The sequence below is a fragment of the Streptomyces albidochromogenes genome, from assembly GCF_005981925.1.
Taxonomy (GTDB): Bacteria; Actinomycetota; Actinomycetes; order Streptomycetales; family Streptomycetaceae; genus Streptomyces; species Streptomyces albidochromogenes.
Window position 1 is genome coordinate 1 of sequence record NZ_VBVX01000017.1, and the last position, 41,427, is coordinate 41,427.

A 41,427-nucleotide genomic window follows, 5' to 3' on the forward strand; every position below is an offset into this window, starting at 1 on the left:
GTGGACGCATGGGGGCGTGCCTCGGGGGCAAGGTGGGGGCATGACGACGATGCTCGGTGCCTTTGTTCTCGGTACCCCCGATCCGCCCGCCCTGGCCGATTTCTACCGCGCCCTGCTGGGCTGGGAGGAAGTGGAGCGGGAGCCGGAGTGGGTCCGACTGCGGGCTCCCGAACAGGAGCGCCCCAGTCTCAGCTTCCAGATGGAAGCCGACCACACGCCCCCAGTGTGGCCGCAACGCCCGGGCACGCAGCAGATGCAGGCCCATGTGGACCTGCAGGTCGACGACTTGGATGCGGAGACCGAGCGGGCCTGCGCCTTGGGTGCGACGCTGGAGGAGCACCAGCCGCAGACGGATGTCCGGGTCCTCCGTGACCCTCACGGCCACTTGTTCTGCCTCTTCCTCCCGGGCGCTTGAACGGACCCCCCTTGCCGGATACGCCCAGCGCATGCTGATCTCGGACAGCCGCCCCCTCCGCCTGGCGCCGGCCCTGGCCGTCCGCGACGGATGAGCGGTCGGGACGGGTCCCACAGTCCGGATGTTCCCGCGAACAAATGTGCGGGGGCGGGGCAACCCCGCCCCCACGTCATGAGTCACACAGGCGTCTGACGTTTCGCGTGATCCGCTTTGGTCCGGAAGGGGCCTTTTCTCTGTGATGACTCGTACCCGACTGACGGCGCTGGCCGCTACAGCCGCCCTCGCCGCCACCGGCGGCCTGATCACCGCCACCCCGGCCTCCGCGGCCGTCACCTGTACCTCTACCGTCTGGAAGGCGCAGTACTTCGGCAACCCCACCTTCAGCGGCACGCCGAAGCTGACCGCCTGCGACTCCGCCATCAGCGAGAACTACGGGTCCGGTGACCCGGCCGGCGTCACGCTGCCCAAGGACAACTTCTCGGTCCGCTGGTCCCTCACCCGCGACTTCGGCTCCGGCGGACCCTTCCGGCTCTCCGCCGCCACACAGGACGGCATGCGCGTCTACGTCGACGGCGAGCGGAAGGTCGACCTGTGGAAGAACGTCTCCACCACCGCCCGCAAGACCGTCGACCTGACCCTGTCGGCCGGCAAGCACACGATCCGCGTGGACTACGTCGCCTGGACCGGCGTCGCCAACGCCACCTTCACGTACACTCCGCGCACCGAGGCCGCCGTCGACACGGTCAAGCCGCTCGCCCCGGCCGGGCTGACCGCCGCGTACAGCAGGGACACCACGAAGACCACCCTGCGCTGGGCCGCGAACAAGGAGATGGATCTCGCCGGTTACCGCGTGTACCGCCGGCTAAGCACCACCGCGTGGGCGAAGGTCAGCGGCTCGTCGCCGCTCACCTCCCCGTCCTTCGTGGACGCGACGCCCGCCACGGGCCAGACGTTCCTGTACGAGGTCCGCGCCGTCGACAAGGCCGGCCGCGAGTCCGCGGGCAGCGTCGACGTCACCGCCGCGACCGTGGACCGCACCGGTCCTGCGGCGCCGACGGGGATCACGGTCCAGGGTGACTCGTACATCAACACCCTGCGCTGGGACGATGTCGCCGACGCCGACCGTTACGAGGTCCACGCGTCCGACACGGACACCGGCCCGTTCACGCTGCTCGGCAGCACCAGCGGGGCGATGTACGAGGACCGGACCGCGCCGGTGAACAAGAACCGGTACTACCAGGTCCGCGCGTTCGACGAGCTGGGCAACGCGGGCGCGTTCTCCGCCACGGCGACCGGCGACGGCGTCGACCGGACCCCGCCGGAGGCCCCGACCCACATCACCGCGTCCGCCGACGTGGGCACCACGCGGATCTACTGGAACATGCCGGGCGAGTTCTTCCAGGACCACGACAACGGCGGCCACTTCCGCGTCTACCGTTCCCCGGGCACCACGTTCGACCCGGACCGGCTCACCCGCGTGACGTGCACGGAGTACAACGTCCAGGGCTCCGACCCGATGGAGGGCCAGTGCGGGGACACCGGCATGGACCGGGGCGCGCACTACACCTACGCGGTCACCGCGGTCGACGCGGCCGGCAACGAGTCCGAGTACTCCGGTCCGGTCACCGTCCGCACCGGCGACCGGGTGGCACCCGCCCCGGTCACCGGCGTGAAGGCCACCCCGCGCAAGGACGGCGTGCTGGTGAGCTGGGCCGCCTCGACGGAGGACGACATCGAGCAGTACTACGTCTGGACCGGCGTCCGGGAGGACGACGGCACGATCAAGTGGCGCGGCTACGACTGCCGGGAGGGCGTGAGCGACCCGCTCGCCGTCCTCTGCGGCGGCCTGCCGGACGGTGAGACGTACGTCTACGCGGTCGTCGCCAAGGACCGTTGGGGCAACGGGTTGCAGCCGGGCGGCCCAGGCGTCACCCACGTGTCTGCCACCGAGCTCGACGTCCGGCCGTCCGTGCCGGTCCACCGCGACTGGCCGTTCGGCCTCGTGTCCCACGACACGGTGACGAGCGGCGGCTACGGGCCCACGGCCAACTGGAGGTGCGAGAGCGCCACGCTGTGCCCGCCGGTCACGGGCTACCGGGTCAACCGGTGGAACCCGGCGACCGAGGCGTACGAGCCCCTGCACGACGGCCTGCTCGCGCCGGGGACGCGCACCTACACGGATGGCACCGCGGCCCGGGGTGACACCTACTTCTACACGCTGGAGGCCCTGCGGGCCGACGGCAGCGTGGCGGGCGTCTACGACTGGTCCACCGTCGTCCAGGACCGCGTCTGAGCCGACCGGTCCGACGGGAACGCCTGACGGCGCCCAAGCGGCCGCCTCCTCCGGGGAGGCGGCCGCTTCCACGCCGGCGGGACCGACGGGCGGCGGACCGGTGTCGCCCGTGCCGCCGGTGCCCGCGCACCACTGTGTCTGCCGGAACACGCGAACTCGGCTTCGGACACATTTGGCTGGGACGCTCCGTCGGCCCGGTGCGGCGGGTGATGACCCGGGATCCCGTCGGACAGGGACGAACGCGATGCACTGGGTGATCGATCAGACCCTCAAGCCAACTCGCCCCCGTCGACGGGATTCGGGCCGGTCAGGCCGGTCCGGTCACGGCCGGGGGGCCGGGGCCGGCAGTGTGGCGAGTTCGCCCAGAACGCCGGCAGCCGGCGCGGGGTCGGCCAGCCACTTCAGGTGACTGCCCTCCAGTGTGCGGACGTCGTACGGGTTGTCGGGCGTCAGTTCGTTGCCCTCGCGGATCAGGCGGTCCTGGAGGGCGAGAGGCAGGCTCGTGTCGTGGGCCAGGCGGATGTAGGTCTTGGGGATGCGGCCCCAGGTCGCGGCCTGCGCCCGGTCGGCGGAGGTGCCGGCGTCCAGGTTCTCGTCGGGCTGGAAGGTGTTCAGGAAGGTGAGGAACTGCTCGTCGGTGCCGTCCGCGAAGAAGGCCGCCTTGAACGCCGCGAGCGAGTCCGCGTTCGCGGTGCGGAAGTTGACGCGGAGGAGGCCGAGGTCGGCGGGGTTCCCGGCCAGCGCCGAAGCGAAGGCGGCGGGGTCGACCGTGGCCATCTCCGGCTCGCCGTAGTAGCCGTTGATGTCGAGGTGGACCGGGCACCAGGCCGAGACGTAGACGACGCGGTCGATCAGGTCCGGGCGGGCGTTGGCCGCCGCGGTGGCCGTGACGCCGCCGCGGCTGTGGGCGACGAGGATCACGGGGCCGTTCCGCTTGGCCCGCTCGAGTATCCCGATGAGGTGCGCGGCGTTGTCGGCGAGCGTGACGCCCTTGATCGAGCCGGGCGCGGTGGCGAGCCCATCGGGGTCCTGCGGTGCCTGGTAGGCGCGGGTGAAGGTCGCCTGGAACCCGTGACCGGGCAGATCGACGGCGACCGAACGGTGCCCGAGGAGGCCGAGTTCGGCCTGCAGCGGTGCGAAGGAGAAGGAGTTCGCGAAGGCTCCGTGTACGAGTACGAACGTGGGTTGCATGGGTGTGCTCACTTTTCCGTCGTGTCGGGTGTTCGGCGCAGGACCAGGCAGAGGAATCCGAAGCTGTCCCGGTATCCGTGCAGCCACTGTGAACGTGCGGCGGTGGCCGCTTTCAGCGCCTGGGTGCCGGCCGGATCGGCGGGGTGGTCGAGTGCCCAGGAGGCCAGGGAGCCCCAGCAGGCCCACTCGTAGGCGTCCAGCTCGCTGCGGGTGCTGACATGGCCGTGGACGGGGGTCCATCCGTCGGCGACGACGTGGTCCACCGTGGTCGCCAGATCGGCGAGGTCACCGAACGCCTCGACGGCCGCGGCTGACGGGTCGCGGTCCCAGAACGACTCACCGATCAGGACGCGGCCTCCGGGGGCCAGGTGCTCGCGGGCCGCCGCGAGGGTGGGGAGAAGACCGCCGAAGGCATGCGTGGCGCCGACGCTGATCACCAGGTCGAAGGGCTGCGGCGATGTGAAGTCGGCGGCTTCCCGGTGGTGGAGCACCATACGGCCCTCGACCCCGAGTGCGCTCGCCGTCCGTCGGGCCTGCCGCAGGGCGACCTCGGAGACGTCGACGCCCTCAGCGTGCAGGCGGGGGCGCGTCGCGAGGGCACGCAGAAGCCATTCCGCCGTACCGCATCCGAGGTCGAGGACCCGCTCGTCGCCCCGCGGGAGGCCGTGTCCGAGCAGCCGGCCGACCGACTCGTCGTCGAGCGGAGCCTTGATCGGGTGATCGGCATGCGCGATGCCGGAGATCTCTTCACGACTCAGTGGCGCGGAGTTCGCCGTGTCGAGGAGCATCTTCGCGGCCACCGCGGCCCCGTCCGGACGGATCGTCCCGGCGACGGCCTTGGCCCGTGCTTCCGTCTCGGGGGCCAGGGCCGTCCGGAGAGCGGCCGACAGAGAGGCGAGGGTCGGGTTCGGACCGTCGTGAGCCGCGCCGATGCCCAGGTCGGCGACCCGAGCGGCCCAGTGGGGCTGATCCACGAACTGGGGAACCACCACTTGGGGGGCGCCGGCCCGGGCGGCCGTCGTCGTCGTGCCCGCGCCGCCGTGATGGACGACCGCGGCCACCCGGCGGAACAGCGCCTGGTGGTTGACGTCACCGACGGCGAAGCAGTCGTCCGCGTCGTCGACCACACCCAGGTCGGCCCAGCCACGCGAGACGAGTACGCGCCGGCCCTGGGCGCGAACCGCTTCGACGGTGACGCGGGCGACGTCCGTCGCGGTGCGCATGGGCATGCTGCCGAAGCCCACGTACACGGGCGGTGTCCCGGCGTCCAGGAACTGCTCCAGGTCGTCCGGCAGCGGGCGTACGTCGGGCAGGATCCACGCGCCGGTCTGCACGAGGTGCAGGTCCGTCAGGCCCTGCCACGGCCCCAGAACCGGATCCGCCGCCAGCCACGGCCGGTCGCCGAAGACATGGTCGCGAACGTTGTCCACCGGCGGCAGCCCGATCTCCGCCCGGTGGCTGTTCAGCGGCCCGAGGTACAGCGCGTTCACCTTCCGCACGTCCACGTCCCACAGGGCCCGGCTGTCGGACATGTCGATCGCGTCGGTCGACAGCGGTGGGCCCGGTCGCGGCGACGGCGAGAAGTGCGCCGACGGCATCTCGAAGGGGTGGAAGCAGGCGTATACGTAGCGGATTCCCAGCTTCTCGGCCACCGACCGCGCGCCGGCCGGCATCAGGCCGCTCGCCACCAGCACGTCGCACCCCTCGGCGGCTGCGGCGACCGTGTGGAAGTGCTCCGCGACCAGCTCGGCGGCGAACTCGGTGGCGAAGCCGGGTGACGGCGGCGCGCCGGTCACCAAAGGGCGCACCGGCCGGCCGAACGGCACGTGCTCCACACCTGCACCGGCCAGGAGGTGGGCGAACTCCTCGTCCGGAGGCGCGCACACGCGCACGTCCGCGCCGAGGTCCCGCAGCTGTGCCGCGAGGGCGGCCAGCGGCATGATGTCGCCTCGTGACCCGTAGGTCATGATCAGCGCACGCATTTCGTCGTTCTCGTTTCTGTGGTCGCCGGCCTTGGCCGGCGGGTGGTGCGGTACGGCTCCGGATCGGCCGGAGCCGTCGGGGGACGAGCGAATGTACGGCGGTCGTTGTCACCGCGCCCAGGGAAGTTCGCGGGTGCCTTCGGTGTCGGGCACCGAGGCGACTCCGTCGGCTCGCATCGCGACATGCGCCTCGGCCCGCTCCGGAGCGTGGATACGGCGGACGACGGCCGGCGGCAGGATCAGGCTCTGGCCGGCCAGGACCTTCTCGGTGCGGCCGTCACAGGTCACTTCCAAGGCGCCCGCCGTGACCGTCCAGACCTGCTCGCGGCTGATGGAATGCTCGGGTCCGGTCGCGCCGGCGTCCATAGCGACCGTCCAGGTACTGAGCTCGGCACTGCCGCGGCTGGGGGCCGCGAGGCGTGTCATGGTGGCGTTCGGGGAGAGGGTGGCGTCGTCAGCCGAAGGAGTGACGACCCGTACGGCGGTGGCTTCGACCCCGTCCGTGCCGCTGTCCGGGACGGCCCATTCGACGAGCTGGACGACGACACCGTTGGGGTCGGTCAGCTGGAACAGGCGCTCGCCCCAGGGCTCTTCCCGCAGCGGCATGGTGATGGGGGCGCCGGCGGCACGCAGCCGTGCCTCCTCCGCGGCGAGGCCGCTGACCGTGAGCGCGACGATCAGCCCGCCCGCCTCCCGGTCTCGCTGCTCGGCGGGCAGGACCTGGGTCCCCTTGCGGAGCAGGACGATGTCGACGCCGGCGTCCTGGCGGGTCAGCGAACAGAAGCCGTCGTCGGCCATGGCCACTGCGTAGCCGAGGTGGGTGAGGAAGAAGTCGCGGGAGGCGTCGACGTCGGCGACGGTCAGGGAAAGGGTGGACGCGGACACGTGCATGGCAGCTCCTCGGAGAGTGTTCGTGGTGGGTGGAGGCGGAGACGTCGGCGGGTTGCTCAGTGCGTACTGCTTCGGAGGCGTGCGGGCCGGCAGCGCACCGCGGAAGGGGAGGAAGCCGTACGGGTCGAAGCGTCCGGGCCCAGCGGTGCGTGGCGTCACATGGCGGCAGTGGTTCGGCCGGCTCTCCTGAGGTCTGCGCGCCTTCGCCGGTCCGCAAGCGAGTGCGGGCGCGGGGGATCAGGCCGAGGGCAGGTCGAGCCGGAACTCGAGGGTGCGCCGGTAGGAGCGGAACCCCAGACGGTGGTTGACGGCCAGCATGTGGACGTTGTCCTCGGCGTTGTCCGTCTCGATCTCGACGACGTCGGGATGTTCGGCGCGCAGGCGCCGCACCATGGCGGTCTTGACCCACAGCCCCAGGCCGTGACCGCGATGGGCGGGCACGACCGCCGTGTCGTACTGCTGGGCACGCGGCCCGGACCCCTGAGGGAGCAGGACTTCGGTGTAGCCGGCCATGGTGCCGTCGGCGTGGACCGCGGCGAGGGTCAGCAGGGTGTCGCCGCGGTCGGCGACCACCTTGGCCATGGCGCGCACGCGGTCCGCGTCCCAGGCCACGCTGCCGTAGTCCATGTCACCGACGGGCATGTCGTTCATGGCGGTCTTGGCCGAGGCGAAGGCGTCGGCGTACTCGTCGGGAACCGTGCCGGTCCAGCCGGCCCGCCGGTAACCAGGAGGCGCGGCATCAGCGGTGACTGGCAGGTCCGCATCGGGCAGCTCGTCGAGGCGGAGCAGGAGATGATCGAGGGCGAGCGCCCGGCTGAATCCCCGCCGTTCGCTGAAGGCCTCACCCGGGCCGTCGGCCGCGGCTGCGGCGATGAGGCTGCGCCGGTTCTCGGCGTGACAGGCCGCCACGACCTGCGACAGCAGGAGGGAGCCGATTCCCAGGCGCCGGTGCGCGGGGTCGACGTGCAGTTCCAGTTCGGACAGGTGCTCCTGGCCCTGGGACGTGAACACCCGCAGGCCGGCAACTCCTACGGGTTCCCCGTCCGGCCCCGTGGCCAGCCAGCTCAGCCGGTGGCTGCCCAGCGCGGGCTGGGTGAGCCGGGCGTGGACCTGTGCGGGGTCCGGGGCCGGTACGCCGGGAAGGTCATGGGCCATCGAGGCTGCGACGACCTGATGCCATGCGGCGGCCTCGGCGATCGAGGCGTGCGGCAGCGGAGTGAGATGTACGGAGGCAGACGTGTATGAAGGCAAGATGAGACTTTCGTGGTCGAGTTGGTCCTGCTTCGAGAGCAGGACGAGGTCGTGATCGTGCGCCGTCAATGCCGGAGAAGGCTGGCGGCTGCCGTGGTCGCGTCAGCGCGCGGTGCGCGGACCCCAGCGGTCGGGGGCGCTGTCCTCCGCGATCCACCGGACGGTGCGGTCGGCGCAACGGAGCTGCGGGCAGCCGGGCGAGGAGCCTCGCCACCCCCGGTCCGTCGAAGCCCTCCCCGGGCGCGGCGTCATGTGCGGTGCTACGCGAGCATCTGCCGCATGCCAACCCAGTAACTCCAAAGGCAAGCGGCCCGAAACGCACCACACACTCCCGCGCACGCGCACCCACCCCCCGGCCCTGGTCATCCCCTGCAGCACAGCACGCGAAACGAGGCGCGACAATCACTCGGAGCAGGAGGTCGTGCCCTGCTCTTCCCAACGGTGCCGTCACGCCGTTTCGACGCTTGATTAGACATCGTGTGGCTGCGGTCGCGGTGTGCACGGTGTGCGGAGTGCCTTCGCATTCTGTGCAGGCGGCTTGACCGCAACGCATGGATCCGGCCGGTGGGCCGCAGGGCGCCGGCCCGGAGGCACGGCAACTCCAGTGGCCTCGATGGTGCAGCAGCCGCATCAGCGACGCGCGAAGGTTCGTCTCCGAGGCTCGAAGCCCAGATTCGGATCATGAGATGATCTGGCCGGGCTGGCTTGTTCTTGGCGTGACGCGTATCGGGGGTTCTGTGGGCAGTTCGAGGGCGTCGGCCTCCGTCGTGCCGCCGACAGACAGGTTCGAATGGTTCCTGGAAACCGTTTCCAACGAGGTCATGCCCCTGTCGCTGAGCAGTGACCGGCAGGACGACTTCCACGCAGACATCCAAGACGTGCCACTCGGCCTCGCGGCGCTGTCGGCGTTCGAGTTCTCCCCAGTGCGGGCTTGGCGGTCCGCGCGACACATCCGGCAGGGCGATCCCGAGGGTTACCAACTCGTACTGGTGTCCCGGGGCAGCTTCCGTGTCTCCCAGGAGGGCCGGGAAGCGCTGGTGGAGGGTGACTTCGTACTGACCAACACTTCCCGCCCCATGCTGACCGAATGCATCTCCGACGGCGACCCGATCCACGCCATGACGCTGCAGATACCGCGGTCCGCCCTGCCGCTGTCCCCTCGCAGGCTTGAGCCACTCCTGGTGCGTCGGCTCCCTGCCCACAAGGGAGCGGCCGCGGTCCTCGCCGGGTTCCTGCGCACCCTCCATGCCCAAAGCGCGCACTGCGGAGCGGAGGCACTTCTTTCCATGGGATCCGCCACGATCGACCTGGTCACCGCGTGCCTTGCCCAACATCTGCACTCTCTGGACGAGGCGCCGGTCGAGGCGCGGTCCCAGCTGATGCTGCAGCGCATCCTGCGTTTCATCGCGCACAACCTCGGCGACCCCGATCTCTCCCCTCGCACGATCGCCGAACGGCACAACATCTCTCTGCGCACGCTCTACACACTCTTCGACGGCGAGCCCGCCAGCATCGCGGGAGTCATCCGACGCCAACGCCTCGAACGCTGCCACACCGACCTCGCCCGCCCGGAAATGGACCACCGAACCGTCCAGGCGATTGCGGCCCGCTGGGGCTTCACCAACCCCGCCGCCTTCAGCCGTACCTTCCGCGACGCCTACGGAACCACCCCCACCGAACACCGCGCCCACGCACGACAGCACCGCGACACAGACACAACCAAGCAACCGGAGCGCTGACATCCGGACGAGACGGTGTACTTCGTCCGCAACGTGCTGACCGTCACTGCTCGCTCGCATGGTTCTCGTGGAGATGCGCGAGGTGACCGGGGCGGAAGGAGGCGATGCGGCCGACGCCGTCGTGAGACCATCCCCAGCGTGCGGGGGAGCAGCGCCCAGTGGCAGCCGTCTACGCTCTCGGCATGCAGCGCAGTGATGTCACGCGGGACGACGGCACATGGGCGGGCCTGTCCCTGGACGTGCAGGACCGCCACCAGCCGGACCTGTGCGTTTTCACCGCTGGGCCGCGACTGCTGGTCTCCCAGCGGTCGCGGCCCGTGCTGCTCGCCGTTGTCGAAGAGCCCCTCCAGGGCGTGGACTTCTGGCGTACCGAGGGATACCGCTCCTTCGTCCCACCGCTGCGCGCCGACGTGGGGCGTGCCCTGTCGGGCAGCCCGGAACGGTGGGCTCACCGCTTCGCGCAGTACCTCGTCGACTCGCCGGGGAGCCCGTTGCACGAGGGCCGGTGGCTGCTCTCGTGCGAGAGCCCGCTCCAGCGCTGGCGCCACGCTGCCACTTCGCATGCCGAGTACTGGAGCGCGATGCTCGTCGAGGGCCATCCGGACGGATACATCGACTGGTTTCTCCACTCCACATCGTGGGAGGTTCTGCCGCTGCGGCCCATGCCGGGCCCGTGCGACGGCCGGGTCAAGGCGTACCGAAAGCAGGCCCGTGAGGGGACGCTCCCACCGGTTCTGCTGTGGTGGGTCAGTGGTCTGGACTGTCATCTGATCCTGGACGGTCACGCACGACTCGCCGCGGCGATCGCCGAGTCCATCGAGCCTCCGTTGCTGCAGTTGCACCGCACGGTGCCGCGCGATGACCTGGCCGCACGTATCGATGACGCTGTGGCCTCCTATGAGTACGAACTGGCCCGCTTCGCCGGACTCCGCGCCCTCCACGGTCCCACCGTCCCGGACGGCGCGGTCACCGCCGGCCCACAGCTCGTCCGCCTCCTCCACGACCTGCACACCGCGGAACAGCCGACCTGGGCCTGGCCCTTGCCCGGAGGGGAGGGGCAGTGGCGTCGTACCGCACGCGAGGTGACCGTCGGCAAAGGCTGGCTCCACGCGTGAGACCTGCCGGAATCACTTCCGCCAGCCACCGTTTCTCGTCGGAACTCGCTACTGGTGCCGGACGGGAGCCGGATCCGGCGCGGCGCTGAGACGTGCGAGTCGCGCCTGTGCCTCGTTCACGTCGAGACGCCGCCTGGAAGGCCAAGCGCCGGGAACAACCGGTCCGGCCGGCGCGGTTGCATCGAGTGAGGGACCGGCGCCGCAGGGGCGGGGGAGCACGGAGACCGCAAGGTTGTTCGCCCCACCAGGATCCGGTCCCCAGGATCGCGGTGAGCCCGCCGCGCACTCGGACCAAGACGTACTCATGCAGAAGGACTGTTTCATGACTGACCGGCCTTTGACGCTCATGGCAGTACACGCCCACCCCGACGACGAGGCCACCGGAACCGGAGGGGTCCTCGCGCGATACGCGGCGGAAGGCATCCGTACGGTTCTCGTGACGTGTACCGACGGCGGTTGCGGTGACGGCCCGGGGGGTGTCAAACCGGGTGACCCCGGGCATGATCCGGCGGCGGTCGCCTCGATGCGCCGTCAAGAGCTCGAAGCGAGCCGTGACGTCCTGAAGATCAGCGATCTGGAGGTGCTGGACTATGCCGACTCCGGGATGATGGGCTGGCCGAGCAACGACGCTCCCGGATCCTTCTGGCAGACCCCCGTGCAAGAAGGCGCGGCCCGACTTGCGGACCTCATGCGGCACTACCGGCCTGACGTGGTCGTCACCTATGACGAGAACGGCTTCTACGGCCACCCCGACCACATCCAGGCCCACCGCATCACCATGGCGGCTCTGGAGATGACCGCGCTGACACCCAAGGTGTACTGGACCACGATGCCCCGCTCGATGATGCAGCGGTTCGGCGAGATCATGCGCGAGTTTCATGAGGACATGCCGGAGCCGGATCCGGCCGAGGCCGCCGCGATGGCCGAGATCGGTCTCCCCGACGACGAGATCACCACGTGGGTGGACACCACCGCGTTCAGCGGTCAGAAGTTCGACGCACTGGCCGCGCACGCCAGTCAGGGCGAGAACATCTTCTTCCTCAAGATGGGCAAGGAGAGGTTCGGTGAGTTGATGGGCATGGAGACCTTCGTACGTGTCCAGGACGCCACCGGCGCGGCCGTACCCGAGAACGATCTCTTCGCCGGACTGCGCTGATCCGTCCGTCCGAGCCCTGGTGGCCGCCGTCGTCGATGCCGGGTGCGCCGTGGAGCGCGCGGTGGACGCCGGACTCGGTGAAAGCCCGGCAGCCGTCGCGGCTGCCGGGCAGCGGCAGGCCGATCACCACGGCCGGGCGGACCGACAACCACCGGGAGGTTCGTCGCGCAGCGGTACCCGCGTAAGCCCGGTGGCCCTGCGGCAGCAGCCCTTCAGCTGATCAGCGGCCGTTCCCAGGGCGGTGGACGCGGAGGTCGCCGTAGGCCGACAGAACGTCGGCCAGATCGCCTGGTGTGTGCCGCAGAGTGGTGTCCAGAAAGGCGAGAGTGGCTGCGGCGACGACGCGCGGGCTCTCGGTACGGCCCAGGGACCCGACCATCGAGGGCACAGGCGGCAGGTAGAGAGGGGCGTCCATGAAAGTGAGGTGTGCGGCGCCGGGGATCGTGAGCCGGTAGCTCGTCGCGGTGCTGAGGTTGAGGACCTCGGTGAGGCGGGGGATGTAACGCGAGTCGGTTTCCGGGGTGATGGCTTGGGTGAGCGCGAGCGCCGGCTGGTCGAAGGAGCCCAGGTCGGGGTCGCGGGGGTAGCCGTCCAGATCGATGACGGCGTCGACCCGGCGGTCCTGGCGGGCTGCCTGCAGGGCGGCGCCACCCCCCAGCGAGTGGCCGGTCACCGCGACTCGGCCGGTGTCCAGACGTCCGGTCAGCGGGCCCGCGATCTCACCTCGGTCCAGACGGCCCAGCTGAGTGAGGCCGAAGCTGAGGTCCGCCGCCCGAATTCTCGTCGCTTCGGTGGACCGTCTGTCGTCTTCGTCGTCGTCGCCCGTGGAGGCGATCTTGGTGTTGATCGTTCGGCCGTCTGCGAGGACGACGGCGGCGGAGTCGTACGGATGGTCGAGGGCGACGACCACATAGCCGTGGCTGGCCAGTTCCTCCGCCCAGGCGGTGTTCTGTGTGCGCACTCCGCCCAGCCCGGGAGAGAACAGCACGACCGGGAACCGTCCGCCCTTGTCGGCCACCGGGGCGTTGAAAACGGAATGGGTGCGGGCACGCGGGACGCCGTCGACCAGGAGGCCGGGCAGGCCGGCGTAGCGCGCGAGGGCGTCCGAGACGGTGCGCGCCTCCTGCTCCGTACGTCCGAGGTACTGCGCCCGCTGCGCGCCGGCGGGGCTCTGCCGCGCGGGGTACCAGAGCTGGGCCACGACCGTGCGCCGGTCGTGCGGATCGGCGGTGGCGGTCTCGGGGCGGTGCGAGTCGGTCCACTGCACGACACGGGTACCGACCGCGAAGTCGCCTGACGGCGTGGGGAACACGGGTACGGGAAAGGCCCAGGCGGCGACCGGCCCCATGGCGATCAGGCCGACGCAGGCCACCGACCCTGGCAACGCCAGCCACCATCGTGCCCGCCACGTCGGCCGGCCGGTACGGCGTCGCAGAAGGGGAGAGAGGGCGAACGGCACCGCGAAGGCGGCGCCTGTCAGTACCGGCAGCATCTGCCAGCGGATCCCCGCCACGCTCAGAACGATCGCGGACAGCACGAGAACGGCCCCCGCCGCGATCGTGACGAGCGGGCGGGCCGCGGGTGGAAGCCAGCGCGCCACCACGAGCGCGACGGCAGCCGGCAAGCCGAGTATTTCCAGGGGGGACATGTGCAGTCCCGTGATGATTTCGGTCACCCGGCCATCCTCGGCTCGGGGCACGCGATGCCACATCCGTCCCGCGTCGCCATCGCGTGCAACCGGAGTCGCAAGCCGATGCATGTGCCCTGTGTGACCACAGTCGCATCCCGGCCTGTCGCCTCTGCGACCGGAGTCGCAGTCGAGGACACCAGGTCAACGGCGCATGTGCGACCACGGGAGGTAGCAGGACTCATCCTGCGGTCGTATCCCGCCACGGTGCCGTCCGACGGTGGACTCATGTGCTCCGCCGGCCCGCGGCCTACCGTGACAGGGCGGCGGTACGTGCTGGAGGGCGCGGGGGCTTGCGCTCCCCGTACCCGACCCGGCTCCGGCTGTACGCGGTGGCGGCGCCGCGCCACTATGACGCCGAATCGACAGGGACGTGTGATGACCGAGGCCGCCGCGGAACCCGGCGAGGCCCACCCGGTGCGCGACCGGGACCGGGTGCGGCGGGCGAGGACAGCAGTACGGCTGACGAGGTACGCCGACCCGGCCTCCGTACGAGCGGCGCGACTCGTGAGAGCCGCCCGGCGCCGGGGCTCCCGGCTGCCGCCCCTGCTGTGGGACGTGCCGCTGCCTGCGCTTCTCCTCGTCAACGTCATGACCATGCGCGCACAGCGGGAGTTGCCGGTGGCCGTGGCCCTCACCGCCGCCCTCGCGCTGCCTCTGGTGGGTCGGCGCCGGGCCCCGCTCACGGTGTTCGGCGCCGTGGCAGCCGCGGCCTTCGTCCAGTGGCTGATGGACGTCCAACTGCTGGCGGACCTCGCCTTGCTGGTGGCGCTCTACACGGTGGCCGCGAACGCGGGCCGGCGCGGCACGCTTGTCGCCGGGGCCATCGTGGAGGCAGGGGTCGCGCTGGCCTGTCTGCGCTGGGTGCCGGACGGCGCGTTCCTGACCCCCTTTGTCGCGGCGACCGCGATGGTTGTCGCTGCCGCAGTCCTGGGTGTGAATGTGCGGACCAGGGCGCGGCTGGCCGTAGCTGAGGAAAGGACACGGATCACCCGGGAGATGCACGACATCGTCACCCACAACCTGTCCGTCATGGTCGCCCTCACCGACGCCGCCGTCTACGCGCAGCACCGGTCGCCCGACAAGGCCACCACCCTGATGCTCCGGATCTCCGAGACGGGCCGGCAGGCTCTGACCGGCTCCCTGGGGATCCTGGGGACCGGCGAACCGGACGCGGAGCGCCACCCGCTGCCCGGCATCGCACAACTGGAGGCCCTCGCCGACCGGTTGACCGCCGCAGGGCTGCCGACCCGACTCGAGGTCGGGGGCGGCCACACCCACATACCCGCCACCGTACAACTGACCGTCTACCGCCTGGTACAGGAAGCCTTGACCAACACCCTCAAGCACACACCGCCCGGCACACACGCGGAAGTCCGGATACGGTGCTCGACCGAGACCGTCACAGTGGACGTCACCGACAGCGGCCCCTGCCCGCCCTTCCCCGGCGCCACACACCCCGGCCACGGCATCCCCGGCATGCGCGAGCGCGCGGCCGCCCACGGGGGGACGTTGCACGCCGGATGGCTTCCGGGCGGCGGCTGGGGAGTCCATGCCCGCCTCGACATCGGCGGCAGCGGAGAGGCGTCCGCATGACGATCCGCATCCTGATCGCCGACGACGAAGCGCTGCTCCGTATGGCCTTCAGCACGATCCTGGAGGCCCAGCCCGACATGGCGCCGGTCGGTGAGGCGGCGGACGGCATGGAGGCCGTCCGCCTCGCCCGGGAGCTGCGTCCCGATGTCGTCCTCATGGACGTCCGGATGCCCGGAAGCGACGGGATCGAGGCGACCCGACGGGTCGTCCGGGTCTCCCCGCGGAGCAGAGTGCTGATCCTCACCACCTTCGACCTCGACGAATACGCCTTCGCCGGGCTCAAGGCCGGGGCCTCGGGCTTCCTGCTGAAGAACACCCGGCCCGAGGAACTGCTCACCGCGATACGCAGCGTGGCCGCAGGCGACGCGGTGGTCTCCCCGCGGATCACCCGCCGCCTGCTGGAGAACTTCTGCCCGCACATCCCCGACGGCGGCAGTGCCGACCGCGACGCGTGGCTGCGACGGCTCACCGCCCGCGAGCGCGAGGTGCTCGTCCAGGTGGGCCGCGGCCTGTCCAACAGCGAGATCGCGGCCGCCCTGTACCTCGCGGAGGCGACGGTGAAGTCCCATCTGGGGCGGGTCCTGCGGAAGCTCGAACTCCGCGACCGGACACAGGCAGTGGTCTTCGCCTACGAAAGCCGCCTCGTCCACCCGGCATGACGCCGCCGCCCGGAGCCGACGGTGATGTCGCTGTCGAGTGACGGTCGACCGGCGTCGATACGGTGCGTTACCTCTGCGAGCCGGGGACGAGGGCTGCGAATCGGCGCCGTGACCGCGCGGGCACGTGCGGCGATGTCCTCGGGGGAGCGGCTCTGTGTGGTTATGAGGGGTCCGGACTGGCAAGGCCCGCAGGCGGCTCGTCCGGTGACCGGATGCCGTCAGGCAGGGGGCGGTCAGGCGACCTCGTCCAGTAGATGGGGGCCGTTGTTGCGCACGCTGTTCACGGCCGTGGACACAGGGCGGGCGTTGAGCCGGCCGCCTGCGGGCTGAGTGAGCAGGGCACGGAGATCGTCGGTGTCCTGGTGGTGCGGGTCGAGCCAGGTGTCGTAGTGGTCCGGGGTGAGGGCGAGCGGCATGCGGGGGTGTACCCGGCCGGCCGCGTCGGTCGCCTCAGTTGTGATGATCGTGCAGGTGGTGAGCCAGGCGGCCGGGTCGTCACCGTTCTCGATCTCGGGGTCGCGCCAGTACTCGTACAACCCGGCCAGGGCCATCACCTGCTCATCGGTGGGGTGAATGAAGTACGGCTGCTTGCGTGTCCTGCCCGTGCTTTCGTCCTTGAGCGGCTCCCATTCGTAGAACCCGTCGGCCGGCAGCAGGCAGCGCCGCTTGACGAAGGCCCGACGATAGGCGGGCTTCTCGTGCACTGTCTCGAGTCTGGCGTTGATCATCCGGGCCCCGGCCTTCGGGTCCTTGGCCCAGGAAGGGACGAGTCCCCACCGCAGTGGCCGCAGCTCGCGCCGTACCTCGTCGTCTTCCTCGCGTCCGGCGCGATCGAGGATCGCGTAGACAGTGTCGGTGGGAGCCACGTTCCAGCTGGGCGCCAGCGTCTCGTCGGGAAGCCAGTCGGTGACATGGAAGAGCCGGGTCAGGTCCTGGGGACCGCGGGTTGAGGCGTAACGACCGCACATACCACCACTCTGCCACGGCGTTCGACGGTGCCGGCGGGCCCGCGTCGACGACGCGCTACCGCGTGCCGCTGCTCGGGTGCGGGGTGGCACCTCTTGAACAGGAGGCCTCCGGCTCCGGGCCTACCGCGTACGGACCCAGTAGCGCTCCCCTGCCCTCAGCAGGTTCTCCAGCGTTTCGGGGTTGGCCCGGGCCAGGTCGCCGAGTGCGGCGTTCTCCTCGGCGTGCGACGCGAGCCACGTGCGGAAGCCGGTCACAGCCGCGATGGCCTCGGGGGTGGGGCCGCTCGCGGAGGCGAGTTGTTCCGGGGTGAGGAGAGGCAGTCCCGACCGGAGCCGTATCGCGCCCGGTACATCGAGACTGCGATACCGGCTGGCCACCGTGTTCTCCTGGATCTCCAGGGTCCCCGTCACCGTGCACTCCCCGGACCGCAGGGCGGCCAAACGGGCGACACGGACGACGGCGAGAACTCCGTTGAGGTCGAAGTCGACTGTGACCGCCAGGTCGATCGTCCCCGCCTTGACGCCATCGATGATCAAGTCGACGCAAGGACGGTGGGTCGACGTGATGTGATGGCTCGTCAGAGCGACGAGCTCCTCGCTGTCGGGGACGCGGTGGGTACGGCGAGCGGCTGCCGTGAGAGCCGAGTGCTTGCGCCAGCCCGCGCCCAGCAGGTCGAGCAGATCCATGGCGAGGAACCCGTTGACGACGGTCGCGATCTCACGCTCGACAGCGCGGCCTGCCGCACCGGGCACACGTCGCGTACCGTCCGACAGCGTCTCGGCGACCTCGCGCTCGTGCAGATGACCGGCGAGGGCGTCGACGGTACTCCCGCCCTCTTCTCCGAACAGGAGGGCCCGTACGGTCATGGGTTCCGGGGGACTCGTCACGGTCGTCATTGATCGTCCTCCTCCTGGATGATCTGCTCGCCGGGGTCGCGGCGAGGCTCCAGCCGCACCGTGCGGTCCGACCCATCCGGGCCGCGGATCTGGCGCACGCTGTCCAGGCCGGGGCCGCTGCGCAGTACGGCGTGCACATGACGGTGTACCCAGCGGGGACCACGGTGACGGACGCCGACCACGGCGGCCGTGGTGACCATCGCGGTGCCCAGCAGTACGAGCACGATCGGCAAGGCCCCGGACTCCTCGTCACCGTCCGGCGCCCGGTCCTCGGTGCCGGGGACGTCCGTGTCGGGGGCGTCGGTGTCGGATCCATCGGTGCCCGGAGGCTCGACCCCGGGTGGCACGGCCGGAGAGCCGGGTGGTGGGGGAGGCACTTCAGGCGGTACCGGTGGAGGCACTTCCGGACGTTCTCCCGGCGGGACCTCGGGAGGTACTCCTGGAGGAACTTCCGGAGGTTGTTCGGGCGGCGGAGGCTGTTCCGGAGGAGGAGGCTGCTCAGGGGGAGGAGGCTGAGGGGGATCGACGTCTCCCTCCCCTTCGCCCGAACACTCAGGGCACGAGGGGCAAACGTCGCAGTAGTCGCGATCAGGGGTAAGTTGCCCGGCAGTCCATGCGCCCGCGATGTCCACCCTCTGTACGGGTACCGTCCCGCACCTGCCCGTGGCCTGCGCCCCTGCCGCAGCGAGCGAGACGACAGTGACGAGGAGCGCCACGACCAGGAGGCGTACGGCTTGCCGACCTGGCACCGACATGGTCAATCCCTCGTCAACGACACTTGCCTTTCACGGCTGAAGAGCCACGCGACGTGCTCGCTGGGCGCCTTCCGCGCGGCTGAACGAACCTGGTGATGGCGCAACCGCCCCCGTCAGGGCCACACAGTTCCAGTGTGCGCCGACCGGACGCGGGCCGCACGCGGGGCCGAACAGACCGCCGTCACCGCAGGCTGACGCCGTCGTGGTCTGCCAGGAACCGCAGGCCCTCGTACTGCCTGACGGCCAGGCCGATGGGCGGCGGCACCGCAGGCGATCGCCGGTAGGCTACGGCGGTGCGCACGGTCGAGCTCCTGTTGGATGACACGGCACAGCTCGCGGTCCGGGAGGCATGGCGGCGGCTGGCGGACGCGGGGCTGCCCAGTCAGGCGCGCCACCGCTCACCCACCAACAGCCCGCATCTCACCCTGGCCGCCTGCCCGGAGCTGACCGCCCCGATTCGCTGGGAGCTCGCCGAGGTGGCTGCCGCCCTGCCGCTGCCGGTGCGCTTCACCGGCGTCGTCCGTTTCGAGCGGCCCACCTCGGTGCTGGCCTGGGCGCTGGACTGCGACCTCGCGCTGGCCGGCTTGCACCGCCGGGTGTGGGAGGCGGTGGCCTCGGACAGCCCGCCCGAGACCCTCAACCCCTTCCACGAACCTGGGCGCTGGAGCCCGCACATCACTCTCGGCCGGACCCGGAGGGCCGGTGCCTTCGCCGGCCGGCGGATCCCCGAACTGCTGCCGGCGCCGCCGCTGTCGGCCCGGCTCACCACCCTGCGCAGCTACGACACCCAGACCGGTGCCGTGGAGGTGCTGGAGCCCCGCACCTGATCGCCGTCGGGTTGTCGGGGCTGGAGAACTCACGGGATGTCGCGCCGAGGCACACCTCGGGCCTGGCGAGGTGTGCCGTGTCCTGAGCGGCCGTACCACGGTCGCCGAGGTCGCCGACGCGCATGTGGCCGCGCTCGACGCGCAGATCCGCTCCCGCAAGGCGAGCCGGGCGGTCCTGTCCACCGTGGCGAAACGGGGGTTCGACCGTTGAGAAGACAACGCTGATGAACCGGTTGGCGCGGCTTTCCGCCGCGGAGCGACGGTCTGCCCCGGCTCCGGTCCAGGTCCGGTCTGCGGCGACCGCGCACAGCGACTGCCACTCCGTCAGCGGGACCCGCCGGCACCAGGTGCTACCCGGCCCGCACCGCCGGCAGGTGAACCGCGGGCAAGGGCTGCATCCCTTCACCACGGAACGGATCAACGAGCTCGGCCGCACACCCGCATGGGCGCGGTACGCCCTCGGTCGCACAGGTGGTGGACCGCCCGGTCCTCGTCGCGCGGCCCGACGTCTCGGCCACGGTGGTTCGTCTCCGGTGGCCCGGGTCACGGCCCGCGTTCATCCGTCCCGTTGTCGTCGTTCCGTACTGATCGCGCTGCACCGCTCGGGGGGCCGGGCGAGTCGGGGCAGTCGTACAGCAAGAGGAGCGCCGAGCGCGGCTGCACCGGCCAGGACCAGCAGCGCGGGGCCCGTGCCGAGGGGCATCAGCGTCGTCGCGGCTGCCACCCCCAGGGCCGGGCCGATGTTCATCGCGGTCTGCTGGAGCCCGCCCGCCACCCCGGCCGACTCCGGCGGCACCTGCCGTACGACGACTGCGGTCGCGGTGACCATCAGCGCGCCGAAACCGGCTCCCAGCAGCAGGAACCCACCGCCGATCAGCACCGTCGACGACCCGGGGCCGATCCGGGACAGCACCAGGACCCCGGTGGTGAGCAGTACCGTCCCCGCGAGGGCGGTGGGGCGGGCGCCCCATCGGCGCAGCAGTACGGCCGACAGCGGGGCACCGAGCACCATCATCACGCCGCCGGGCAGCGCGACGACACTGGTCCGCAGCGGGTCCATGCCGAGGACGTCCTGCAGGACGAAGCTGCACACGAACAGCGCGCCGAGCATCGCCGCCGACGCGGCCACCAGTATCCCGAGCCCCGCACTCACGGTCGCCGAACCGAGCAAGGCCGGCGGCAACAATGGGTCGGGGGTACGCCGTTCATGGCGGACGAGGGCGGCGGCCGTGACGGCCGCGATCAGCAGGCCGACTGCCCCGGTCACCGTCCAGCCGTCCGACGGCACCCCGACCAGCGTGTGCACGAAAGCCGCCAGGGTGACGGCGAGCAGCGCGGCGCCGGGCAGATCGAGCCGGGGCGCGGGCCCCCGCCTCGTCCGCTCCGTCTCCGGGGGACGCACCGCCAGCGCCAGGAGACCCATCACCAGCGCCGGCGGGACGTTGAGGAAGAACACCGCCCGCCAGCCCAACTGGGCGACGAGCACACCGCCGACCAGCGGACCGGCCGCGGCGGCGACGCCGATGGCGCTGGTCCGCAGCGCTATGGGCATCCCCAGCCGGTCGGGCGGGAACGCGGCCCGCAGCATCCCCATCGTGGCGGGCTGCAACAGCGCGCCGAAGACGCCCTGGACGACCCGCAGCCCGATCACCCAGCCCACTTCGGGTGCGAACCCGATCCCCGCCGAGGCCGCACCGAACCCCAGCAGCCCCCAGGCGAACACTCGTCGATGACCGAACCGGTCGCCGATCCGCCCCGCGAACACCAACAGCCCCGCCACCGCGACGAGATAGCCGGTACTGGTCCACTGGACCTCGGTGAGGGAAGCGTCGAGATCACGCCGCAGGGTGGGCTGGGCGATCATCAGTACCGTCCCGTCTAGGGCGACGATCACGGCACCGAGCACACTGTTGGCGAGCGTGAGACGGCGGTGCCGCGCGGGCATCGGCCTGCCCCGGTCGACACCGGCCTCCGCCGTGGACGCCGTCCTCACCACTCCCTGCCCAGATGTGCCTCCAGTACGGCGTCGAGCAAGGGGACGACACTGTCGGCGCCCGTGGTGAGTTGGAGGCTGCCCCACGTCCACAGCTGCGCGATGCCGTACAGGTTCGCCAGCAAGGCGCCCGCGACGAGCCGGGCGTCGGCGTCGGGACGGGTCCGTCCGACGAGATCCACCAGCAGGGAGAAGACCGGCAGACTGGCATCGCGCAAGCCCAGTCGGTCGCTTCGCAGCAGATCGTGACGGAACATCAACTCGTGCATGCCCCGGTGGGTGAGCGCGAAGTCGAGATACACGCGCCCCAGCGTCGCGATCTGTTCGCGCGGGCTCGCCGTACCGTCCCCGAGCGCCGCTGCCCCCCGACCCGCCAACTCCTCGAACCCCCGGCGCGCGATGGCCGACAACAGCTCCAGGTGCGTCGGGAAGTAGCGGCGCGGCGCCCCGTGCGACACACCCGCCCGCCGAGCGATCTCCCGCAGGGAGAGCGCCTGCACGCCCTCCGTCGCCACCAACTCGACCCCGACATCGACCAGCCGAGACCGCAGCCCCGTGTTCGGCTCGTTCATGGACACTGTCTACCAGGACGGGTAGACAGTGTCTACTCGCCGTGGTCGGCCGCCTTCTCCCGGACGCAGAGCTCCCCGTGGTCCGAGTCAATGACGTAGCGCCCCTGGCCGTCGTAGCGGCAGAGGGCGCGCAGGGCGCCGGAACGGCCCCACGGAAGACGGATCCCTGCTCGAAGTAACGGACCAGGGCGATCCGGCCGACCCGACCGGGGCGCAATATGCCTCCTCGCTGTTGCGGCACAAGCCCCAGCGTGAGTTCCTCTACTCCGGCGGCCCTGCCGGTCGGCCGTCCGTCTGCAGCAGTCGGCGGATCGTGTCCGAGTCCAGCGCCGCGTTCGCAGCCGCGTCGTGGGCCAACTCCTCGTCGTCGAGGAGTACGGCCAGCCTGGACCGCGGAAGATTCGGGTGGCGCGTCGCCGCAGCCCGCACGCCATGGTCCGGGTCGTGGGTGAGCCGCTCCACGGCTGCCGGCTCGGTTTCGGGGCCGCGTGCGGCCAGGGCCCGGACCTGGGGGTCCTCGTGGCCGGCGAAGGCGGCCAGCCCGTTGGCCGGGAAGTTCGGCCGGGTGGTGAGGTGGCCGCGCTCGGGTCCGGTGTACTCGAGGAAGCTGCGCAGCAGAAGTGGCGCGGGGGCGTCTGGATGGTTCTGGGCCAGCAGGACGCGTACGCCGAGGTCGTCGTCGGCGGCCAGGCGTGCGACGAGGTCCGGGGGCAGCAGATGGTCCACGGCTGCCTCCCGGCGCAGCAGTGGATGGCTGGAGAGCGCTTTTCGGCGGACGGCTTCGGGATCCCGGGGTACCTCGTACGCGGGGTGGAACCCGAAGTGGTGGTCCATGGGGACCTGGTAGTCGATCCGGGCCCGTTCCGCCTCGCTCAGTGCGGGGTGGACGGACACGGCCAGCCGGACGTCGGGATGGGGGTCCGTCATGAGCGTGCGGCGCTCGGCCGGTCCCAGGTCCGCGCGGTACGCGACCTGCGTGCGCACGTCCGGGTCCGGATCGGCGACGAGTGCGCGGCGCTCGGCGTGTCCGAGGTCCGGGCGTTGCGCGATCCGGCCCCGTACCTCCGGATCCGGGTCGGCGGCCAGGAGGACCACCGTGTCGGCAGGGAGGGTGGGGTTGGCGGCGATCATCGTCCTGTCCTCTTTGCCGGTGGGGCTGGCGAGGACGCCTTCCACCACAGCTCCGCTGAGGGCGCGGTGGAGCAGCAGGTCGGTGCGGGCGTGGCACGGCCGGTCGGGGAGCGCATTCTCCACCCATGCCGGATCCTGAAGGCGCGCATGCTGCTGAGCCGTCTCCCGGACCTGGTCGTCGGGGTCTGTCAGGAGGGCGGCCCGTACGTCCGCGGACAGGGATGCCCAGTCGTTGACCCCCCAGCGGCGAACCTTCGCGATCGGATGGGTGGGCATGGATCGGCGCAGCCTGGTGGAGATCTGCTGGTAGAAGGGACCGTCCAGGAGTCCGTCGTCGTACGTGCTGATCATGTGGACGACGGCCTCGTCGGGAAGGGGCCTGGGCCGGGCGAGGCCGGCCACCCGCGGTCCCGCGGCCAGGTGGGCGCGGACGAACCACTCGGGGTCATCCACCAGTCGAACGCGCTGGGCCGGATCGACATGGGGGTTGCGGGCGAAGAAGCTGCGGGTGTGGGTGTCGGGGTGCTCGATCACCGCGTCGACGACGGCGTCGGGCAGGATCCGGTCCCGGCACAGCACCATCCGTGCGGCAAGCGGAGCGTCGGAGAGCAGCCGCAGGAGGACGCTCTCCGGCACGGACGGGTTGAGAGCCAGCCCGGCGAGCCGACGGGTGGGGAGATCGGCGTCCGCCCAGATCTGCTCAGGCGTAGGCATGCCTTGTACCCCCAGGGTGTCAATCGGCCTCGTGAAGGCGTGGTCCATGACCTTATCCGGCGCCTGTCTCCTGGACCGATCAAGGTCAGCCGCTCACCGAAAGGCTCGCCTCCTGCGCGTCGATCAGTTCGTCCCAGTGTTCTCGCGTGGGTAGTGCTGTGCCCTGCGGGGGACTTCGACCACCAGGGCGAGTCCTCGGGCGGGTACGTGCTCGCCCCCGCCGCCGCCGACAGCCGGATCACCCCCGCGGACTTCGCTCGCGCTGCTGGACGAGGTCGAGGTCCCGACCCTGCACCGGACTCACGCAGGGGTGTCCGCAGGGAGCGGGGCCGGCGCATGAGTCTGTGCACCCAGAGGGCCCCGGCCTGTCCGCGCGGGCAGCCGGTCGGCGCGGTGTCAGCTCGACTCGTCGTACACCACCGACCACGGGCGGGGCGGCCCGTCGGGCGGGCGCGGGCCGTCGTCGCGGCGCAGAGCGGCTGCCGTACGGTCGCGCGCGAGCACGCCGGCCGCGAGCTCTGCGAAACGAGGGGCGGCCGGGTGGGCGGACCGGCCGGCGGGCCAGGCCCCGGTGGTCCGCCGGGTGAGGGGGCGGCCGGCCAACGGCCGCCAGACGACGCGGGGCTCCTTGCGCGCCACCGCCCCCTGGTCGAAGGCGATGCCGTGGCCCGCGTGGACGAGGGCCAGCACGAACTCGGGGTTGGAGGCGTGCCGGAGGCGGCCGGGCACGAAGCCCTCGGCGCGGCAGGTGTCGAGGATCCGGTCGTACCAGCCGGGGGCCTGGGCACGGGGGAAGAGCACCAGGTCGTGGCCGGACAGTTCGGCGAGCGCGACCTCGGGGAACCGCGCCAGCGGTGAGGTGCGGGGAAGAACGACGCCGAGCTCCACGCACACCTCCGGGCCGAGGCGGAGTTCGGTGGCGTCCACGGGCTGGTGGACGAGGCCGACGTCGAGCCCACCGGAGGCGAGCAACCGCACCTGTTCCTCAGTGGTGATCTCCTGGAGATCGACGGACAGACCAGGGGAGTGCTCCGCGCAGGCCGAGAGCAGCGCGGAGAGCATGGCGACCGTGGTGTCGGGGGGCACGCCCGCGCGCAGGGTGCCCAGGCCGCCGTCCCCGGCGCGGCGGGCCAGCGTCCGTAACCGCTGCTCGCGGGCCAGGAGTTCGCGTGCCTCGTCCAGCAGCACCATGCCGGCGGCGGTCAGCCGGACCTGGCGGTGCGATCGGTCGAACAGTTCGGCACCGAGGTCCCTCTCCAGTCTGCGTACCGCCTGGCTGAGGGGTGGCTGGGCCATGCCAAGCTGCTCGGCGGCCCGGCTGAAGTGCAGCTTGTCGGCGACGGCGACGAAGATACGCAGGTGGCGCAAGAGATCCACAGCCATGGACCTTACGTGAGGGGCGAACCGATGGTCGAGGAACGGATCCGCGAGGTCTTCGCGGGGGCTGGGGCCGAGGGGTCGCTGCATGCTGTCCCTGTCGGCACGGAGCCGGGCGCCGAGGAGGTGGCGGTCGGCGCGGACGAGCCGGTCGTGATCGCCTCGGTCTTCAAGGTGCTGCTGGTCCTGGAGTTCGCCCGGCAGGTGGCTGCCGGCCAGCTCGACCCCCGGGAGCGGGTGCGGGTGACGGCGGCCGACCGGCTCGGAGGCTGGGGCACGGCAGGCTGTGCGGACGACGTCGAGCTGTCGCTGCGCGATCTGGCGTTCTTCGCGGTCTCGGTGAGCGACAATTCGGCGGCGGATCTGCTGCTGGCACGGGTCGGCCTGGACACGGTGCGGCTTCTCGCCGGGGAACTCGGGCTTGCCGGGACCCGGATCGTGGGCGGTCCCCGTGACGTACTGGATGCGATGCTCGCCGAGGTCGGCGCCCGCGACGAGGCGGAGTTCGCCCTCCGTTACCCGGCTCTGCCGGACGATCGCAAGAGACGGCTGAGCGTGCTGGATCCACTGCGGACCAACGCCAGCACGCCCCGTGAGATCACCCGGTTGTTGCGTCTCGTCTGGCGCGACGAGGCGGGCCCGCCCGAGGCGTGCGCCTGGGTACGTGACCTGATGGCACGTCAGGCATTCCGGCACCGGCTGGTGTCGGGGTTCCCCGATGAGGCGACGGTCGCGGCGAAGACCGGAACTCTGCCCGGGCTGCACATGGAGGCGGGGGTCGTCCGGTATCCCGACGGCGGCCGCTACGCGGTCTCCGTCTTCGCCCGTACGAGGGATCTGGCCGCCTCGCGGCCGGTGGTGGATGCCGCGATCGGTGCCACGGCCCGGATCGCCGTCGATTTTCTCCGCAGTAAGGGGCTCTGACGTGCACTCATATGGTTCCGCATATGAGGACTCCAAAGTTTTGATCTTGGACGGCGAGGGCTGAGTCCTGATCTCCTGACGCCATGAGCGACGACACAGACGCACAGCGCCCGAAGCGGCGCGTCCAGAGCTTCGGCCGACGTACGGTGCTGCGTGGCGCCGCACTCCGCGCGGCCGCCCCGCTGCTTCCCGCCGCGACCGCCGTCTCCGCGGCGGCGCCTCGTAGGACCCCGGCGGCTGGTTCGGCGTCCTTCCGCTGGCTGGGCACCTCCGGCTGGCGCATCGACGTGGACGGCCGGACGGTGCTCTTCGATCCGTACCTCACCCGGTTCAAGACCGGTCTGTTCGACGGGGGCTTCACGCCGGGTACGAAGCTGAGGTCCGATCCCGGGCTGGTACGGGAGCACATCGGCCACCCCGAGATCGTCCTGGTCAGCCACTCCCACTGGGACCACGTCGCCGATGTCCCCCACATCGCCAAGTCCACCGGCGCCCTGGTCGTCGGCACGGAGACCACTTTCCATCTGCTGGTCGCGTTCGGTGTCGACCCGGGACAGATCTCGGTGGTGAAGGGCGGCGAGGTGCTGGACTTCGGCGGGATCACCGTGGAGGTCGTGCCCAGCCTGCACAGCCGCAACAAGCGGCACTCCTATTTCGCTCCGGGCACGCTGAGCGCGCCGCCCGCGGCTGCCCCGAGGACCATCTCCGACCTGCCGGAGGGCGACACGCTCGCTTTCCAGGTGACGGCCGGGAGCGGCGGGCCCTCGGCGTTCCTGATGGGCGCCAGTGACTTCTCCGAGCGGTCCGTGCAGGGTCTGAGCCCCGATCTCGCGATGGTCGCGGTACCGTCCAGCGCCTCCACGTCCCGTTACGTACCCCGGCTGTTGCGGGCACTGGGCCGGCCCGGCGTCGTCGTGCCCGTCCACTGGGACAACTTCGAGGAGCCGCTGAGCGAGCCCCCGCGCCGCGACCCGGCGATGGACCTGGAGGCGTTCACCGCCCAGGTCCACCACGAGTCCCCGACGAGCCGGATCGTCGTACCGGACTACCGCGCCACGTACGACGGAGACATGCGACCGAACCCCTGACGCCCTTCTGTGGGCCGGGAGGCCGGTCCCAACTGTCCCTCCTGCCCGCTCCATCCGTCCGGCGGGTCGTCCTGCCCCACCGCGACACCCCTCCCGCGTGCCCGAGCGGTCGGCCCATCGCCGCCCGCGAACCGGATCCGCCGGCATCAGCGGCCCGACGGGTCCCACATCGCATCGGTGATCACTGATCGGACCGACACGTCCGCTCAGCTGCCAACCCCTTCAAGAGGCACGTGCTAGGAGCTAGGCCGCGGCGAGGTCGGCCCAGCGTGTGATCCCCTCGGTCCCCACACGTACGCCGCAGCGGGCGGCCAACGCGGTGACGATGTCGATGCCGCGGCCGTGCTCGTCCGGGTCCGGCGCTTCCCATCCGTCGCCGGCGAGGACGGGTCCCGCGTCGGTCACTTCCACGCGCAGGGCCCCGTGTCCGTCGACGCGGACCCGCGACAACCGCAGTGTCGCCGGTGGCAGGGCGTGGACCAGGGCATTGGTCAGGAGCTCCGAGACCACCACGAGTGCGTCCATGACGGCGTCGGGAGACAGGCCCCACTCGGCGAGCAGGTCGCGGACCCGCCCGCGGACGGCGGGCACGGCCCCCGGGGTGTGGGGCACGGGGCAGACATGATCGACAACGTCGGGGCCGGGGCGAGCGACTGTCCCGGGGCCGACGATGTTGAGCGGGGCGGCCATCTGCCCTCCTTGACGAACGGTGCCGACGGGGTGTCGACGTCACGCACGCTATGAGGTGATAAAAGTCCGGTCAATAAACGTCGGTCGGCATTACCGAACGCAAGTCGAGATCGGGAGGAATCGCCGCGTCATGGCCGATGTGGGACGGGGAAGGCGGATCTAGAATCGCGGTATGGCCGGTCCCGTCCAGTCCATCGAACGGGCGGCGGCGATTCTCCGCCTGCTCGCCGCGGGCCCTCAGCGGCTCGGGCTCGGGGAGGTGGCCGCCTCGCTGGGGCTGGCGAAGGGGACGACCCACGGCATTCTGCGCACCCTCCAGCTCGTGGATTTCGTCGAGCAGGACGCGGCGACCGGGAAGTACCAGCTCGGGGCGGCCCTCCTGCACCTCGGCACCAGCTACCTCGATGTGAACGAACTGCGATCACGCTCGATCAACTGGGCCGACGCCCTGGCCGCCCGCAGCGGTGAAGCGGTCCGCCTCGGCACTCCCCTGGAGGGCAGAGTGCTCGTCATCCACCACGTCTTCCGGCCGGACGACACCCTCCAGACCTTGGACGTGGGCGCCCTGCTGCCCTTGCACGCCTCGTCGCTCGGAAAGGTGCTGCTGGCGTTCGGCACCGCGAACCTCGATTCGGCGGTCGACGCCGGGCTGGAGGCGTACACCCGGCACACCATGGCCCACGCGGACGAGCTGACCCGCGCCCTCGCCGAGATCCGGGAGAACGGCTGGGGCTCCGAAGTGCAGGAGATGAGTATGGGGGAAGCCGGCGTCGCCGCGCCCATCAGGGGGCACGGGGGCCTCGTGGTGGGCGCCATCGGCCTGTCCGGCCCGGTCGAGCGGATCTGTGACGTCAGGGGCCGGCCGGAACTCAAACTGCTCACCGTGCTGCGCGAGGCCGCCCGGGCGATCTCACGAAACCTGGGGGCCGCCCGCTGGTAGGCCCCTCGTGCAGCGCATCTCCACGCTCGCATCTCCACGCATCGGAAAGGCGGTCCGGATCATGGTCGAACGGTATGTGATGTCCATCGACCAGGGCACCACCTCCACCCGGTGCATCCTGTTCGACCACCGCGGGCGATTGGTGTCCGTGGCCCAGCGCGAGCACCAGCAGTTCTTCCCGAAACCCGGCTGGGTCGAGCACGACGCCCTGGAGATCTGGCGCAATCTGCGGCGCATCGTGCCCGAGGCCCTCTCCGGCGCGGGCGACGGCGTCTCCGCCGAGGCCGTCTCCGCCCTCGGCATCGCGAACCAACGCGAGACGACCGTCCTCTGGGACCGGCGGACCGGCACCCCGCTGAGCAGGGCGATCGTCTGGCAGGACACCCGCACCGCCCCGCTCGTCGAAGACCTGCGCGGCGACCCGGGCGACGCGTTCTTCCTGGAACGCTGCGGCCTGGCGCCTTCGACCTACTTCTCCGCACCACGGATCCGCTGGCTCTTCGACCACGTGCCCGGTCTGGCACAGCGGGCCGCGAACGGCGATGTCCTGTTCGGCACGATGGAGTCCTGGCTGATCTGGAACCTCACCGGAGGGACGGCGGGAGGCCGCCACATCACCGACGTGACCAACGCCAGCCGCACGATGCTCATGAACATGGGCACGCTCGCATGGGACGAGGAACTGCTGGGGTTCTTCGGGATACCGCACGCGATCCTTCCCGAGATCCGGTCCTCGGCGGAGTGGTACGGCGACGACCGCTCGGTGCTCCCCGGCAGGCCCATCACGGCCGCGCTCGGCGATCAGCAGGCCGCCCTCTTCGGTCAGACCTGCTTCTCCCCGGGCGAGGCGAAGTGCACCTACGGAACCGGCAGCTTCCTGCTGCTCAACACCGGCACCGACGTCGTCCGGTCCAGCAACGGACTGCTCACCACCGTCGCCTACAAGATCGACGAGCAGCCCGCTGTCTACGCGCTGGAAGGCCCGATCGCCGTCACCGGCGCCCTGGTCCAGTGGTTCCGTGACCGGCTGGAACTCATCACCAGCGCACCGGGCATCGAGACCCTGGCGCGGACCGTCGAGGACAACGGCGGCTGCTACATCGTCCCGGCGTTCTCCGGTCTCTTCGCGCCCCACTGGCGCAGCGACGCACGCGGCGTCATCGTCGGCCTGACCTCGTACATCACCAAGGGGCACCTGGCCAGGGCGGCGCTGGAATCCACCGGCTGGCAGACGAAGGAGGTCGTCGACGCCATGAACGCCGACTCCTCGCTCACCCTGAGAGAGCTGAAGGTCGACGGTGGCATGACGTCCGACAACCTCCTCATGCAGATCCTGGCCGACGTCCTCGACGTGCCGGTGGTGCGGCCCATGGCGGCCGAGACCGTGTCCCTGGGCGCCGCCTACGCCGCCGGGCTGGCCGCCGGCTACTGGGCGGACTTGGAAGTGCTGCGCGGCAACTGGCACCGGGCGGCCCAATGGCTGCCGGACATGGACCCCACGCGGCGGGCGTCGGAGTACGAGAACTGGCAACGAGCCGTCGAACGGTCCTTGGGCTGGATCAGACGGCCGAACGGCCCCTAGCACTCCAGTCGGACTGACACCCCCGTTAGGCGCCCCGGCCGGCTTGGAGAATGTGCGCGGCCCCAGCGGGATCCAGAAGCACTCGACTGGATCATCCTGGCCACCCGCCGGGCCTTTGCGCAAGGATGGTCTCAGTGATCACCGCTGACCCTCTGGAGGGGGCCATGGCCGACGTCTGGGTACTGAGTCCAAGTCATAGCGAGCCGGAGAAAAGCCGTTTGATCCGTTCCGACGCCATCACCTATCTCAGCACCTCGGCCGAGGAGCTCGTCGCGGCCCGCGTCGGCTCGGACGACACCGTGGTCCTGGTTCACCGGGCCACCCAGGGCGGCAGAGACCTCCCCGAGGACTTCCACCTCGCCTACCTGGCCAAGCTCGCCGTGGCCCGCGGGCGAGCCCGCGTGAGCGAGGAGGACCTGGTGCTCCTCGCCGACACGGACGACAACGGCGCCTGGGACTGGTCAGTGCTTCCCGTCTCGGAGCTCTGGCCGGGCTGACCCGTAACTCGGCCGCCGCACGGAAGGACGAGCCGGGCGCGATCGTCCTGCGGTCCCGCGCGCGCGGCGCGGGACCCGTCGGCCACCTTCGCCGGCCGGCAGCGTCCCATGCGCGATGTCGGCAGCGGAGGAAGTGCGCCGCGAGCCCGGGCGGCCGGCCCGAGCGCGCGGCAGCGTCGTACCCGCGCACCGCGTCGAAACGACCGCGGGCCGAGGCGTCGCCGGACAGCCAGGCGCCGTTGCCCTCCTGGTCGGCCTCGCGGTCCGCGGGGGTGCCCCAGGCGACACCCCATGTCCTCGGCCTCGGAGAAGAGGCACCCGGCGGCGAGCGAGCGGAGGGCGACCAGGGCCACCGCCCTCATGGACAGGGGCACCTGGTCCGGCCGCCGGACGGTGCGCGTTCACCTGCGTGGGCACGTCCGCTCGCCCCGGGCCGTCGCCGTCGACGGTCCACGTCGCACGTGCCCGATCGCGGCCGCCCCCCACTGCCGGCCACGCGCCCCGCGCCTGCCCGTGTCGGTCAGCGCAGGCGCTTCCAGAAAGGCGGGATCTCGCCCTCCTTGCGGTTGTGGTGCGGAGTGACCTCGCGGGGCGTGATGGTCCAGGGGCTGTCGCACGTGATGATCAGCAGTCGCGCCCCTCGCGTCAGCGCGACCGTGCTCCGCCCCGACTTGTACCCCGTGTACAGGCGGCGGCGCGAGGCGCTGCGCCTGAGGGCCTCGAGCTGGAACCAGGCATCGTCTCTGCTGTTGCGGTGCCTGATGGCGAGGTCCACGGCGGGGCCGGCGTACGCCAGGACATCCGGGCCGACGCCCTCGACGCGCTCGGAGAGGTCTCGTAGCACCGAGAGGGGGCTCACGGTGATCTTCCACTCGCCCTGCGCCTTCACACGCAGTCGCAGCGGTCCGTTTCCGTCGTGGTCCACGATTCCGCGCCCGTTGAAGTCCTCCATCCAGCTGCGGATGACCGACGGGGACCTCTCCTTGTTGCGGTGGTTCAGCGCCGTGATCTCGATAAGGCTTTCCCCCACCCTGGCCACGTCGACCACCGCGAACCCGGCCGGTATGGGGGCCTCCACCCGGACGATGTCCTCCCCCTTGCCCTCCTGCGAGAAGACGGGGAAGTCCGGCCCGAAGTCGGTCGGAAGGTGGTTCAGCCGTGTGGTGATGGTGCCCAGCAGAGGGGCGCCGGTCTTGGAAACGGGAATGCCGGCGGGCACGGCGGGAGCCTGAGCGGCTGCCTCATCATGTACGTCGGGTACCTGCGGCGACGCGGCTGCCTCCGGAAGCCCCGTGGCCGGAAGCGGCGGGGCGGGCGGGGGAGCCTCCGTCTGCGCAGGTGCGGGTGACGCGATGGCCGGCTCGGCCTCGGGCTCTTCCTCCTCGACCGTGAACCCGTAGTCCGTGGCCAGCCCCGGAAGCCCGGAGTCGTACCCCTGCCCGACCGCGCGGAACTTCCAGCCTCCGTTCCTTCGGTAGAACTCACCGAGCACGTAAGCGGTTTCGGTCGAGGCGTCGTCGCCGTCCACCGAGTAGACGGCCATCCGCTCACCCGACACCGCGCTGACCACCTCCACGTACAGCCCCGGTACGTCCCCGAAGGTTCCGCCCTCGGCCGAGGCCGCGATGATGATCCGCTCCACCTCCGGCTCGACCCGGCCCGGGTCGATCTCCAACCAGTCGGCCAGCCGCCCGTCCTCACCCTGGGCGTTGCCCAGAAGCTGTACGGCGCTGGTGGCGTGCGAGCGCTGGTTGTAGAAGATGAGGTCGCTCCGGCCCCTTACCTGCCCACTGTCGTCCAGCAGCAGTGCCGCTGGGTCGAGGACGGGCACACCGGGCCCGGCCGTTCGACGAACTACCGCGACCCGCACGGGCTCGCCGGACATGGGCAGATTGCCCCCCTTGATGATCTGCGTCATGGTGCCATCGTCGCAGGCCAGTTGCCCGCGCGTCGAGTGTTTGTTCCCTAAGGGGTGATCGCTGTCGGTGTCCTGACGCGCCGACAAATCTGCTCCGGGCAGGCGGAGATGCGCTTCGGGCGGGCGCTCCCGCGCGGTGGCTCGTTTACGGACGGGAGCGCAAGGGGGGCTTATCCGGGTCCGGCGAGCCCTCCTGGCCGTCTCGTATCTTTCCGCACAGGATCCGGATGCGATGGCCGGGCGCCTGCCGAGGGCGGAAGTGAGCGCGGGTGGCAGAGCCGGCCGGTCGTCGAACTGGAAGCCCATGCAAGCGAAGGCGAAACGGTCGTCTGTCCAGTACCAGTGGGGGAGGCGCGCGATGCAGGGATTCGGGGCCGACAGCCTCCCGCCTCAGACGACATACCGAGTGTTGATCACGGACCAGGACGGGCGATGTTCGTCCACCACGGCAACAGCACGGCAACACCACGGTGCGCCGCGGCTGCCGTGGCGCCGGGCCGGCCACGGTCCGCGTCTTGCACGTTTGTCCGGGGAGCGCGGTGGAAGAGTTGACCCCGACGACCGTCCGGCCGAGTCCTGGCGGGACGGCCGATCCTCCTCGACGCCCTGAACAGAACAGGAGCCCGCCGTTGCGCCTCTACGCCCAGACTCCCGCACGCCGGAACCGCCAGTTGCTCGTGGACCTGATCGCCGTGACGCTGATCGCCCTCACGGTGTGGGCGGCGTTCTTCGTCCGAGACATGATCATGCTGCTGGCCGAGCCGGGGCGGAAGGTCGAGAGCTCCGGAGACGGCCTCGCCGAGGAACTCGGCAACGCCGGGGACGCGGCGTCGGACGTACCGCTCATCGGCGACGCCCTGAAGAAGCCGCTCCAATCCGCAGCCGACGCCAGTTCCGGCTTCGCGGACGCCGGCGCCTCGCTCCAGGAATCCGTCACCCAGGTCGCCGACGTGACGACCACGGCTCTCGTCGTCATCCCCGTGCTCCTCATCCTGGCTCTGTGGCTCCCCCCGCGCCTGCTCTGGATTCGCCGCAGCATGATCGTCCGCCGCCTCGCCGACGCGCCGGGCGGCGCCGACCTGCTCGCCCTGCGCGCCCTCACCGGCCCCCCGGCCGCCCTCGTCGAGCTGCCCGCCCCGCCCGGCGGATTCGCCGACGCCTGGCGCCGGGGCGACCCAGAGGTCATCACCACCCTCAGCGCGGTCGCCCTCGCCCACACTGGCCTGCGCCCCTGACGCGCGCCTCCCACGGCGAGGGACAACCGCCACACGGATACGGGACCGGGGGACCGGGGTGCGTACGGGGCCGCCGTGCCCCCGGCGGTCAGGCCGCCACAAGTTCCTCGGCGACGAAGCCTTCCACGAACTCACGTGCACGACGGTCGAGATCGGCGTACTGCGCCTCTCGCTCAGCACCCGTGACCGCTTCGCCGACCAGGAGGTTGCCGTCGGCGTCGACGCGCTGCGGGCGCTCCTCCGCGTTGGTGAGCAGGCCGACGGTGGACTGGGAGAAGCCGCAGTAGTAGGCGATGCCTTCGCTCAGGTTGGTCTCGAGGACGGTTTGCATCCCCTCCACGACGGGATCGCCGGCAGTGGCGCCGGCCAGTCCCAGCCACAGCATGCGCTTGCCGGCGAGGCGGGGCTTACTGCGGCCGTAGGCGAACCCGTAGTTCCATACGCGGTCGATCCAGCCCTTGAGGATGGCGGGCACGCTCTGCCAGTACACCGGGAAGACGGCGACCACGACATCGGCGTCGAGGATGCGCTGCATATGGGCGTGCGCTTCGTCCGAGTACGCCTTCTCCCTGTTGCCCCACTCCGGCTGGTCCGACGTGTTCATCCGCGGGTCGAACCCCTCGGCGTGCAGGTCGAGCAGGTCGATGCGGTATCCGGCGGCTTCGAGCCGGCCGGCAGCACGGCGGGCCGTGTGCGCGGTGAGGGAATCGGCGCGGTGGTGTGCGACGACCACGAGGGCTGTCCTGGCATGGCTGTCGTGCTGCGTCACGGTGTCTCCTGGCTGGTCTCGGTCGATGCGATAAATCCATTACAGCCACCGTGACTTGGATGATCCATGGGAGAAACGCTCTGAAACATAGGAGATCGTCTACGATGCGTTCCGTGGATCCTTTGAGTTCGCTCCTGAGCGGTATCCGGGCCGAGGGCTCGGTCGTCAGTCACGCCGTACTGACGGCGCCCTGGACCATCCGCTTCGCCGACGACGCACCGCTCATCATGATCAGCGTGCTGCGCGGCGGGGGCACCCTGCTGTTGCCCGACGGCACCGAGCGGGCGGTCGGCGCGGGCGACACGGCCATCGTGCGCGGCCCCGCGCCGTTCCACCTCGCGGACCATCCCACCACTGTCCACAAGTCCCATGCGGCGTACGAGATCGCCTGCTTCACCACGGACGCCGAGTGCACCGCCCAGGAACTCGGCGGTATCCACTGGGGCACCGACTCGCAGGAGGCGACCGCGCTGATCGTGGGCGCCTACCGCGCCTCGGGCCACCGCCACGAGCGGCTCCTGCGTGCTCTGCCGCCCGTCCTGGTGGTCAAGGAGGACGCCGAGGTCTGTGCCTGGCTGGAGACGGCCGCCGCCGACGCCGCCCGTCTCTCGGCCGGTTCGCAGGCGCTGATGGACCGGCTCCTCGACTGGGCCCTGGTGTGCACGTTGCGCAGCTGGTTCGACCGGGCCGGCGCCGACGCGCCCAGCTGGTACCGGGGCCTCGCCGACCCGGTCCTCGCCCCCGCCCTACAGGCTTTCCACGACCGGCCCGCCGAGGCATGGACGGTGGCGTCGCTGGCCACGCGGGCCGGCGTCTCCCGGGCGCTGTTCGCCAAGCGCTTCACCCAGCTGATGGGCCGTCCGCCCCTCGCCTACCTCACGGAATGCCGAATGGACGAGGCCGAGGCGCTTCTGACCGACAGCGACCTCAGCATCGCCCAGATCGGAAGATCCGTCGGCTATGCGGACGCTTTCGGCTTCAGTGCGGCGTTCAAACGGCACAAGGGCCTGAGCCCCAGCACGTTCCGCACCGCGGCGGCTTGAGTTCCGGTCCGGCGACCGTGGGGGTGTTCATCTCACGGGTGTCGCTCTGCGTACGGTGTGCCCGGCCACACACCGCCCGGCCCGCTCTGTGCCTGAGGCCGTAGTACGCCCGTTACGCTGAAGCCCCCCGCCCGCCTGGCCTTTGCGAGCCCATGTGGGAACGGTTGTGCACCGTTGGACGTGACGGGTTCGGCCAGGCAGCTCAGGAGGGGCGGCACCGGACGGCAGCCGCAACCTGCAAGGGCCCCGGCACATCCCCGCACATGGCTGCCGCAGACAGTGCCCGCCCCAGAATCGGTACGAGATTCCTGGGCATCCCGGGCTTCGGCGGCGCCGCGCACGGGTATCACGAGCCGTCAATCAGTTTCTTGACCTCAGGAGGAAGCTCTTCGCCGCGTTTGATGGAGACGAGGAGGACATCGCTGGGCGCGTCGTCCACGGTGATGGCGATGCTGGGGTCCAGCCCTTTGACCGCATAGGCGGTCGTCGAGGCAGGAGTTGTCCTGCCATCGTCATTGTCGTTCGGGGTGTCGTCGCACGGGGGCAGGGTAGCGGTTCCGATCTTTGCCCCCACCGTGAAATTGACGTTGGCCACGTCCGAGTACGTACGGTTCTCGTACTCGACCAGGAACGCACAGGACGACGCGGACTCGCCGTCACTGCCCGTCGTGGTGCACGCAGAGCACGCCACAACGGCAGTCGCTGCCAGCAGCGCCCACGCGGCTCCGCTCCGGCCGGCCGGATGTACTGCCTGCATTGGTGCGCCTCCTTCGGGAGCGTCCCTCTAGGAAGTTATTCAAAGATGCTGTCGATGGGCGCCGGGCCGTACTCCGTGGCGCCCGCGGTGGTGATGCCGCTGGGTGAGCCAGGCACCGCAGAATGCCGACGGCGCTCACATAGAGGTCGGCCGTTCCGTCACCGTCCTTGTCGCGCAGTCGTACCAGGCCACCGAACTGGTCGTCGGCCCTCAGGGCCAGGGCATAACACGGGAGTTGCGGGGGAACCACTGATCCTCGACCCGCGCCGGAAGAGAGGAGCGCCTGCTTGACGTCCGGGGCGATGTCCATGTCGGCTCATCGCACCAGGTTGAAGCAGCCTGTGGGCCGCCGGCTCCTGGTGCCCCTGTCGGACACCGGGAGCGGCGGGACGCGTCGGCGGCGATCAGGCTGCTGGGGGCAGTCGGTCGAAGAAGCCGAACACCGCGCGGATCCGGCCCTCACCGTCGAGCGTGATCACATCGGACCCGGCGATCGGCGCCGACCCGTCGGCCTGGTTCACCAGCTCCCAGGAGAAGCGCGCGGTGTCGTGGTGTCCGTCGACGCTCCCTGCCAGCCGGAAGACGAACCCCGGGAACTGCTCGTGCGTCCCTGTGATCACCGCCGCGATCGCGTCGTGGCCGGCGGCGTCGGAGACTGGGTCGGTGTAGGTGCCGTCCGGCGTCCAGACCGCGGCGACGGCCTTGGCGCGAGCCTCGGCGCCGTCGGTGTTCCAGGCCTCCAGGTAGCGGGTGACGGTGTCGGCGTAACGGTCGGTGTGCGTGTCCATGGTGATGTGCCCCCAGAAGGTCGTGTCTGCCGGTCGGAACCGGTTCCCGGTCGCGGTGAACCGGTATGCATACCTTGCCCGCAGCCACCGGCCCCGGTCGATTGCCTTTCGGGTCGTGCGGCTCCCGCCCTCCCGGGTGGGCGATCCGGGCGTCGGCGCTACGCGGTGTGAACGGTGGCCTGCTCCCCTGGGAAAGATGGAACCGTGCGGGATCCGACCGTAGTCCATCCAGTGTCCCCCTGCTTGCTACGCTGCTGCGCCCTCATCGGTGAGCAGCGCGCCTGCCCGGTTTGTGGTGCTGCGCAGGAATCCGTCCGCGGGGAAGCGTTCCCTCGCGGACTTCCCGAAGACGCTGCCGGCGAATCACCCCTACCGAACACGGTGCGCTCTCCCCGGCCGCCCCACGGCACGCAAAGCACAGAAACCCTGCACGCCATCAACATCACCGCATGCTCCTCGGGCCTACTGTCTCCGCTGGAGACAGCGCCACAGCGTGAGTTGGGGAGGCCGGTCGCCGCGCCTGAGCAGGGTGACCGACGGCTACTCATGGTGTGAGTGCCCATGGGCACCATTCATCAGGGGAGACATCGCATGGCTGGAAAGATCAGCAAGTTCGCCGCCGCGGCCGCCGCGGCGACGGCGCTCGTGACGCTCACGGGGAGCCCGGCGAGCGCGGCCGACACGGCGTACAACACGCGGAGTGTGTGGCTGAACGGCGAACCGAGTGGGGCAAACGTGAACGCGTGCACCACCAGGAGCATGTATCTGGCCAGCGGCACCTACACATGGACCCAGATCTTCGGGAGCAACCGCACGCCGACCCGCGACATCTACCTGGCCACGGGCACCTACACGTGGAGGGACTGCATCGTCCCCCACAACGGCTACTACGAGCAGACGTCCAGCCTGTCCAAGCCCGGTTCGGCGACGGCGTACCTCATCAGCCCGGGCTTCGGCCAGCCGTCGGGCACTTACACCTTCGGCTCGCTGCTCGACCCGCACTTCTGATCGACCGCCGGGGCACCGCCCCGATCCGCTGAGGCGCGCCGGCCAAGGCCGGTCCGCCTCAGCGGCAGCGGCGCGCGGGCCGCAGCAGCGGGCGACCACCGACAGCCTGAGGGCTGCGATTCACATGGCCGGCCGCGCTTCTGACGCGGGGCGGGTGTCTGGGCGGGAGCCTCGGCGCCCAGTCGTCCAGTGCGCACTTGAATGCGGCGACGAGCATGTCGAGAGCGGGCCGGGCACGCAGGTCGTCCGGCGCGGCGAGGTCGAACCGGCGGTACAGAATGGCAAGCGCCGTTTGGCTCGTGCTGCGGCAGAAGTGCAGCCCGTGCGCGTCCATGGGCGGATTCCGGGCGGCCTGCTCACCGGCGCACTCGCCATCGGTGCCGTCGCAGCGGGCCTGCTCGGCGGACTGACAACCGTGCACGCCATGCACTGGGTGGGAGGTGCCGTCCTCGCGACGGCGTTTCTGCCCGTCTTCCTGTCTCCGGGCACGCTCGAAATCGTCAACAGCAACTCCATGACGTGCTCCGCGCGACGCCTCGACGGCCGGGATTCGGTCGTTCTCATCCCGCTGGGAGTCTTCGCGCGGGCGAAGGCCTCGCCCGCAGACTCCTTCAGCACCTGGCCAACGGAAGCCGGTTCGGGTAGTGGGAAATCCTTTGGACCACCGGCCCGGCTGGGAGACAGCCCCCGGGCTGGTCCCTGTGTACGGCCAGTACGAAGGCGACGGCAAGCAGCAGTGAGCTGCCCTGAAGCCGTTCGACGACGGCACCGAACCCGACGCATTCCGCGACACCGCTGCTGACGACATCATGACCCTGTGTCTGCGCTACCTGGCGGTGTACGAGATGACGCACGTCGTCAGCCGCCATGACCGGCTCCTCGAACTGGTCCGCTCCCACGATCCGCTGCTGCCCGCATGAGCTACGGGGACATATCGCGATGTCTCCCGGTGACGGCTCTGAAGTACGGGACACCAGTACTCCACATGCAGTGGCGCATCGCCGAGGAGTACCGCCTGGGCATGCGGATCGAAGGGCTGCTCATGCTCATGAACGACTCGGAGGACGGCTGAGGGCCGAGCGTCACGTCGCGTGTCCGGCGTCAGCGATCCGAAGGCTCCCGGCACTTGCACGTGCGTGCGAAGAAACGACACGGCGGGGTCGCTACCCCGAGCAGGAAAGGGGCATTCACCTTCTTTCGTGTGATGACAAACGAAGTGGTGCGGAGGGAGTGTAACTAGGACCCGCAGGTGAGCAGAGGATCACACATGACCGTTGAAGCCGACCGCGATGCCGTACCGGCACAGGCGTCCAAGCAGCAGAGCCTCGCGACGGCTGCCGCGCGGAACCTGGCGACGACCGCCAAGTCCGTACCGCAGATCCAGGAGACCTCCTCGCGGTGGCTGCTGCGGATGCTCCCTTGGGTGGACGTGCAGGCCGGCACCTACCGGGTGAACCGGCGGCTGAGTCATGCCGTGGGGGACGGACGGGTGACGTTCGTGCAGACCGGCGGGCGAGTCTCGGTCGTCCCGGCCGAGCTGGGCGAACTGCCGGCGCTCAGGAACTACGACGACGACGCGGTGCTCGGTGAACTGGCGGGCCGCTGCGAGCAGATCGACTGTGCGCCCGGCACCGTGCTGGCCCGGGCCGGCGAACCCCAGGACCGGATCTTCCTGCTGGCCCACGGGCGCGTGGACAAGGTGGGCAGCGGACCGTACGGCACAGACGCCGTACTGGGTTTCCTGGCCGACGGCGCCTACTTCGGTGACCGTTGCCTGACCGAATCGGACGCTGCCTGGGAGTGCACGTTCCGCGCCACCACCGCCAGCACGGTACTGGTGCTGCCCAGGAGTGACGTCGACGACCTCGCCGCCCGCAGCCAGTCGCTCAGCGGCCACCTGCGCGCGGTCGCGGCACTCCCACGCCGGCGCACCAACCGGCACGGCGAGGCGGCCATCGACCTCGCGGCCGGACACGTGGGCGAACCGGTCGTTCCGCACACATTCGTCGACTACGAGCCGGAGCCGCGAGAGTACGAGCTCTCCATCGCGCAGACCGTCCTGAAGGTCCACAGCCGCGTTGCCGATCTCTACAACGATCCGATGAACCAGACCGAGCAGCAGCTCCGCCTCACCCTCGAGGTGCTGCGCGAGCGCCAGGAGTACGAACTCGTCAATAACCGGGAGTTCGGCCTGCTCAGCAATTGCGACTACGCGCAGCGCATCCAACCCCACGACGGGGTGCCCAGCCCCGACGACATGGACGAACTGCTCTCCATGCGACGCGGCAACAAGTTCTTCCTCGCCCACCCCCGGGCCATCGCCGCGTTCGGCCGCGAGTGCAGCAAGCGCGGTCTGCTCCTGGAGCCGGTCGACGTGGGGGGCCACCGCATCCCGTCCTGGCGTGGTGTGCCGATCTACCCGTGCGGAAAGATCCCTGTCAGCGAAGCCCGCACGACCTCGATTCTGTGCATGCGCACGGGCGAGGACGACCAGGGCGTGATCGGGCTGCGGCAGTCGGGCGTCCCGGACGAGATCGAGCCGAGCCTGTCGGTGCGGTTCATGGGCATCGACGAGCAGGCGATCATCCGCTACCTGGTCACGGCGTACTACTCGGCCGCCATCCTGGTGCCCGACGCGCTGGGTGTCCTGGAGAACGTCGAAGTCGGCCGCTGGCGCTGACGGAAGCCGGCAGGCCCGCCGGCCCCGCCGCCGACGCCGCCGGTACGTGCACCGGCAACCGGTTCGTGCCCGCACCGGCAACCGGGTCGTGCCCACGCCCGCTTACGACGCTCCCGCGGTCACCTCCCGCAAGCCGCATCCGCCCGATCACCCGCAGGTGCTTTCGCCCACCGATCCGAAAGGCACTTCACGCATGCCCCGAACCAGTGGCGCCGGTGTCCCTCCGTGGACGTGGAACGGGCCTCCGGCGGCCGGTCCACCGGTCCTCCCCGCCCTCCCCACGCCTCGTACGACCGAGC

Annotated in this window: 36 protein-coding genes and 2 pseudogenes; 20 read left to right on the plus strand and 18 right to left on the minus strand. The window is 70.7% G+C overall.

What is annotated here, in order from left to right:
- Window positions 1–40 precede the first annotated feature (40 nt).
- Window positions 41–415, plus strand: a complete 375-nt coding sequence (locus E2E34_RS04175; RefSeq protein ID WP_138900531.1) for a VOC family protein — start codon at window positions 41–43, stop codon at window positions 413–415.
- 238 nt (window positions 416–653) lie between these two features.
- Entirely contained in the window at window positions 654–2,708 is a 2,055-nt protein-coding gene (locus tag E2E34_RS04180) for a PA14 domain-containing protein (RefSeq protein WP_138900532.1), read from the plus strand.
- Window positions 2,709–3,029: 321 nt separating this feature from the next.
- Here the strand turns inward: E2E34_RS04180 and E2E34_RS04185 are convergent, their stop codons facing one another.
- The 5 genes and pseudogenes from E2E34_RS04185 to E2E34_RS04200 form a co-directional block, all read right to left on the minus strand.
- Entirely contained in the window at window positions 3,030–3,899 is an 870-nt protein-coding gene (locus E2E34_RS04185; protein WP_208765141.1) for an alpha/beta fold hydrolase, read from the minus strand.
- An 8-nt stretch (window positions 3,900–3,907) separates the two neighbouring features.
- Window positions 3,908–4,657 carry an SAM-dependent methyltransferase gene (locus tag E2E34_RS35265; RefSeq protein ID WP_167518208.1) on the minus strand — a complete coding sequence of 250 codons (750 nt, stop codon included), beginning with the start codon at window positions 4,655–4,657 and terminating at the stop codon, window positions 3,908–3,910.
- A gap of 12 nt (window positions 4,658–4,669) precedes the next feature.
- Window positions 4,670–5,881, minus strand: a pseudogene (locus E2E34_RS35270) (glycosyltransferase); the annotation flags it as partial.
- A 108-nt stretch (window positions 5,882–5,989) separates the two neighbouring features.
- The gene (locus E2E34_RS04195) at window positions 5,990–6,772 is read right to left on the minus strand and encodes a VOC family protein (RefSeq protein ID WP_138900535.1); all 783 of its coding nucleotides are present in this window, start codon (window positions 6,770–6,772) and stop codon (window positions 5,990–5,992) included.
- Between the two features lie 237 nt (window positions 6,773–7,009).
- Window positions 7,010–8,023, minus strand: coding sequence for a GNAT family N-acetyltransferase (locus tag E2E34_RS04200; protein WP_244315508.1), 1,014 nt, complete (start codon window positions 8,021–8,023; stop codon window positions 7,010–7,012).
- 686 nt (window positions 8,024–8,709) lie between these two features.
- Between E2E34_RS04200 and E2E34_RS04205 the strand changes: the two genes are divergently transcribed.
- The 3 genes from E2E34_RS04205 to E2E34_RS04215 all read left to right on the plus strand — a co-directional run bounded on the left by E2E34_RS04205 (window position 8,710) and on the right by E2E34_RS04215 (window position 12,033).
- On the plus strand, window positions 8,710–9,762 hold the full coding sequence (locus E2E34_RS04205; protein WP_208765142.1) for an AraC-like ligand-binding domain-containing protein: 1,053 nt from the start codon (window positions 8,710–8,712) through the stop codon (window positions 9,760–9,762).
- Window positions 9,763–9,944: 182 nt separating this feature from the next.
- On the plus strand, window positions 9,945–10,877 hold the full coding sequence (locus E2E34_RS04210; RefSeq protein WP_138900537.1) for a hypothetical protein: 933 nt from the start codon (window positions 9,945–9,947) through the stop codon (window positions 10,875–10,877).
- A 322-nt stretch (window positions 10,878–11,199) separates the two neighbouring features.
- A complete protein-coding gene (locus E2E34_RS04215) occupies window positions 11,200–12,033 on the plus strand; it encodes a PIG-L family deacetylase (protein ID WP_138900538.1) in 834 nt (277 codons plus the stop codon).
- 220 nt (window positions 12,034–12,253) lie between these two features.
- On the opposite strand, the gene E2E34_RS04220 is transcribed toward E2E34_RS04215, so the two are convergent.
- Entirely contained in the window at window positions 12,254–13,744 is a 1,491-nt protein-coding gene (locus E2E34_RS04220; protein ID WP_138900539.1) for an alpha/beta hydrolase family protein, read from the minus strand.
- Between the two features lie 354 nt (window positions 13,745–14,098).
- Here E2E34_RS04220 and E2E34_RS04225 point away from each other — a divergent pair, with 354 nt between their 5' ends.
- Complete coding sequence (locus E2E34_RS04225; RefSeq protein WP_138900540.1) at window positions 14,099–15,316, plus strand: sensor histidine kinase; 1,218 nt, start codon at window positions 14,099–14,101, stop codon at window positions 15,314–15,316.
- Complete coding sequence (locus tag E2E34_RS04230; protein ID WP_138900541.1) at window positions 15,313–15,975, plus strand: response regulator; 663 nt, start codon at window positions 15,313–15,315, stop codon at window positions 15,973–15,975. The genes E2E34_RS04225 and E2E34_RS04230 overlap by 4 nt, the downstream gene beginning before the upstream one ends.
- A gap of 233 nt (window positions 15,976–16,208) precedes the next feature.
- Here the strand turns inward: E2E34_RS04230 and E2E34_RS04235 are convergent, their stop codons facing one another.
- From E2E34_RS04235 to E2E34_RS04245, 3 genes are all read right to left on the minus strand, one after another.
- Window positions 16,209–16,943, minus strand: coding sequence for an SOS response-associated peptidase (locus E2E34_RS04235; protein ID WP_138900542.1), 735 nt, complete (start codon window positions 16,941–16,943; stop codon window positions 16,209–16,211).
- A gap of 120 nt (window positions 16,944–17,063) precedes the next feature.
- Window positions 17,064–17,840 carry a hypothetical protein gene (locus E2E34_RS04240; protein WP_138900543.1) on the minus strand — a complete coding sequence of 259 codons (777 nt, stop codon included), beginning with the start codon at window positions 17,838–17,840 and terminating at the stop codon, window positions 17,064–17,066.
- Window positions 17,837–18,187, minus strand: coding sequence for a hypothetical protein (locus E2E34_RS04245; RefSeq protein WP_167518203.1), 351 nt, complete (start codon window positions 18,185–18,187; stop codon window positions 17,837–17,839). Before E2E34_RS04245 ends, E2E34_RS04240 begins: the two co-directional genes overlap by 4 nt.
- Window positions 18,188–18,888: 701 nt before the next feature.
- On the opposite strand from E2E34_RS04245, the gene E2E34_RS04255 reads away from it, so the two are divergent.
- On the plus strand, window positions 18,889–19,422 hold the full coding sequence (locus tag E2E34_RS04255; RefSeq protein WP_138900546.1) for a 2'-5' RNA ligase family protein: 534 nt from the start codon (window positions 18,889–18,891) through the stop codon (window positions 19,420–19,422).
- A 55-nt stretch (window positions 19,423–19,477) separates the two neighbouring features.
- A pseudogene (locus E2E34_RS04260) lies at window positions 19,478–19,685 on the plus strand (MerR family transcriptional regulator); the annotation flags it as partial.
- A 293-nt stretch (window positions 19,686–19,978) separates the two neighbouring features.
- Here E2E34_RS04260 and E2E34_RS04265 read toward each other — a convergent pair.
- From E2E34_RS04265 to E2E34_RS04280, 4 genes are all read right to left on the minus strand, one after another.
- Window positions 19,979–21,367 (minus strand): MFS transporter, encoded by a 1,389-nt coding sequence (locus tag E2E34_RS04265; RefSeq protein WP_167518209.1) that lies wholly within the window; start codon window positions 21,365–21,367, stop codon window positions 19,979–19,981.
- Between the two features lie 44 nt (window positions 21,368–21,411).
- Window positions 21,412–21,987, minus strand: coding sequence for a TetR/AcrR family transcriptional regulator (locus E2E34_RS04270; protein ID WP_138900547.1), 576 nt, complete (start codon window positions 21,985–21,987; stop codon window positions 21,412–21,414).
- Window positions 21,988–22,248: 261 nt separating this feature from the next.
- Window positions 22,249–23,832 carry a hypothetical protein gene (locus E2E34_RS04275; RefSeq protein ID WP_138900548.1) on the minus strand — a complete coding sequence of 528 codons (1,584 nt, stop codon included), beginning with the start codon at window positions 23,830–23,832 and terminating at the stop codon, window positions 22,249–22,251.
- Window positions 23,833–24,228: 396 nt separating this feature from the next.
- Entirely contained in the window at window positions 24,229–25,215 is a 987-nt protein-coding gene (locus tag E2E34_RS04280; RefSeq protein WP_138900549.1) for a LysR family transcriptional regulator, read from the minus strand.
- A gap of 24 nt (window positions 25,216–25,239) precedes the next feature.
- On the opposite strand from E2E34_RS04280, the gene E2E34_RS04285 reads away from it, so the two are divergent.
- The gene (locus E2E34_RS04285; protein ID WP_138900550.1) at window positions 25,240–26,133 is read left to right on the plus strand and encodes a serine hydrolase; all 894 of its coding nucleotides are present in this window, start codon (window positions 25,240–25,242) and stop codon (window positions 26,131–26,133) included.
- An 83-nt stretch (window positions 26,134–26,216) separates the two neighbouring features.
- The gene (locus E2E34_RS04290; protein ID WP_138900551.1) at window positions 26,217–27,221 is read left to right on the plus strand and encodes an MBL fold metallo-hydrolase; all 1,005 of its coding nucleotides are present in this window, start codon (window positions 26,217–26,219) and stop codon (window positions 27,219–27,221) included.
- Between the two features lie 243 nt (window positions 27,222–27,464).
- Here the strand turns inward: E2E34_RS04290 and E2E34_RS04295 are convergent, their stop codons facing one another.
- Window positions 27,465–27,911 (minus strand): ATP-binding protein, encoded by a 447-nt coding sequence (locus tag E2E34_RS04295; RefSeq protein WP_138900552.1) that lies wholly within the window; start codon window positions 27,909–27,911, stop codon window positions 27,465–27,467.
- Between the two features lie 172 nt (window positions 27,912–28,083).
- Between E2E34_RS04295 and E2E34_RS04300 the strand changes: the two genes are divergently transcribed.
- The 3 genes from E2E34_RS04300 (at window position 28,084) to E2E34_RS04310 (ending at window position 30,930) form a co-directional block, all read left to right on the plus strand.
- Window positions 28,084–28,851 (plus strand): IclR family transcriptional regulator, encoded by a 768-nt coding sequence (locus E2E34_RS04300; protein WP_138900553.1) that lies wholly within the window; start codon window positions 28,084–28,086, stop codon window positions 28,849–28,851.
- A gap of 61 nt (window positions 28,852–28,912) precedes the next feature.
- Window positions 28,913–30,433: a glycerol kinase GlpK gene (gene glpK, locus E2E34_RS04305; RefSeq protein ID WP_138900554.1), complete on the plus strand. Its 1,521-nt coding sequence runs from the start codon at window positions 28,913–28,915 to the stop codon at window positions 30,431–30,433.
- A gap of 218 nt (window positions 30,434–30,651) precedes the next feature.
- Window positions 30,652–30,930 (plus strand): hypothetical protein, encoded by a 279-nt coding sequence (locus E2E34_RS04310; RefSeq protein WP_138900555.1) that lies wholly within the window; start codon window positions 30,652–30,654, stop codon window positions 30,928–30,930.
- A gap of 520 nt (window positions 30,931–31,450) precedes the next feature.
- Here the strand turns inward: E2E34_RS04310 and E2E34_RS04315 are convergent.
- Entirely contained in the window at window positions 31,451–32,848 is a 1,398-nt protein-coding gene (locus tag E2E34_RS04315) for a TerD family protein (protein ID WP_167518205.1), read from the minus strand.
- A gap of 629 nt (window positions 32,849–33,477) precedes the next feature.
- Here E2E34_RS04315 and E2E34_RS04320 point away from each other — a divergent pair.
- Complete coding sequence (locus tag E2E34_RS04320) at window positions 33,478–34,083, plus strand: hypothetical protein (protein WP_138900557.1); 606 nt, start codon at window positions 33,478–33,480, stop codon at window positions 34,081–34,083.
- A gap of 88 nt (window positions 34,084–34,171) precedes the next feature.
- Here the strand turns inward: E2E34_RS04320 and E2E34_RS04325 are convergent, their stop codons facing one another.
- A complete protein-coding gene (locus E2E34_RS04325) occupies window positions 34,172–34,852 on the minus strand; it encodes an NAD(P)H oxidoreductase (RefSeq protein ID WP_167518206.1) in 681 nt (226 codons plus the stop codon).
- A gap of 113 nt (window positions 34,853–34,965) precedes the next feature.
- On the opposite strand from E2E34_RS04325, the gene E2E34_RS04330 reads away from it, so the two are divergent.
- A complete protein-coding gene (locus E2E34_RS04330; protein ID WP_425573412.1) occupies window positions 34,966–35,895 on the plus strand; it encodes an AraC family transcriptional regulator in 930 nt (309 codons plus the stop codon).
- Between the two features lie 346 nt (window positions 35,896–36,241).
- On the opposite strand, the gene E2E34_RS04335 is transcribed toward E2E34_RS04330, so the two are convergent.
- Window positions 36,242–36,652: a DUF6281 family protein gene (locus tag E2E34_RS04335; RefSeq protein ID WP_244315509.1), complete on the minus strand. Its 411-nt coding sequence runs from the start codon at window positions 36,650–36,652 to the stop codon at window positions 36,242–36,244.
- Between the two features lie 103 nt (window positions 36,653–36,755).
- Here E2E34_RS04335 and E2E34_RS35275 point away from each other — a divergent pair, with 103 nt between their 5' ends.
- Window positions 36,756–36,905: a hypothetical protein gene (locus tag E2E34_RS35275; RefSeq protein WP_167518207.1), complete on the plus strand. Its 150-nt coding sequence runs from the start codon at window positions 36,756–36,758 to the stop codon at window positions 36,903–36,905.
- A gap of 151 nt (window positions 36,906–37,056) precedes the next feature.
- Here E2E34_RS35275 and E2E34_RS04340 read toward each other — a convergent pair whose 3' ends face one another.
- Window positions 37,057–37,440 (minus strand): nuclear transport factor 2 family protein, encoded by a 384-nt coding sequence (locus tag E2E34_RS04340; protein ID WP_138900560.1) that lies wholly within the window; start codon window positions 37,438–37,440, stop codon window positions 37,057–37,059.
- A gap of 591 nt (window positions 37,441–38,031) precedes the next feature.
- Between E2E34_RS04340 and E2E34_RS04350 the strand changes: the two genes are divergently transcribed.
- The 3 genes from E2E34_RS04350 (at window position 38,032) to E2E34_RS04355 (ending at window position 41,128) form a co-directional block, all read left to right on the plus strand.
- The gene (locus tag E2E34_RS04350) at window positions 38,032–38,448 is read left to right on the plus strand and encodes a hypothetical protein (protein ID WP_138900562.1); all 417 of its coding nucleotides are present in this window, start codon (window positions 38,032–38,034) and stop codon (window positions 38,446–38,448) included.
- A gap of 949 nt (window positions 38,449–39,397) precedes the next feature.
- The gene (locus tag E2E34_RS36955) at window positions 39,398–39,520 is read left to right on the plus strand and encodes a hypothetical protein (protein WP_279637872.1); all 123 of its coding nucleotides are present in this window, start codon (window positions 39,398–39,400) and stop codon (window positions 39,518–39,520) included.
- 195 nt (window positions 39,521–39,715) lie between these two features.
- Window positions 39,716–41,128 carry a family 2B encapsulin nanocompartment shell protein gene (locus E2E34_RS04355; protein WP_138900563.1) on the plus strand — a complete coding sequence of 471 codons (1,413 nt, stop codon included), beginning with the start codon at window positions 39,716–39,718 and terminating at the stop codon, window positions 41,126–41,128.
- Window positions 41,129–41,427 lie beyond the last annotated feature (299 nt).

What these genes read in the sequence shown, in the direction of transcription:
- E2E34_RS04175 (WP_138900531.1), top strand. Translation starts at nt 41, where the DNA reads ATGACGACGATGCTCGGTGCCTTTGTTCTCGGTACCCCCGATCCGCCC.
- E2E34_RS04180 (WP_138900532.1), top strand. Translation starts at nt 654, where the DNA reads ATGACTCGTACCCGACTGACGGCGCTGGCCGCTACAGCCGCCCTCGCC.
- E2E34_RS04185 (WP_208765141.1), bottom strand. Translation starts at nt 3,899, where the DNA reads ATGCAACCCACGTTCGTACTCGTACACGGAGCCTTCGCGAACTCCTTC.
- E2E34_RS04195 (WP_138900535.1), bottom strand. Translation starts at nt 6,772, where the DNA reads ATGCACGTGTCCGCGTCCACCCTTTCCCTGACCGTCGCCGACGTCGAC.
- E2E34_RS04205 (WP_208765142.1), top strand. Translation starts at nt 8,710, where the DNA reads ATGATCTGGCCGGGCTGGCTTGTTCTTGGCGTGACGCGTATCGGGGGT.
- E2E34_RS04210 (WP_138900537.1), top strand. Translation starts at nt 9,945, where the DNA reads ATGCAGCGCAGTGATGTCACGCGGGACGACGGCACATGGGCGGGCCTG.
- E2E34_RS04215 (WP_138900538.1), top strand. Translation starts at nt 11,200, where the DNA reads ATGACTGACCGGCCTTTGACGCTCATGGCAGTACACGCCCACCCCGAC.
- E2E34_RS04220 (WP_138900539.1), bottom strand. Translation starts at nt 13,744, where the DNA reads ATGTGGCATCGCGTGCCCCGAGCCGAGGATGGCCGGGTGACCGAAATC.
- E2E34_RS04225 (WP_138900540.1), top strand. Translation starts at nt 14,099, where the DNA reads ATGACCGAGGCCGCCGCGGAACCCGGCGAGGCCCACCCGGTGCGCGAC.
- E2E34_RS04230 (WP_138900541.1), top strand. Translation starts at nt 15,313, where the DNA reads ATGACGATCCGCATCCTGATCGCCGACGACGAAGCGCTGCTCCGTATG.
- E2E34_RS04235 (WP_138900542.1), bottom strand. Translation starts at nt 16,943, where the DNA reads ATGTGCGGTCGTTACGCCTCAACCCGCGGTCCCCAGGACCTGACCCGG.
- E2E34_RS04240 (WP_138900543.1), bottom strand. Translation starts at nt 17,840, where the DNA reads ATGACGACCGTGACGAGTCCCCCGGAACCCATGACCGTACGGGCCCTC.
- E2E34_RS04265 (WP_167518209.1), bottom strand. Translation starts at nt 21,367, where the DNA reads ATGCCCGCGCGGCACCGCCGTCTCACGCTCGCCAACAGTGTGCTCGGT.
- E2E34_RS04270 (WP_138900547.1), bottom strand. Translation starts at nt 21,987, where the DNA reads ATGAACGAGCCGAACACGGGGCTGCGGTCTCGGCTGGTCGATGTCGGG.
- E2E34_RS04275 (WP_138900548.1), bottom strand. Translation starts at nt 23,832, where the DNA reads ATGCCTACGCCTGAGCAGATCTGGGCGGACGCCGATCTCCCCACCCGT.
- E2E34_RS04280 (WP_138900549.1), bottom strand. Translation starts at nt 25,215, where the DNA reads ATGGCTGTGGATCTCTTGCGCCACCTGCGTATCTTCGTCGCCGTCGCC.
- E2E34_RS04285 (WP_138900550.1), top strand. Translation starts at nt 25,240, where the DNA reads ATGGTCGAGGAACGGATCCGCGAGGTCTTCGCGGGGGCTGGGGCCGAG.
- E2E34_RS04290 (WP_138900551.1), top strand. Translation starts at nt 26,217, where the DNA reads ATGAGCGACGACACAGACGCACAGCGCCCGAAGCGGCGCGTCCAGAGC.
- E2E34_RS04295 (WP_138900552.1), bottom strand. Translation starts at nt 27,911, where the DNA reads ATGGCCGCCCCGCTCAACATCGTCGGCCCCGGGACAGTCGCTCGCCCC.
- E2E34_RS04300 (WP_138900553.1), top strand. Translation starts at nt 28,084, where the DNA reads ATGGCCGGTCCCGTCCAGTCCATCGAACGGGCGGCGGCGATTCTCCGC.
- glpK (WP_138900554.1), top strand. Translation starts at nt 28,913, where the DNA reads ATGGTCGAACGGTATGTGATGTCCATCGACCAGGGCACCACCTCCACC.
- E2E34_RS04315 (WP_167518205.1), bottom strand. Translation starts at nt 32,848, where the DNA reads ATGACGCAGATCATCAAGGGGGGCAATCTGCCCATGTCCGGCGAGCCC.
- E2E34_RS04335 (WP_244315509.1), bottom strand. Translation starts at nt 36,652, where the DNA reads ATGCAGGCAGTACATCCGGCCGGCCGGAGCGGAGCCGCGTGGGCGCTG.
- E2E34_RS04340 (WP_138900560.1), bottom strand. Translation starts at nt 37,440, where the DNA reads ATGGACACGCACACCGACCGTTACGCCGACACCGTCACCCGCTACCTG.
- E2E34_RS04350 (WP_138900562.1), top strand. Translation starts at nt 38,032, where the DNA reads ATGGCTGGAAAGATCAGCAAGTTCGCCGCCGCGGCCGCCGCGGCGACG.
- E2E34_RS04355 (WP_138900563.1), top strand. Translation starts at nt 39,716, where the DNA reads ATGACCGTTGAAGCCGACCGCGATGCCGTACCGGCACAGGCGTCCAAG.